Raw genomic sequence first — 57323 nt, 5'->3', positions numbered from 1 at the left:
CAACAGGCGTCCCTACTGTCCCGCACCGGGCGCCGCCGCGCCTCCGCCCGTGCAGGTGACTCGCGGGTACGGTCGCGCGCCCGGCGCCGCCGGGGCAGTAGGTTCCTGGACACCCCGAGGCGCAGGAGGCGGACCGCGTGGAACCTGAGCACCCCGACGGCCAGCACGCCGCCGACGACGGCGTCGTCCCGGTGTTCTTCCTCTCCGACTCCACCGGGATCAGCGCCGAGACGATGGGCAACGCGCTGCTCATCCAGTTCCCCGACCTGGTCTTCGAGCGGACCACGATCCCGTTCATCGGCAGCGTCGAGGAGGCGCGCGACGTGGTCCGGGTGCTCGACGAGGCGATGGACGGGCCGGTGACGCCGATCGCCTTCACGACCGCGGCCGAGGACCACATCCGCCACGAGCTGCTGCAGACCCGCGCCCCGATCATCGACCTCTTCGACTCCCACATGGACCGGGTGGAGAGCGTGCTGGGTCGGCCGGGGGTGCGGGAGGCGTCACGGCTGCACGGCGTCGGCGACATCAAGCGCTACAACACCCGGATGGCCGCGGTCGAGTTCACCATCGAGCACGACGACGGCCAGAGCCTGCGGGCGCTCGACCGCGCCGACGTGGTGCTGCTGGCGCCGTCGCGCTGCGGCAAGACCCCGACCAGCATGTACCTCGCGCTGCAGCACGGCCTGTTCGTGGCCAACTACCCGCTGGTCGACGAGGACCTCGAGACCCACGAGCTGCCGAGGCCGGTGCGGGACATGCCCGAGCGGTGCTTCGGGATCACCACCACCGTCGAGCGGCTCAGCCGGGTCCGCAACGAGCGACGCCCGGGCTCGCGGTACGCCGAGGCGGCGCAGTGCCGCTGGGAGCTGCGCCAGGCCGGCGCGATGTTCGCCGCCCACCAGATCCCGGTCATCGACTCCTCGGCCAAGTCGATCGAGGAGATGGCCACCCTCGTGCTGCAGACCCTCAAGCGCAGCGGTGGGGTCCCCAGCCGCGAGCGCGGCAAGGCCACCGTCCGCGACGCCCAGGAAGGCACCCCATGACCGACGAGCAGACCAACGTGCGGTGGTTCTCCGAGATCGGCCTGGCCGACCTCGAGCAGGTCGGCGGGAAGAACGCCTCGCTCGGCGAGATGGTCTCCCACCTGACCGACCTCGGCGTCCGCGTGCCCGACGGGTTCGCGACCACCGCTGCGGCCTACCACCGGTTTATCGGCACTGATCCGGACGGGGAGGGCGGTCTGGCCGAGCGGATCAGCGGCCTGCTCGACGGCCTCGACACCGACGACGTACGCCGGCTGGCCGAGGTCGGTCGCGAGATCCGCGAGGCGGTGGTCCGGCAGGAGCTCCCCGCCGACCTCGAGGCCGACATCCGCGCGGCGTACGCGCGGCTGGCCGAGGGGTCCGGCGACGAGGCGTCGTTCGCGGTGCGCTCGTCGGCCACCGCCGAGGACCTCCCCGACGCCAGCTTCGCCGGCCAGCAGGAGACCTTCCTCAACGTCCGCGGCATCGACGCCGTGCTGCTCGCGGTGCGGGAGGTCTTCGCCAGCCTCTACAACGACCGGGCGATCGCCTACCGCGTCCACCACGGGTTCGCGCACGCCGACGTGGGCCTCTCCGCCGGGGTGCAGAAGATGGTGCGCTCCGACGTCGGCGCCTCTGGCGTGATGTTCACGATGGACACCGAGTCGGGCTTCACCGACGCCGTGTTCATCACCTCGGCCTACGGGCTGGGGGAGGGCGTGGTGCAGGGCGCCGTCAACCCCGACGAGTTCTACGTCTACAAGCCCGCGCTGCGCGACGGACGCGCGGCGATCCTCAAGCGCGGCGTCGGCGCCAAGCTGACCAAGATGGTCTACACCGACGACCCCACGGTCGGGCGCACCACCGAGTTCGTCGACGTCGAGCCGGCCCAGGCGGCACGCCTGTCGCTGACCGACGACGAGGTGACCGAGCTCGCCCGGCACGCCCTCGTCATCGAGGAGCACTACGGCCGGCCGATGGACATCGAGTGGGGCAGGGACGGCGTCGACGGACAGCTCTACGTGCTCCAGGCCCGGCCCGAGACCGTGCAGTCGCGGCGGACGGGCGCCCTCGAGCGGTTCTCGATCGAGCCGTCCGCGACCCAGGACGCGACCGTGCTGGTCGAGGGCCGGGCCATCGGCCAGAAGATCGGCGCCGGTCCGGTGCGGGTGCTCCGGTCGGTCGAGCAGATGCACGAGTTCGGCGACGGCGAGGTGCTGGTCGCCGACATGACCGACCCCGACTGGGAGCCGATCATGAAGCGGGCCGCCGCGATCGTGACCAACCGCGGCGGGCGCACCTGCCACGCCGCGATCATCGCCCGCGAGCTCGGCATCCCGGCGATCGTCGGCACCACCGAGGCCACCCGGGTGCTCGCCGACGGCGCCTCGGTGACCGTCTCGTGCGCCGAGGGCGACACCGGGCTGGTCTACGACGGCAGCCTCGACTTCACCGTCGAGACCACCCAGCTGGACGCGATGCCCGACGTACCGGTCAAGATCATGATGAACGTCGGCACGCCCGAGCAGGCGTTCTCCTTCGCCCAGCTGCCGCACCGCGGGGTCGGGCTCGCGCGGCTCGAGTTCGTGATCAACCGGCAGATCGGCATCCATCCCAAGGCCCTGCTCGACCTGCAGGCCGACCCGGACTCCCTCGAGCCGGCGCTGCGCGCCGAGGTCGCGGCGGCGGTGGCGGCGTACGACACCCCGCGGGACTTCTTCGTGCAGCGGGTCGCCGAGGGGGTCTCGATGCTGGGGGCGGCGTTCGCGCCGTACCCGGTGATCGTGCGGATGAGCGACTTCAAGTCCAACGAGTACGCCAACCTCGTCGGCGGCGAGCACTACGAGCCGCACGAGGAGAACCCGATGATCGGCTACCGCGGCGCGTCGCGGTACCTCTCGCCCGAGTTCGCCGACTGCTTCGCGATGGAGTGCGAGGCGCTGCGCCACGTGCGCGACGACATGGGGCTGACCAACGTCTGGGTGATGATCCCGTTCGTCCGCACGATCAAGGAGGCCGAGGGCGTGATCGCACTGCTGGCCGACAACGGGCTGGTCCGCGGCGAGAACGGCCTCAAGGTCGTGATGATGTGCGAGGTGCCGTCCAACGCCGTGCTGGCCGACGCGTTCCTCGACCACTTCGACGGCTTCTCGATCGGGTCCAACGACATGACCCAGCTGACCCTCGGCCTCGACCGTGACTCCGCGCTGGTCGCCGACGGCTTCGACGAGCGCGACCCCGCCGTGCTGCACATGCTCGAGCTGGCGATCACCGCCTGCAAGGCGCGCGGCAAGTACGTCGGCATCTGCGGCCAGGGCCCGTCGGACCACCCCGACCTCGCCGACTGGCTGCTCGAGCAGGGCATCGAGTCGATGTCGCTCAACCCGGACACCGTCGTGGCCACCTGGCAGCGGCTGGCCGCGAAGGCCGGCGGGTAGCCGGGGCTAGGCCGGCGTCCGCTTCGCGCCCAGCACCATCGCGACCAGCACGAGGGCGTAGCCCACGATCCCGAGCCAGGCACCCAGCTCGGGGTCGACGTCGGCGTGGAGGAACAGGCTCACGGTGAAGGCGTGCAGGACGACGGCCAGGCTGGCGAGGCCGGCTCCGGCGACCCGGGACCAGGTGTTGCCGGCGGTCGTCGGGGGGAGGGGCACCGTGGCCATGGTGGCCGCCACCAGGACCAGCAGCAGCAGCAGGAACCCGGCCCACGCGGCGTAGTGGTGGGCCAGGACCGCGTCGATCGCGTCGGTCCCCGCGTCGCCCGCGTCTCGGGCGTTGCTGCTGAGGTCGGTGAACCGGCTGTCGTCGGCGTCGGCCCACGGCAGCACGAAGAGGCTGAGCAGCACCAGGAGCATCCCCGTGCCGGCGACGGCGAGCCCGGCGCCCGGCGAGTAGCGCACCGGGCCGCGCGCTCGGGGCGCGCTCGGCGCGTACGGCGCCGCCGGGGCGCCGTACGCCCCCGGCGGGGGCGGGGGTGCCTGGTGGGTCGGTGCCGGGGGCGTCGGCACGGCGCGCGCCACCTCGGCCGGCGGCGGGTAGGGCACGGCACGCTCGGGCAGCGGGTCGGTGACCGGCTGCCCGTGGGCGCCGACGACGTGCTCGGACCAGGTGGCGCCGTCGTACCAGCGCCGGCCGAAGCGGCCGCTGGGGTCGTCGTACCAACCGGCGTTCACGGCGTGGTCACCTCGATCACCACGACGCCCGTCGGGCTGGTGGACCCGGCGCCGTCCTCGTTGATCGCCAGCGTGCCGAGGGAGCCGTCGGGGTAGGTGGTGGCGCCGACCCTCCCGAACTCACGGCCATCGGGCCCGGTGAGCGGGGTGGCGTTCCAGGTGATCCTGGTCCGGTTCAGCTCGCGGACGAGCTGCTCGGTGACCTCGTCGATGGTGCCGCGCACCTTGTAGTACTGCCGGCCCGCGACGGCGTACGGCGGGTCGAACCGCCGCGCACCCGGCGGCATCGCGTACGTCGGGCGCGCGGAGGAGGCATCCGGGACCGCCCCGTCGGTTCCGGCCCCGGAGCCGCCGCGGGAGCCGTCGAACGTCGGCCGGCTGGTGGCGCTCCCCGACTGTGCGTCGAACAGGACCACGGCGGTGATGAGCAGCGAGAGCACGAGCGCGACCGCCGAGAGCGCACGGGCGCCGTTCTCGGCCGCGGTAGCGGGGGGCAGGGGGTGCATGGGGGCCTTCCGGGCGGGGAGTGTCCGCCATCTTCCCTCGCTGGTGCCCGTCGAACCATCCGCCCCGCCCGGCGGGGTGCGCACCCTCGGGTGGTTTCGAGACGGTTGCCAGCGCAACCTCCTCAACCACCGGTGGTCGAGCCCGGGTCGGGACCCGGCGAGGTGCGCATCCTCGGGTGGTTTCGAGACGGTTGCTAGCGCAACCTCCTCAACCACCGGCGGTGACCCACGCTGGTCGAGGAGGGCCGCCAGGCCCGTCTCGAGACCACCCCCGACGCAGGTCGAGCCGGGCGAGCGTCAGCGAGCCCGAGTCGGGACCCGGTGAGGTAGGCACCCTGCGGGGGTCTCGACTCGCGGAGACTTCGTCCCCGCGGCTCGACCACCGGCGGTGACCCACGCTGGTCGAGGAGGGCCGCCAGGCCCGTCTCGAGACCACCCCCGACGCAGGTCTCCACCGAGGGTGGTTTCGAGACGGTTGCCAGCGCAACCTCCTCAACCACCGGCGGTGACCCACGCTGGTCGAGGAGGGCCGCCAGGCCCGTCTCGAGACCACCCCCGACGCAGGTCTCCGCCGAGGGTGGTTTCGAGACGGTTGCTAGCGCAACCTCCTCAACCACCGGTGGTCGAGCCCGGGTCGGGACCCGGCGAGGTGCGCATCCTCGGGTGGTTTCGAGACGGTTGCCAGCGCAACCTCCTCAACCACCGGTGGTCGAGCCCGAGTCGAGACCCGGTGAGGTAGGCACCCTGCGGGGGTCTCGACTCGCGCAGACTTCGTCCCCGCTGCTCGACCACCGTCGGTGGCGGGCCGTCGTACGAACGTCACTCCCGCGCCGAGCGCACCAGGATCCCGCCCACGAAGGCGACCACGGCGCCGACGACCACCAGCGCGTAGCCGCCGACCCCGGTGACCTCCAGGGCCACGATCGCCGCGCCGGCGAAGAGCACGGCGACCACGGCGCCGACCCGCAGGCCGCGGCCGGTGGTGCCGACGAGGCCGAAGAACATCATCACGATGCCGAGGAGGATGAGCAGGAGGGACGCGATGACGACGGCGGCGCGGATCACCGCGGTCGCCGGCACCGACCCCGACTGCGCGTCGTCGACCAGGGTCCGCACGACGGCCTCCGCGGTGTCGAGGCCGAGGTCACCCACCTCGAGGAGCGCGCCGATGCCGACGAGCACGACCCCGAGGATCGCGGTCAGGTAGGCCCACCAGCGGCGGCGGTTCTCGGCCTCCTGGGTGAACGACGCCTCGGCCTGCAGCGCCTCGGCCCCGGTGGCGGCGATCACCCGCACCCGGCGCGTCTCGGACGAGCCGCCCTCGGGCATGGGGTGCTGCACGACCGCGGTCGCGACGCCGACCTGACCCGGCCCGATCGCGAGCTGCGGCGGGTCGATGCGGAACGACGCCCGGCCGAACTCGTCGGCACCGTGCAGCGCGACGTGCAGGGGTTCGGCCCCGCGGCGGTTGTCGACCTCGATGCGGAACGAGCCCTTGCGCGACGACACCACCAGGTGGTCGGGCACCAGCCGTACCGACGCGGTCGTGATGGCCGCGGGGCGCGACGTGAGCGCGAGGGTGCCGTCGATCTCGGACTCCAGCCCACCCGCGGTGGCCACCACCGTGAACGGGCGCGTCACGGTCTGGCCCGGCGGGGCGAGCGCGGTCTGCAGGCCCATGCCGAGTCGCACGGCCCGGCCGGCGCCGACGGTGAAGCCGTCGTGGTCGAAGGAGAACCGGATCGCGGACGCCGGGTCGCGGCCGCGCAGCGTCACGACCACGGCCTCGTGGCCCGCGCGGTTGTCGACGACCAGGTCGAGCCGGGCGTGGGCGCTGTCGACCGCCGAGACCTGGCTCGGCTCGAGGCGGAGCCGGACCGGACGACGTTCGAGCTCGGGCGAGGTGGTCTGGGCGATGCTCACCTGCGCCAGGGCCGGTCCGTCGTCGGCGGTGGCCGTGAGGGTGAGCTGACGCGTCGCGTCCTGGCCGGGCGGCGGCGGAGGCGCGCTGAACCGGGCGACCGCCTCGGCCGTGCCGCCGGCGGGGACGTCGACCACGGGCGGGCTGAACTCGACGCGGACGACGCCCTCGGCGTCGACGGCCGTGAGCGTGTAGCGGCGCGGGTGGTTGGCACCGCGGTTGTCGAGCCGGACGCCGAACGTGCCGCGGTCGGCGTCCTGGAGCCGGACCAGGGTCGGGTGGGCCGCCAGGGTCGCCGGCGGGCCGGACCGCGGGACCACCACGACGACCGGCACCTCGGCGGTGCGCGTGCGGTCGACGCCCGAGTGCACGCGCACCGTCGCCGGGAACCGCTGCGCGAGGGCGAGGGCGCCGGGGGCGACGGCAAGGGTGACCAGGACCGGACGGCCCTCGTCGGGGAGGAGGTGGGCGTCGCCCTGGGTGACCGTGAGCCACGGCGGGGCGTCGACCAGCACCACGTCGTAGGCCTCCACGATCGTCGAGCCGTTGCGCACCTGCAGCACCAGCGTGCCCGGCGCCTCGGGCCGCACCACGACCTCGGTGGCGTCGGTCGAGACCACCGGCGGACGGACCCGGTCGACCGGCCGCGGTGGGGCTGCGGGCGTGACGGGCGTGGCCGGCGTGGCCGGGGTCGGCGGTGGCGGTACGACGGGCTGCTCCACCGTCGCGGGTCCGGACGTCGGCCGGTCGCGGTCGTGCCAGGCGTGGAACGTGTCGCAGACCGGGCAGAACTCGTCGCCGGGGTTGCGCGCGGTGCCGCACCGGGTGCAGGTCCGCTCAGCCACCCGATCGCTCCACGTCCGGCGGGTTCACGCGCGCACCCAGAACTCGATCTCGCCGATGGCGACCCGGCTGCCCTTGACGTTGCCGGGGTGGGAGCTCTCGACCTGGAACCGGACGCGCACGACGTCGTCGGCGCCGATCGAGATCCTGACGTCACCGCGCTGGTCCTCGAGGTCGACGGTCTCGACCTCGGTGTCGCCCTCGTCGCTGGTCGAGGTGATCTTGACCCGGTCCGGTCGACCCTGCCGCTGGAAGGCCTCCTCGTCCGAGGAGCTCACGCCCGGGGTGATCTGGACGTAGACGAGGCGGACGGGCTCGTCGAACGACGCCTCGACGTACTGTCCCTTGCCGTCGCCGGGCTCGGCGGGCGCCCAGTACTTGTCGTGCGTCCCGTCGGCGACGAGTCCGGGGCCGTGACCGCGCTGGGCGGTCGACGCCTCCACCGAGGCGGGGACGACGCGCTCGACGTCCTGGACCCGGTCGCGCACGGAGTCGACGGCGCCGAGCAGGGTGCTGCGCAGCGCGTAGCCGCCGACCCCCAGCAGCGCCAGGACCCCCAGCACGGTGAGCAGCCGGGTCGGCACCCGGCGTCGGGTGCCGCTCGCGCGGGGAGCCCGGGGGCGGGTCCCCGCGGCCGTGGTGCGCGGCGTCCGCCTGGGCACCACCCGGCGCCACCACGGGACCCGCGCCACGACCGCCTCGGCGAGGGTCTCCCCGCACCGGCGGCAGAACCGGCGGCTCGGCTTGTTGCCGGTGCCGCAGCTGCCGCAGACGAGGTCGCCCGGCTGCAGCGGCTCGGGTGCGGCGGCGGTCTGGCGCCGGGGGCGCGGGGCGGTCGTCCCGGGTTGCTGCGCGCGGGGCTGCTGGGGCCGGTCGACCGGGGCGACGAGGGACTGCGCCGGAGGTGGCGGTGTCGGGGGCGGGGGCGGCGGTGGGGGAGGCCCGGACAGCGGAGCGGCAGGTGGTGCCGCCGACTCGGCGGACGGCGGCCGGTCGTCGCCGCTGCCGAGGGCCGACCTCACCCGCTCGACCAGGCCGGGCGCGGCCGGCGCCGCCTCCGAGGCCGGCACGGTCGCGTGCTCCGGCTCCGGCGCGGACCCGGGCCGGTCGGTCCACTCCAGGTAGCAGCCGCAGCTGCCGCAGAACTGCTCGTCGGAGTCGAGGGCACTCCCGCACTCGGGACAGGTCCGGCTCATGCGTCGCCCTCCTCCTGCTCGGCCCGGCCCCTCTGGTCGGGCTTGTCGGCGTCGTAGGCGACCAGCGGCACGAGGCTGACGGTGTGGGCGACGTGGGCCGGCTTGGTCGACTCGATGACCGACTGCACGCGCCGCGGGTCGACGGCGTCGAGGTCGGGCACCTCGATCCGGACGTCGACCCGGGTCGGCGACGTCCCCGGGAGCTCGCCGCCGGGCGTGAGCGACCACGTGCAGCCGCCGGTGTCGGTGACCGTCACCCGCGCGCCGAGGGCCAGGGTCAGCGCCTCCTGGATGCCGCGGGGCGTGCCGCGGCGGCGGTGGACGAGCGCGGCGCCGGCCACGATCTCCCGGCGCTGCTGACGGCTCCAGGAGTCGTCGAGCTCGACGCCGACCCAGCCGGCGAGGTAGTCGACGAAGTCGGCCGGGGCCAGGCGGGGGTCGAAGTAGCAGGCCAGCGAGTCGAGCGTGGTCAGGATCGGGGCATAGGCGTCGTCGAACGCCGCCACGAACCGCCGGGTGAAGTCGTCGTCCTGCAGCACCCCGGGCAGCCGGTGCACGAGCGGCGCGGGCGAGGGCAGGCCGGGCACCATCCCGCGCGACGAGGTCGGCGCCGTCGCCGTCTGCTCAGCCACCGCGGATCACCCGGATCCGGTGGTCGTAGGAGAACGTGAGCGCGAAGCGGTCGAGGTCGATGCGTTGCACCGGCTTGCCGCGCTTGCCGGTGACCGGGTCGGCGCCGAAGAGGACGACCTCCTCGACGAGCTCGGTGCCGGGCAGCCGCTGCAGGACGGCGTACACCTCGCCCGCCTGCACCGGGCGGCCGAACGGCCACCCAGCGCCGTCGGGTCCACCGGCTAGCGGGCTGTAGTAGCGGTTGAGCGCCGCCTGGGCCTCGCGCTGCAGCTCGTCGGACGCCGTGCGCGGCCGGGCGACGAGCGTGGCGACGACCGTGACGCCCTGGTAGTACGGCGGCTCCACGCTCACCCGGGCGCCGACGCACCGCCGCTGGTCGATGTGGGAGGCGACGGCCTCGAGGGTCTCGGGGGTCGGCACGAGGTCCTCGAAGCGCAGCCGGCCCTCGACGTCGGCGGAGGCGGCCGGTACGACGAGCACGCGGACGCCGCCGGCCTCGTCGTCGCTGCTGGCCGGCACGGTGCGCACCCGCGCTACCTGGGGCGCGGCGGAGCGAGCGAGCTGCTCGTAGTCCTCGGCGGTGACCGCCCGGTCGCGGGTGCGCAGCGCGAGCGGACCCCGCAGCCGGGCCTCGTCGACGGTCTCGGAGGAGACGCCGCCGATCGCGGCCCGCCGGTTGACCACCCGGTCGATGCCGGGGACGGTCGTGCGCAGCACCCGGATCGCGCCGGCCGACACGTTGCCGCCGGGACCGCCGCCGACCCGGTAGGCGGCCACCCGCAGCGGCGCCCCCTTGGGCGGGACGGCGCCGTAGTGGCGCAGGGTGCCGTCGGGCTCGCGCACCGCCGGCCCGAACGTGACGTCGCCGGTGGCGCGGTCGACCCGGCACACCTGGCTCCCGGCGTCGCACCCGGCGAACGAGTCGACCTCGTGCCAGTCCTCCCATCCCGCGCCGGTGGCCACCTCGACGGCGAACGACCCGCCGTCGGAGACGACGGGACCGCGGCCGAGCCGGAAGACCTGGCCGGGCACGCCCTCCGAGAGCCCGAGCACCTCGCCGCGCACGGTCTCGGCGTGCACCGCGGCCACCGTGCCGCCGATCGTGAACGCCGACGCCGCGGTGATGGTCGGGCTCGCGCTGTAGAACGGGTAGTCCTCGACGGCCGGCACGACCCGGCAGCGGAGCCAGCCGGCGCGCAGGCCGCCGACCACCGAGGTCGTGTGCGAGCGCGGCACGTGGACCACGACGTCGCCGGGTCGGTTGAGCCCGCCGGTGTCGTCGTGGTCGACCTCGCAGCCGACCCACCCGCTGCCGTCCCACGCCTCCCACACCAGCGGCGGCGCGGTCGGGTCGACTCCGACGCCCTGGACGTGGCACTCGAAGCGCAGGCTGATCGCGCACGACGGTGCCGCGCCGTCGAGGCCGAGCAGCATCACGTCGTCGTACGCCGGCTGGGCGGAGAAGCAGGTGAACTCCTCCGAGAGGCCGAGCGCGTCGTCACGCGGCTCGGGCTCGCCGCCCGCGGCCCGGGTCAGCACGTGCCGCAGGCTGCGCGGCGGCATCACGAGCGGCTCGGCGGTGGCGAAGACGACGGCGTCGTCCTGGGAGGTGCGCAGGGTCGCGACCTCGCTGTCGGCCTTCAGGACGACGTCCTGCTCCGGCGCGGCCGAGAGCCAGGCCGTGACGTCGACGCGGGCCGGGGTCGGCGGGTGCAGGGTGACCCCGAGCAGGTCGAGGAAGGTGATGTAGAGCCGGTCCGGCACCCGGTTGAGGCGGTAGAGCAGCTCGTCGGTCATGAACGCGAACGTCTCGATCAGGGTCACCCCGGGGTCGGAGACGTTGTGGTCGGTCCACTCGACGCAGCGTTGCTGCACCATCCGCTTGGCGTCGTCCACCAGGTCCTGGAAGCGGCGGTCGTCGAGGTTGGGGACGGGCAGGCTCATGCGGTGCACCTCATGCCAGGAGCTCCTCGTGCGGCGGGATCGTGTAGAAGGGGAAGACCAGGTTGCGGGGGTCGTTGGTGCCACGCACGACGTACTCGATCTCGACGTAGAGCACCCCGCGGTCGACGGCGTCGAAGCGGACGACGACGTCGCCGAGGTCGACCCGCGGCTCCCAGCGGTTGATCGCGATCCGCACGGCGTAGGCGATGTCGCCGGCCGTGGAGGCGTCGGCGGGCGCGAAGACGTAGTCGTGGACCGCGCACCCGAACTCGGGCCGCATCGGACGCTCGCCCGGGGCCGTCATCAGGATCAGCCGGATGCTCTCCTCGAGCTCGGTGACGCCCTCGACCAGGGCGACCTTGCCGGTGGGGTCGACCCGCAGCGGGAAGGCCCAGCCGGCACCGACGAACTCCGCGCCCACCTCAGCCCCCGATCATCACGGTCAGGCAGCCCAGCACGACCGGCGCGCCGCACCCCGACATGTCGCCGACGACGGCGGCCGGCATCCCGCCGATCAGGACCGTCGGCACCCCCGGGGCGATCGGGGACGGCGGGTGGGGACCGGCCGGGGGCGGCATCGAGCAGGTGTGCAGGTCGCCCGTCCGCGCGGCGGGCATCCCGCCGATGAGGACCGTCGGGCAGCCCGGACCGGTCACCAGGCCGGGGTGCGCGGTGGGGTCGGAGACCCGGACGGCGGGCGGCATCAGTTGATCCTCACGATCGAGCCCTTGACGGTGGTCGCCCCGGCCGCGCTCAGCTCGGCCGCCGCGGTGGCGGCGACCTTGACGTTGGTGCCCTTGAGGTCGAGCCCGGCGGTGGCCTCGATCGTGACGTTGGCGCCCTTGAGGCTGAGGTCGCCGCCCTTGCTCTCCACGGTGACGGCGCCGCCGGTCGCGGCGACGGCGACCGGGCCGTTGGCGGCCTGGACGCTGACGGACGTGGCGGCCTTGATCGTCACGGCGCCCTCGGACAGCACCTCGATGCCCTTGTCCTTGGTCTGGGTGAGCACGATCTTCTGCTTGTCGTCGACGGTGCTGAGCACCACCGACTGGTCGCCGGCGGTCTCGAGCAGCAGCACCTTCATGCCGGTGCGCGAGACGAAGCCGCGGTGCACGACCTGGCCCGAGCCGCTGTCGACCTGCGCCTCCCACCCGCCGTGGGGGACGTCCTTGCCGTTGAACAGGCCGCCGAGGACGTAGGGCCGGTTGAAGTCGCCCTCGGAGAAGGCGACCAGGACCTCGTCGTTGACCTCGGGGAGCACGGACGTGCCGCGGTTGCTGCCGGCGCCCACCTGGAGGGTGCGGGCCCAGCCGGACTCGAAGGTGTCGCTGAGCCAGGGGAACGAGACCTTGACCCGACCCTGCTTCTCGTCGTCGCGGACGTTGGTCACCACCGCCGGGACGACCCCGGCGATGGTGGGCTGCTCGCGGACCGCGGCGTTGGTGGCGCCGTACAGCGACCGCTCGGAGGTGTTGCTGGCGGTGAAGCTGGTCAGGTAGCCGCGCTCGGGGCTGAACTCGTGCCGGGTCGAGGTGAGCGTGTACCGGCCCGAGAAGCCGCCGACGCCGGACAGCAGCACCGGCGTGCCGGCGCGCAGCTTGGCGTTGCCCCGGGCCACGCCGTCGATCTCGGCGAAGCCGCCGGCGAGGTGGTCGGCGAGGGCGGCGGCGAGGTTGGTGGCGACCTCCTGGCGCTCGAGGTGGGAGACCCCGACGACGTGCGGCACGCCGTCGAACGTGCCCGCCAGCGAGGTGGGGGTCGCGCCGGCGTCCAGGAGCGCGCTGGTGGTCGCGGCACTCGCGGTGACCGTGACCGCCCGCTTGGTCTGGGGGTCCCAGCCGCGCACCTCCACGCTCGGCACCTGACCGGCGGCGGTGATCGTGCCGCGCAGCTGCACGAGGTTGACGCCCTGCTCGAGCACGAGCGGGTTCGTGGTGGCGCTGGGGGCCCCGCCCGGTGCGGTGCTGGCCGGCTTGCGCTCGGTGAGCTCGAGCTTGCCCTCGGACATGGTGAGCACCCGGTTGTTCTCCGCGGCCAGCCGGCGCAGGAAGTCCCAGTCGCTGACGCCGTTCTGGCTGGTGTGTGGCGGCACCGGTGTGGTGGCGTCGATCCTGCCCACCGCCAGGCCGGCCCGCCGGGCGACCTGGCGCACGATGTCGGAGGCGCTCATGTTGAGGTAGGCCTCGACGCGGGTGCCGCGGAAGAGCCGGTGCGAGGCGTCGAGCCCCCGCACCACGGTGTAGGTGCCCTTCTCGCCGACCTCGACCTCCAGCGCGGTGACCTCGCCGTCGAGCAGCACGGTGCTCGGGGTGGTGGTGCTGGTCGACACCAGGCTCAGCCTGACCTTGGCGCCGATCTTGAGCTTGGCCTTGGCGAGCACCACGCCGCCGACGTCGGTGTAGCGCAGCACGAACATGTCGGGGACGTGGGTGCTGTCGTCGACGTACCCGTGGACCAGCAGGGGCTTGAGGTCGTCGGGGACCGCGACGCCGTCGACGGTGACGTCGAGGGTGTTGCTGAACTCCTCACCGAGTGCCATCGAGCACCGCCGCGTGTTCGAGGGCGGCGGCCGGGCTCGGGACCGACGGCAGCGTGGTGACGGGCGCGCCCCGGCTGGACAGGGGACGAGTGGCCCGGGCGAGCGCCAGCAGCTCCTCCATCGGCGGGAGCAGCAGCCGGTCGCCCGGCCGCAGCCGCATCGGGTCGTCGACCCGGTTGAGGTCGGCCACCGCCCGCCACATCGCCGGCTGCCCGTACTCGCGGTAGGCGATCGCCGGCAGGCTGTCGCCCTCGACCACCTGGTGCACGCGGTGCGGCACCAGGCCGCCCGAGGTGGGGTTCTGCTTCGGCGCGTCGCCGGCCAGCTCGTCGAGGGTGACCTGGCAGGTCGCCCGGATCGGGAGGCCGTCGGCGGTGAACATCGTGTACTTCGCCTGCACCTGGCTCACGTAGGCGAGGAACCCGGTGAGGCTGCCCCACCGGAACACCACCCACGGCGGCGACGCCTTCTTCGACGTCAGCGACGAGGCGGTGGGCGTGGTCAGCGAGAACAGCTTCTCGACGGTCTTGACCACCGTCGTGTCCTGCTTGGCGCTGGCGTCGAAGAACATCTCGAGGGTCAGCTTCGACGGCTGCGCCCCGGTGAACTGCGGCGGCGGCGCGCTCTTGCTGCCCTTGGCGGCCTCGCGCTTCCAGGTCGCCGACTTGCTCAGCGCGATCTCCTTGGGGTTGAACTGGAAGTCGAGCTGGAACAGCAGCGCTCCCGGTGCCGACAGCGACCCGTCGGTGGCCGGCTCGTGGACCATCAGGTAGGCGTGCTGGAGGTTGGGCCGTCCGCCCGACGACGGCGTCCCCGACTGGGCCGCGTCGAAGCTGACCGGGCTGCCGCTCATGGGTGCACTCCTCGGGACTGGCGGGGTTCGGTGGGGCTGGGGGTGGGCGGGCTCACGTGAGCGTGAAGCCGTGGTGGGCGATCTCGAGGGTCTCGGTCAGCACCTTGGGCTGGTCGGCGCTCAGGCTCGGGCCGGTCCACCGGACGGGGAGCACGTCGGAGATCGACCAGGTCGCCACGACGGTCCCGTTGGCCCGCATGGCCTGGATGACGCCGGTCTTGCGCTCGTAGCCCTGGGCCACCGAGGACACCCAGGCCGCGACCTTGGCGGTGTCGGCGCCGAGCGGCCGGGTCAGCTTGATGTTGCTGTACTTGACGCGGCTCGGGAGCTGCCAGACGTAGGCGTTGTTGCCGCCCTCCTCGCGGGTCTCCATCACCACCTCGCAGCCGAGGCCCTCGCAGCCGGTGAACGTCCCGATGCTGGCGTCGTCGATCTTGACGACGAAGCACACGCTGACCGCGGTGTCGACGTCCTGCAGCTGGGTCATCGGGTCCCCCTCGGTGACGGTCGGGCCTGGTGGGTGGGTCGGTCGTACCGCTCGGCGCTCAGCAACCACTCACCACGCGTCCGTGCGCATCCCGCGGCGCTCGCGGTCGAGGAGGAGCTCGCCCTTGAGCCGGCGCAGCAGCGCGGGGAAGAGCTTCTGGGCCATCGCCTCCACGTCCTCGCCCCCGATCGCGGGGTCCCTGGCCCCGGCCGCACCCGCCGCACCCGCCGCACCGGCAGTGCCGCCGGTGGCGGCTGCGGCGGTCGGCGCGGCGGCCTCGTCGCCGTGGGCCGGAGCCCCCGCCGGCTCGCCGGGGCCGGCGCCCGCCGGCGCACCGGCCGGGCCCGGTGCAGCTCCGGTCACCGCGCCGAGTGCCGCGGCCGGGCCGACCCCGTCGACGGCGTTGCCGAGGGCCTGGGCCGCCTGGGCCGCCTGGGTGGCGGGCCTGGCCAGGGGCAGGGCTCCGGGGACGGCCGCGGCGAGGTCGGTCGGGCTCGGGACCGCCGACGGCAGTCCCGCGGGCAGCCCGGGCACCGCCGTCGGGACGTCGGGCAGCGCCGGCATCGCGGGCATCGTGGGCATCGCGGGCAGCGTGGGCAGGTCTGGTGCCTGGGGGAGGCCCGGCAGGTCGGGGACGGCAGTCGGCAGGTCCGGCAGGTCCGGCAGGTCCGGCAGGTCCGGCATGCTCGGGATGTCCGGGACGCCGGGGATCGAGGGCATCGAGGGCATCGAGGGCATCGAGGGCATCGAGGGCATCGAGGGCATCGACGGCATCGACGGCATCGAGGGCATCGAGTTGACGGCCGGCGTCGAGGGGACCGCGGGCATCGAGGGCATCGAGGGCACGGAGGGCATCGACGGTGCTGCGGGTAGTGACGGCATCGACGGTGCTGCGGGTAGTGACGGCATCGACGGCATCGACGGAGCCGCGGGTAGGGACGGCAACCCCCAGCGGGACACCGTGACCGGGGGGTCGGCGCCCGGGGTCGGGACTGCGGGGTCGGGGTCGGGGTCCGGGTCAGCGGCGGCGGTGGGTGCGGCCCGGGTCGGGCGGTCCGGCGGATCCGGCTGACCGGCGCCGCGGTGCACGGCCGGGGTGGGTGCGGTCGGTGCGCCGGCACTGGCGCTGGCGGGTGCGGGTGGGGCCGGCGGGTCGACCGGCACGCGCTGGACCGGCACCACGCGCTCCCGGGTGCGAGGGGTGGGCAGCAGCGACGCCGGACGGACGGTGAGGGTGGGGACCGGTTGTCCCGGGCCGGGGATCAGCGTCGCGCGCTGCATCGACGTACGCAGCCCGTCGTTCAGCGGCAGGGGTGCCGACGGCAGGGACACCGGTGGGGCGGGGCTCACCGCGGTCCCGGGCTCCGGTCCGACGGTGGGGGTCGGCTCGGCGGCGTCGGGCCCGTCGGTGTGGGTGCGCTGCAGCGACGGGACGGTGGCCTCGGCGGTCGCCGTCGCCTCTGCCGGCCGCGGGGACCCGGGTGGCTCGGCTGGGGGCGGCAGGGTGAGGGCGGGTGAGTCCGGAGGGTCGGCGGGCGCGGGCAGCACCACGTCGGCGGGTGGTGGCGGCGTGGGAGCCGCGGCCCGCTGCACCGGGACCTCCGTGAAGCCGCCCGCGCCCGGCCCGGGTGTGCGCAGCGGGAGGCCGGTCGGTGAGCCGCGCGGCGGCTCGGGCACCGCGGTCGGCGGGACCGACCGCAGCGGCTCGCCCAGGCCCAACCGGGGCCGCGGCGACGCCGGCGGCAGGGGCCCGGGCGATGGCGTGCTCGTGCTGCGCTGGACGGGCGCGACCGGGCCGGCCAGGGGCGTCGGCGGCGCGGGGCCGGGCTCGGTGCCGAGCGGGGGAGCGGTGCGCCCGATGGGCATGCCGCCGTCCTCCGCGACCGCGACCTCGGGTACGGGCGTGGGCGCCTGTTCCGGCTGGGTCTCCGACTGAGCTTCTGGCTCGGTATCCGGCTGGGCCTCCGGTTCGGGTGCGGCGGTCACCGGCGCCGGGTCGGTGACGACGGCGCGGTGCACCAGGGGCATGCCGGCGTCGGGAGCCCGGGTCAACGAGGGCGACGCCTGGGCTGCCGGGGCTGCCGGGGCTGCCTGGGCTGCCGGGGCCGCCGGCGCCCGGGGTCGGACCGACCGCTGGACCGCCGCGGTCGGCCGCGGTGGCGGTAGCAGGGTCAGCGCGGGCGACGGCGTCGTCGACGTCGTCGGCTGGCCGGGGCCGGTGCCGAGACCTGCGCCGTCCCCGTCGACCAGCCCGCCCGGGGCGGTGTCGACGACGGCGTGGCTCAACGACGAGGTGAAGGTGGGCGAGCGCCAGGCCGCCAGCTCGCCGGGGAACTGCGTCGGCCGGGTGACCGCGTCGACCGAGCCGGTCAGCGTGCGCTGGATCGGCGGGAGGAACGCCCAGCCCATCGGCGACGACCGGGGCGCTGGCGTCGCGGGTGGTGTCGTCGTGACGACGGGCTCGGACGCCGGAGCCGGCAGGACGACCGGTTCCGGGTCGCGGCGGGACCAGGGCCACCGCACCGCTCAGCGCTCCTCGGCGAGGCGGGTGTTGATGCTGGCGATCTCGTGGACGAAGCGCAGCCGCTGCGGATGCTCCATGTCGAGGATGTCGTCGAGCCGCCAGTGGAAGTGGTAGGCGACGTACGCGACCTCCTCGTAGAGCCGGGTCGGCGCGTACGTCACGATTCCCCCAGGCGCCCACCTGCGAGGTCGATGGTGAAGCGCTGCGAGCACTCCGGGCAGGTGACCGCGGCCCGGGTGTGTCCCTCGGCGTTGATCCGGCGGTAGAAGTCCTGCAGGAACGCGACGTCGCTGGCGAACATGTTCTCCACGACCTGGGCGTTCATCGCCGCGACCGTCCCGAGCCGGGTGATCACCCGGCCGAGCAGGACGACGGTCGTGAACGCCGCGTTCTCCTGCACCCGCTCGTCGTAGAGCGGCAGCAGCTCGTCGCGGGCGGTGGCGAGCCGCATCGTGCCGTGGCGGTGCACGACGCCGTCGCCGTCGACGTACCCGCGCGGCAGCTCGAAGTCGAACTCGGTGCGCATCACCGGTGCGGCGGCACGCTCCTCGACCCCGGGCCCGGCCGCGCCAGGCCGGGCGTCGTGCGGGTCGAGGAGCGCCGGCGCGGGTCCGCGCTGCATCAGGACACGGTCACTTCGTCGTAGCAGATGACGAACTTCTCCGTGGCCTGCTCGGCCGCGCCGGCCTTGAGGGCGTTGACCTCGACGCTCTTCACCCAGCAGTTGGTGAAGTTGTAGGTCTTGATCGGTGCGCCGGCGTAGTCGAGCAGCGCGACCGACGCCGTCTTGCGCGACCCGGCGACGTCGCCCTGCGCGACCTGCTTGAGCCAGTCGGTGATCGTCTTGCTGTCGGTCAGGCCGCGGGTGATGGTGAGCTCGCCGGGCTTGGGCCGGCCGATCAGCTGGCGCACGACGTACTTGCCGTCGCTGGTCTGCTGCTTGAGCTCGATCTTGTCGACCTCGGACTTGAGGCCGCTGACCTCGTTGACCTTCGGGATCTGGATCCCGTCGACGGTGACGGTGAAGCCGTTGGCTGACGCGGAGTCGAGCGGGTCTGCGAGTCCCATGGTGTGTCCCTATCTGGTCGGGGGTGCGGTCGGTCGTCGGTGGGCGGTGGCGGGGCTACTCGGACACCAGGCTGGTGCCGCCGGAGTACTGGGACAGCTGGAAGATCACGAACTCGGCCGGCTTCACCGGCGCGACCCCGATCTGGCAGACGACCTGCCCGGCGTCGATGCCCTCGGCGGGGTTGGTCTCGTCGTCGCACTTGACGAAGAACGCCTCGTCGGGGGTGGTGCCGAACAGGGCGCCCTTGCGCCACTCGTTGACGAGGAACGAGCTGATGGTGCGGCGGATGCGGGCCCACAGCGCGTGGTCGTTGGGCTCGAAGACCACCCACTGCGTGCCGAGCAGGATCGACTCCTCGAGGTAGTTGAACAGTCGCCGGACGTTGAGGTAGCGCCACTCGGCGTCGCTGGACAGGGTCCGGGCCCCCCACACCCGGACCCCGCGACCCGGGAAGGTGCGGATGCAGTTGATGCCGACCGGGTTGAGCAGGTCGTGCTCGGCCTTGGTGATCTGGGTCTGCAGCGAGATCGCCCCGCGCACGACCTCGTTGGCCGGTGCCTTGTGCACGCCGCGGGTGTCGTCGTTGCGGGCCCAGACCCCGGCCATGTGGCCCGACGGCGGCACGTGCTTGTTGGTGCCCGAGGCCGGGTCGAAGACCTTGACCCACGGCCAGTACATGGTGGCGAACCGCGAGTCGTAGCCGGCGGTGCGGGTCCGCCACTCGTGGACCCGCTGCGGGTTGAGCCCCGACGGCGTGTCGAGGATGGCGATGCGGTCACCCATCAGCTCGCAGTGGGCGATCATGCCCAGCTGCACGGCCTTGAACGTCTCCAGGTCGATCGCGCCCTGCTCGTACGCCGCCGCGAGGTCGGGCACCGACAGCATGGTGATCTCGTCGATGGCTTCGAGCCCGCTGAAGCCGGTGCGTGCGGCCGCGTCGCCGACGTAGTCGCCGGCGCCGATGTTGTCGACGTTCGGTGGCGCCGCCTCCGGCTCGACCTCGCTCAGCACGGCCTGGCCGGCGGCGAGGGTCGGCACCGCGCTGCCGGTGGCGGTCTCCTCCAGGTTGATCAGCTTCGAGGCGGCGTTGACCTTGGTGGCGACGTTGTTGTCGCCGGCCTTGGCGGTGACGTTGTCGTAGGTCTCGCTGTCCTTGCCGTCGACGGTGACGACGAGCTTGAACTGGTCCTCGGGCGGGTTCTCCCCACCGGCCGGTTCGACCACGACGCCGATGGTCTTGTTGGCGGTGGCCCCTCGGGCGATCGAGGTGGCGGTGTAGCCGCCGATGCTCGCCTGCTTGGGAGCGGCGATCTCCCGGGGCTGGCGACCGTTGCCGTTGCTGCCCCCGTCGGGCGAGATCCGGACGACGAAGCAGTTGCCGCCGCCGTTGAGGAACCAGCCGTAGACGGCGTGGGCGAGGTAGGAGCCCTCGGTGAAGTCGCCGAAGCTCTCGCTGAACTGGGTCCAGTTGGAGACCAGGGTCGGCTCGTTGACCGGGCCCTTGGTGGCCAGTCCCACGAACGCCGCGACCGAGGTGCCCACCCCCTCGATCGGGCGGGACCCCGCCTCGACCTCCTCGACGTAGACCCCGGGAGAGAGGTAAGTGGGCATCGGCGCGCTCCTCGACGTTGGTGGACCGAGGCCGTCGGGCAGGCGGCGCCGGTGGGGGCTTCCAGGTTCGTCGTCCGGCGACCTGCCCGGCACGTCCCGTGGGACGGCCGGTGAGGAAGGGGTTGGTGCCCGATCGTGCAAGGACCTCGGGCGGCAGTGCACCGGCTCGCCGCGGCCGGAGGCCGGCGCACGGGACTGTCGTGGGGGTCGGATCGCCTGGCGTCAGGACGCCTTGCCCTCGCCCTTGCCACGGAACTTGTGGCCGACCTTGAAGGTGTTGGGTTCGGGGTTGTCGCCTCCCTTGCGGGAGTTGCACCCGCGGCAGATCGCCGTGAGCTGCGATCCAGCAGAACCAGCGCCGTTGTACCAGTCGTTGCGCTCCTGGAAGCTGTTGTCGTGTCCCTGTCCGGGCGCCCAGTTGTTGACCACGGACGGGTTGTGGTCGATGGTCAGCTCGCCCGGCGTTCCGGGGTCGTTCAGTCGCTGCTTGTTGCAGCACGGGCAGTGGTAGGCGTTGGCGGGAGCGGTCGCGCCGCCACCAGGGAGCAGGGCCCGCAGCCGAGCGAACTCGCTGGTGCGGAAGGAGCCACCGGTTCCGTTGGCGGAGTTCCAACCGCCGTACACCCGCGGACGGAAGTTGACGCCGCGGTACTCGCTCTTCAGGTCCATGTTGCTCGTCACCCAGGCGGACGCGTGCCCGAGACCCTGGAGCGCCTTGAGCCCGTACTTGCGTGCGATGTCACCCAGGAGCCCAGCAGCATCGACTGCGTACTCGTTGATCGTCACCTCGACGGCCTTGGTCATCCTGATCCCACCGCGTCCCGTGATGGCGTCGAGATAGAGGTTCTCGGCCCGCGCGAGCGGCGCCCAGACCTTGCCCAGGTCCTTCTTCAGACCCTTCTTGGGAGTGTTGGCCTCCTCGAGCGCCTTGGCCTCCGCCTCAGCGTCCGTCAGCTGACGCTTGAGGGCCGTGCGGTCGGAGGCCATGTCGATCTTCAGCCTGCCGTCCACGGAATCGACGTAGATCGTGTGACTGGCCCCGTCCATGCTCACCGGCTTGGTGAAGTGGACCTGGGCGCTCGCCTGGCTGGGCGGTCCGCCTGCGGCACCCGGCTGCGGGCGCTGTGACGACAGCCTGCCCTTGACCCAAGACTTTCCGGCGTCGATCTTCCCCTTGATCCTTGCCTTCGCCTTGGCTCCCAACCCCTTCAGCCCACGGATGATCGGCCCCGCCAGCTTGAGGCCCGTCTTGATCACGAAGTCGATTGCGTTGTTGAACGGCTTCTGGAGCTTCTGGATGATCGAGCGGATCTTCTCGCCGATGCCGCCGACGCCGAGGACGCTGGCCAGGAAGCCGATGAGCAGCGGCACCATCTGGCTGAGGGTGTCCTCGATCTTGGCCGCGACGCCCGAGACGTTGCCCTTGGCGATGTCGACGATGCCGTCGATGACGGTGTTGACGAACTTCATGATCCGCGCGGCGTTGTTGACGAAGAACATCACCACGTCGTAGATCAGCTTGCAGGCCTTGATGAACGCCGCGGCCGGGTTGAGCAGGCCGATGAGCCAGGTGATGCCGGCGGTGATCACCTTGGTGACCACGAAGTCCTGGACCTGCTCCATGATCGTCGCCTTGATGTCACCGAGCTTCTCCAGGAGCATCTCCCACAACGCGCCCACGCCGCCGGACATGAGCTTCTGGAAGACGTCGACGCCCTTCTCCACGGCGCCCATCGCCTTCTCGCCGATCTGCTTGACGAGGCGGCTGCGGATGTTGGCCCACGTGAGGCCGAAGACCGAGGCGAGCAGCTTGACGATGCCCTTGAGGTCGAAGGTCTCGGGCAGCTCGATGCCGGCGTCGGCGAGCTGGCCGAAGAGCCAGCCCATCAGGCCCTTCTTGACGTGCGCACCGATGTTGCCGAAGAACCGCATGATGCCGCCCTTGATGCCGGCGACGAGGTTGCCCAGGAACCCGACCGGGTCCTTGATGATGTCCTCCACCGCGCTGGCGGCACGCGCCAGCACGTTCTTGAGCATCCCGACCAGTTCCTTGATCGTGTTGATGACGCCCTTGATCGCACCGATCGCGGCGTCCACGAAACCCTTGTTCTCGGCCTGCATCGCCTCGATCCGCTCGTCGAGGCCCTTGCGCGCCTCGACGTACTTCGTGGCGAGGTTCTCCACCACCTCGTTCTGCTTGTCGTTGACGTCGGACTCGAGCTGCTCGAACTTGTCGCCGATCTCCTGGGCCGCCTCCTGCCCCACCTTCTGCAGGTCGGGGGAGAGGGTCTTGACGTACGCCGTGATCTCGCCGCGGCCCCGCGCGATCCGCTGCTTGGCGGCGTTCAGGTCGCCGCCGACGATGTCGGCCACCCGCGAGATGACGCCGTCCATCTTCTGCAGGTAGAGCTCGCGGCCGGCGGTGTAGAACTCGTTGACCGCCTCGGGCATGCCGAGCAGCTTGTCCTTGGCCCACTTGTAGGGCCCGAGCCAGCCGCCGTAGCGGTCGCGCTTGAAGGCCGCCATCTTCTGGGCGACGAAGGCCTCGAACGCCGCTCGCGCGGACGCCTCGCCCGACTGGAAGGCCTGGTCGACCTTGGGGTCGATGCCCTCGAGGATCTTCTTCACCTCGGCCTCGGTGGCGGTGAAGATCGACTGGATCCTGGTCGTCACCTCGGCCCGCTTGGCCTCGTCCTTGGACTTCGTCTTGCCCTTCGCCGCGACGAGCTGGGCGATCGCGGCACCCTTGGCGCCCTGCATCCCCGCCATCCCGGCCGCCGTCTCGTTGCCGGCCTGGTCCTTGGCCTGGGTGAGCTCCTCCTTCTCCTTCGCGCGGTACTCGGCCGGTGCCGCGTCGGCGTGGGCGGCGGCCTTCTGCTTGTCCTTGAGCGCGCCCTCGAACTCCGGCTCGTTGGACTTGGCCAGCTGCTGCTCGGTGACGCCCGCGCCGGCCATCTCCTGGTCGGCCTCGTGCTTGCCGGCCTCGAGGTTGGTCTGCTCGGCCGGCGCGGGCTTGGGCGCCGCGCCGGCCGCGGGGACCACTGGCGCGCCGCCGGGGCTCTCCGGGGCCATCGGGGTGACCTCCTTGGGCACCGCCTTGGACTGGTCGGGCGGCGCGTCCGTCGCGGCTTCGATGTCCTTGGCCGATCCCTCCTTGCCGGCGGTCACCATGCCCTGGACCTCGCCCTTGACCTCGGCGGTCCCGCCCGGTCGCTCGGACTCCTCCAGGGACTTCGGCGCCTTCGCCTCGATCGCGGTCTTCACCGCCGCGATGAACGCCTGCTTGTCGAAGCTGCCGGCCTGCTGGGCGTCCATCGTGTCGGCCTTGGCCGCCTGCGCCTGGCCGGCGACGTCGTCGGCCGGGGCGAGCGCCGCGCCCTGGGCCTCCTTGGCCTTAGCGGCGGCCGGCGGGTGCGCCTTCTTCTCCTGCGCCGCGCCCTTGACCTTGCCGGTGACCGCCTGGAACGCCGGCTCGTCGCTCGGCCGTGCGCCGGAGGGCGCCACCGGCGGCTGGAGCGCCTTGTCGGCACTCAGCGGCTCCGGTCCGGCGGCGACCGGGGCGCCGCCGCCACCGCCGCCCCCGGCGGTCGTGGCCTTGGCGGCCGGGCCCGCCGGGCCCGGGGAGGGCGCCTTCGCGCCGGCCTTGCCCAGCGGCGAGACCGGCTTGGTCGGCTTCGGCGGAGGTACCGGCTTCTTGGGTGCCACCGAGGCCGGGCCGAACCCGGTCTTCGTCACGGCCAGGGCCGAGGCCGGCGGCTTGTGGGCCGCGCCGTCGATGTCGACGGGGACCCCGGCCTCCTGTGTCGCCTTGAGGCCCTTCTCGACCAGGGCGATGTCGGGCTCGGTCCCGCGGACCTCGACCAGGGCCTTGTCGATGTCGGAGACGGCGTCGCCGGTCGCCTTGGACTTCGCCGCCAGCAGCGCGCTCACGGCACCGTTGCCGGCCGAGCGCTGAAGTCCGAGCAACCCGGCCGCGCCACCGGGTCGGGCGCCGGTCTGCCGGCGCGCCCGCACGAGCGCGGCCTCGACCGCAGGAGCCTGGTCGTGCTCGCGGGCGACGGACATCGGACGAGGAGGGCTCCGGGTCAGCCCTCGGCCTCTTCCTCCTCCTCGCCCTCGCGCTGGACCGGCCCGAGGGAGGAGTCGTGGGCGGCCTGCGCAGGCGCCTCTTCCTCCTCCTCGGTCTCGGCCGCCCGTTGCACGGGCGGCAGGGACGGGTCGTGGGAGGCCTGGACGTCGTCGCCGTGGTCGTGGACGGCGTCCCGCTGCACGGGAGCGGTCGGGGCCGGCTGGGCCATCACCCGCTCGGCGTTGCTGGCCGCCTCGACCTCGAACCGGTCCGACGGGCTGCTCACCGACACGCCGCCGGCCGCCGGCGTCCCCTCGACGGGTCCGTTGCGCTGCTGGACGACGTGGGTCAGCTCGTGGGCGAGCAGGGTCTGCCCCGAGCTCGACCCCGGGTCGTAGGCCCCACGCTGGAAGACGATGTTGGGGCCGACGGTGTAGGCGTGCGCGCTGACCGAGCGCGCCGAGTGGTCCGCGGCGTCCCCGGTGTGCACGCGGACGTCGCCGAAGTCCTGCCCCATCCGGCCCTCCATGTCGGCGCGGACGCTGTCCTCGAGCGGCGACCCGCCACCCGAGACCACCTCGTGCACGGGCGACCGCTGCTCCTCGACCATCCCGGCGGTGGCGCTGTTGCCCGCGGCGCGCTGGATGCCGAGCACCGCCGCGGGACGCAGGACGTCGGTGCGTCCCGCCGCCGCGGCCCTCATCGTCAAAGGGTCGAGCGCCTCGGGCCGCTGGCTCGGCGTGGCGTCGTGCTCGGACTCGCTGTGGTCGTGGTCGTGGTGGCGCATGGCGGCCTCCGGGTCTGTCGCGGACGTACGCCCACGGTGGCACCGGCGACGGGTCACGGCACTGCCCTCCCGGGCTGCGGGTGGGCAGGTGGGGCTGCCCCTTCGGGCAGCGTGCGCGTCCTGCGGCGGAGTGGTCTCGAGACGGCCGTGGCCGGCCTCCTCGACCAGCGTCGGTGGCGGTGGGTGGGTTGCTGCAGGGGTCTCGACTCGCGGAGACTCCGTCCCCGCGGCTCGACCACCGTCGGTCAGGCGGGTTCCTGGAGGAGGGACCAGTACTCGCCGAACTCCGACTCCAGGCAGAGGCGGCCGAGCTTGCGGTACTCGCGCTGGACGGCGGTGACGAGGTGGCGCATGCCGATGACGCCGGCGTCGGCGGCGGCGAGGTAGGCGGCGGTGACGGCGGCGGAGCGGATGGCGCCGCCGGCGAGGGAGAAGGAGTCGGCCAGGAAGCGGAGGTCGACGTCGGGGGAGCGGCGCACGGTGGTGCCGAGGCAGCGGTCCCACAGGGCGTGGCGGTGGTCGGCGTCGGGGAGCGGGAAGTCGACCATCACGTCGAGACGGCGGGTGAAGGCGTCGTCGATGTTGGCGCGCAGGTTGGTGGCCAGGATGGCGAGACCGTCGAAGGACTCCATCCGCTGCAGGAGGTAGGCGCTCTCGACGTTGGCGTAGCGGTCGTGGGCGTCGCGGACCTCCGAGCGCTTGCCGAACACCGCGTCGGCCTCGTCGAAGAGGAGCACCGCGTTGACACCGGCGGCGGCGGTGAAGATGCGCTCGAGGTTCTTCTCGGTCTCGCCGACGTACTTGTCGACCACCGTGGCCAGGTCGACGACGTACAGCTCGAGGTCGAGGTCGGCGGCGATCACCTCGGCCGACATGGTCTTGCCGGTGCCGGAGTCGCCGCCGAACAGGGCACAGACGCCGACGCCGCGCCCGCCGCCGGGGCGCATCGCCCAGTCGCCGAGCACCTGCTCGCGGTGCCGGGCCCGCAGGGCGACCTCCTGGAGGGCGGTGAGGACGGCGGGCGGCAGCACCAGGTCGGACCAGCCGACGGCCGGCTCGATCCGGCGGGCGAGCCGCTCCAGCGCCGACCCGTTCTCGGACCGGGCGCCGAGGCGCAGGTGGCGCGCGCTGACGACGTGGTCGACGTCGAGCTTGGCCTGCACGCGAGCCGACTCGGCGGCGCGGGCGACGTCCTCCGGGCGCAGGCGGAACTGCGCGGTCGACTCGAGGGCGCCGGGCTCGGCGACCGTGCCCGACAGCGCGAACCGCCAGACGGTGCTGCGCTCCTGGTGGGTGCTCGACGGTACGGCGACGAACAGCGGCGGGTCCGTCGTCCAGACGGGATCCCAGGAGACGTCGCCGACAACGAGCAGCGGCCGCGGGTCGGCCACCAGCTCCTGGAGCAGCTCGGGCCGCTCCTTGATCGCCGCGACCGGCGACGCCACGATGCCGGCGCCGACCAGCCGGGCCTCGCGGGCGGCGCGGCGGGCCAGCGCGGCCGCGTCGGGCTGGCGGACCAGGCGCTCGAGGTCGACCACGAGCGGTCGGTGCCCGGTCAGGCGCAGCGCCTCGGCCGCGAGCACCCGGCCCGACCCGGTGGCCGGCTCGCGCAGGTAGGCGAGAGTGACGCCGGCGCCGAGGGCGGCGACCAGCGGCGACGGGTCGCCCCACGGGATGTCGGGCACCGACCCGGTCACCGCGGCGAGCGCGAGATCAGGCACGTCGTCGCCGAGCAGGAACGACACGACCCGGTCGGGCACCCGGACCGCGCGGCCGGGGAACGGCCGGTCGTGGTCCTCCAGCTCGAGGAGACCGCCGGAGACCAGCGGGCCGCGCAGGAGGTGGGCGTGCCCGGACGACGACGTGAGCGCCACGCCGGCCAGCTCGAGCGCCACCGCGGCCGAGGGACGGCGCCGGCTGACGTCGTCGTTGAGGTAGCCGAAGAACAGCTCGAACCGCGGGTCGACGTCGGCGGCCATCCCGACGAGCAGCAGGTCGACGTCGACCGGGTCGAGCGCGAACGTCGCCGCGAGGTCGCGCAGCCGGAGCACGGCGCCCGACTCCTCGGCCGCGTCGGCGGCGGCCTCGCACGCCTCGAGCCGAGCGGCGGTCTGCGGCCAGTCCAGCGGGAGCCGCGGGGTGTCCAGCAGCCGGTCGACGGCCTCGTCGCTGAGGTACAGGCCGCGGAACGGGTCGTCCGGCGCCGGGTCGGCGGCGCGCCGCGTGGCGACCAGCGACCGGATCCGGTCCTCGACCACGCCCAGCCGGCCGAGCAGGTGGGCCAGGCTGCTCGTCGTCCCGGGGATCACCGCGCGCTCCGGCGGCGGGCACGCGGGGTGCCGGAGGGAGCCTCGGACGGCGTCGTGGTGGCCGGGGGTGGCCGGTGGAGCTTGCGCCCCGTGTCGGTGCCGCCGTGGACGGTGTCGGTGGCGTCGATGGCCAGGCCCTCCTCGGCGGGCGGGCCGGCGGCGGTCTCGCGACCGGTGTAGACGGGGGCGACGACCACCAGGTCCAGCGACGGCTTGAGCTCGCCGCCGAGGGCCGACCAGACGTCGGCGAACGCCCGGTCCTCCGGCGGCGGCAGGCCGATCGTCACGCCGACCTTCTCCCGGGTCTCGGCGAGCGGCCCCACCACGAGCCGGTCGGGCAGCGCGTCGTAGCGCAGGAAGGCGCGCAGCAGGTTGTCGAGCAGCCGGTGCTCGTCCTCGGGCCGTTGGGTCCACGCCGTGACGAGGTAGGACAGCTTGAAGTAGCGCGGCACCGGCCGGCGTACGACGGCACCGGTGTCGGGGTCGCGCACCTGGAGGTGGCCGGCGGGACGGCGCCGCAGGTCCTCACGGATGTCGTAGAGGTAGAGGTTGACCGTGGGGGCGTTGCGGCGCGCCGCCCAGTCCTTGGTCGGCGCGTCGAAGACGACCTCGAGGTCGGCGCCCCGCAGCGCCTCGGTCGTCACGATGTCGTGCAGCGCGTCGTCGACCTGGGCGATCATCGATCAGCCCCTCCCGTTGAAGTTGGGTGGCGAAAGGGTCCGCGGTACGACGAGCAGGTCGCCGTCGACCGGGGTGAACAGGTCGGTCTCGCTGGTCGCCGCGACCGACCGGGTGCCCAGCAGGTCGTGCCGGATCACCAGCATCGGCACCCGGATGGTGCCGGTCGCGGATACCGGGAACGGCCCGCCGTGGATGGTGATGCCCGAGGACCAGGCGAGCGAGACCTCGCTGCCCGGCGGCATCGACTCGCCGTAGACGAGGACGACCTTGCCGGGCGGGGCGACGCCGGGCAGCACCTGGACGGTGGGCTGGAGGACCTCCAGCCCGACCTCGTCGACGTTGTCGTCGGTCGTCAGCTCGGCGGTCGAGGTGGTGACCTCGGCGCCGATCACCGCGGTGCCCTCGAGCAGGGTGTCGAGCGCGACCCGGAGTCGCCGCACACCGCCCGGGCCGATGGTGCCGAGCGGGCACGCCAGGCCGTCGGGCAGGCAGACGGGTGCGGCGGGCGGCACCGGCGGGGGGAGGACCGGTGGGACGGACGGGAGGACCTCGGGCGGCCAGGTCGCCGTGACCGCGACGTCCTCGACCGGGTCGGCGCCGGTGTTGCGCACGACCACGACCGCCGTGCGGAGCCCACCGACGTAGCCGATCGGCTCGTCGAGCAGCACCCGCACCCGCACGTTCGCGCCCTGCACGCGGTAGAGCGCGCTGTCGACGTTGTCGTCCAGGAACGGGTCGTCGGCGGTGGTCGTCACGGTGCCGCTCGCCACGCCGAGGACCCGGGCGGCGTGCCGGACGCTGACGACGTAGACCCGGCTGGCGCCGGGCGCGAGCACGCCGAGCGCGCACCCGGTCCCGTCGGCGCGGCAGCCCGGCGGCGGACCGGGCGCCACGGTGGCCGCGCCCGGCGCGAAGCCGGTGGCCAGCGAGACGTCGGTGGCGGGCGCCGGGCCGGCGTTGCGGACGACGTACGTCGCGGTGACGGGTGAGCCGACCAGGGCGGGGCTGCCGGCCACGGACACCCTGACCGAGACGTCGGCGGTGCGCTGGTCCTGGTAGGCCGGTTCCGACTCGGGGCCGGGCTCGTCGGTGATCGACCGCAGGGCGGAGCCGTCGGGGGCGATGCCCCAGATGCCGGTGGCGTCGGAGCGCCCCACCGGCTGGCCGGTGAACGCGATCTCGTCGCCGTCGGGCGACCAGGCGGGGTCCTGGGCGGTGGCCACCACCGCGCGGCTCGGTGTCGGGACCTCGACGAACTCACCCGCGACGTACTCGCGGTCGACGCCGACCAGCGTGACCGGCGGGTCGATGACGACGGGGGCGGTGGTGCCGACCGGGCCGCCGCAGCACGCGGCCGCGAGCCCCACGGTGCGCAGCTCGCCGTCGTCCTCGTAGGCGATGGTCCGGCCGTCGGGCGACCAGGCCGGCGACCGGCCCGGGACCGAGCAGCCGTCGGCGCAGTGGTCGAGGTCGCGGCCGGGGCCGTCGGGGTCAGCGGTGTCGAGGATGCGCAGGTAGGGCTTCACGCCCGACGGGAACGTCGCCCACCGTCGTGCCGCGTCGGCGGTGGCGTAGGAGCCGCCCTGGTCGCTGCGCGCGACGACGAGGTGCCGGCTGTCCGGGGCCCAGCTCGGCGACAGGTCGGCGCCGCCGACGTCGGCGTCGACGCGCCCGACCAGGCGGGTCAGCACGCCGGAGCCGAGGTGGAAGACCCACACCTCCGGCGGCTCCGACCCGCCCTCGCCGCCGTAGCGGCGGACGCGGACGAAGGCGATCTTGCGCCCGTCGGGCGACCAGACGGGGTCGACGTCGAGGTCCAGCGGCAGCCGCAGGCCGGCCGGCAGCAGCCGGGCCGGGTCGGAGCCGTCGGCGTCGGCGGTCCAGAGCACGCGGGTGTCGCGGCCCTCGGCGCCCGGACCGGTGTTGGCGCTGTAGACGATCCGCGTCCCGTCGGGGGAGTACGACGGCCCCGCCTCGTCGTGGCGGAGCACGACCTCGCCGCCGACGACCACGCGGGCCCGGCGGACCTTGCGCCGCTGCGTGCCGTCGACGGCCAGGACGTCGCTCACGTCGGCGTCCAGGACGCGGGAGCCGTCGGTGACGGCGGCGGCCTCGGTGGCCTTGCTGGTGTAGACGAGGTTGGCGTCGGCATCGGTGCCGCTGCCGAACGGCCGCAGCCAGTGCACGTGGCTCTCGCCCACGCCGGCGCGCGTGCCCTGCACGAACCGGAAGCGGGAGACGACAGGCTGCTCGAGCGCGTCGCCGTCGTCGAGCGAGGGGGCCTCGACGGTGGCGATCGCGATGTCGCCGTACGGGTCACGGTTGGTGGAGGTGCCGGCCAGGTGGGTGGGGTTGAGGACGCTCGACCAGGCCGGTTCGCCGGCCTGGGTGCCGTCGTCGACCTCGATCACCGGGCCGGGGGCGTCGAGCGGCCGCAGTGCGATCGTGCCGCTGGACCGTTGCTCGGAGGTGGTGAAGGCGACCCACGACCGGGTGAGGTAGGTCGGGAAGCAGGGGTCGCTCGGGCACGAGTCGGGGTCCTCGACGGCGAGCACCATCGCGGCGGGCTGGGTCTCGCTGCGCGCGGGCGTGCTGGTGAGCGGCACGGCCGGGGCGAAGACGCCTCCGGGTCCGAGGACGGAGCGGTGCAGGTCCGGGAGGGCGTCGGGCTGCGCGCTGCTGAACACCAGGCCGCTCTCCGACGGGGTGCCGAGCTGGGTGTCGTAGGTCCAGGTCGGCCACAGCTCGTCGGACGGCGGATCGCCGGGCACCTCGTCGGTGACGTTGACCGTCGTCCAGTCGGCTGCGCACGCGGTGGCCCTGGCGGCGACGGCGGCCGGCGGACGGGCGTGCCGGCCGAACGGCGCCACCCGCCCGGGACCCGGGTCGGGCGGCGGGCTGCTCACGTAGACGTCCCAGTCGCCGTCGCTGTCGGAGGCGTAGGCGACCGCGCCCGACTGCGACAGCACCGGGTGCGTCTCGGTCCCGGGATCGCAGGTGACGCGGAAGGGCGTGGTGGCCCGCTCGAGGTAGACCTCGCCGGCGGGGTGGTGGCGGGTGCTCACGAACGCGGGGGCCCGGCCCGGCGCCGCCCCGGCCTCGCCCTCGTGGGCGGGCCCCGCCTCGAACCCGGTCAGCGTCGTCGCGTACGACGCGGGCCGCCCCTCCGCGACGTACTGCAGCCCAGGGCCCTCTCCCTCCCGCCGCACCGACTGCACGTGGAGGGTGTCGGCGTCGTCGGTGAAGGCGAGCCGGGGCTCGTCGTACGGCGACGGCGGCGACCACAGCACGCTCGCGGTGGCGGCCGGCTCGCTCGGCTGGCAGCTGCCGCTGCCGTCGAGGTCGGCGCACGCGAGGAGGGTGTCGGTGCCGCCCTTCGTCCCCTGCCAGGTGTACGTCGCCCGGCCCTGGGCGTCGGTGGTCCGGGTGACCGTGCGCGGGTGGGCGCCGGAGACCCGCAGCACGACGTCCTCGCCCGCGACCGGGTCGTCGAGGGCGTCGGTCCCGCGCACCTGGACGGTCAGGTCGTCGCCGACCTCCCGGGCCGCGGTGGCCGGGGTGAGGGTGACGGTGTCGACCGGTCGGGGGGAGGCCAGGGCCGCGGCCGGTCCGGCGTCGGCGGAGCCGGAGGTGAGCACGACCGGCAGTGCCGGGGCGAGGACGCACCCCACCGCGGCGGCGACCCACGACCGTCGTCCCACGCGTCTCCTCCTCGGTCCGCGATCATCGCGAGCGTCGCGGCCCGCGGCGACCGGTCGGCGTACCGCCGAACGGGCACCGCCCGGCTGCCGATCGGGCAGGCGTCAGATCAGGCCCTGGCGCAGGGCGTAGGCGACGGCGTGCGACCGGTTGCGCAGCTGCAGGCGGGTGGTGACGTCGTGCAGGACGTTCTTGACGGTGCGCTCGGAGTAGGCGAGCTTGTCGGCGATCTCCTGGGTGTCGCAGCCGTCGGCGACCAGGCGCAGCACCTCGACCTCCCGGGCGGCGAGCCCGTTGAACATCAGCCCGCGCGGGCCCAGGAAGCCGCGCTGCAGGGCGCCGACCTGCCCGAGCAGCCGGCCCAGCAGGTCCGACGGCACGGTGCCCTCGTCGACCGCAGCCCCGAGGATCGCCGTGACGAGCCGCTCCGCCGAGGCCTCGTGCCGCCGCAGCAGGCCGACGACGCCGGCCTCGGCGGCGATCACGACGTCGGAGTCGTCGAGGCCACTGGCCACGAGCACGAGGCGGGTCTCGGAGGTGCGCTGCCGCTGCTTGAGCATCTGGGTCGTCTGCTCGTCCAGGGCGTCGGTGACCACCACGGTCACCACGGCCTCCTCGGCCTCGGCGTCGGTGAGCAGCCGGATCTCGGGACGGTGCCGGAGGTGGCTGACCACCCCGGCCTTGAGGATCGGGTCCCAGGCGTCCACGTAGACACCGACCCGCTGCACGGAACTGGTCATCTCGCCTCCAGGCACTCCGGCCGCGTCGTTCGCGCGCCGCGGGCCACGCAACCGGACGGCCCTCTCAGTCCACTCACCGCTGACTCAACGGGCAGGACGTCGTGCCCGGACGGTCACCCGTGCGCCCCGTCACGCCGGCGTCCGGCGCCCCTACGGTCGCCACCATGACGACCAGTGCGAGCCTGGACTCGACGTCCCTGCGCCTCGACGCCGGGGGCGAGGCCGTCGTTCCCCTGCAGATCCGCAACAACGGCCAGGTCGTCGAGGGCTACGCAATCTCGGTCATCGGCGCGCCCGCGGCGTGGGCCACGGTGGAGCCGGCCACGGTCTCGCTCTACCCCGGGACGGCGACGACGGCGACGGTGGTCTTCAAGCCCCCGCGGTCGGCGCGCACGCCCGCCGGCGAGCTGCCGTTCGGCGTCCGCGTGGTGCCGACCGAGCACCCCGAGCACGCCGTCGTGCCCGAGGGGCTGGTGGAGGTGCTGCCGTTCCTCGAGACCACCGCCGAGCTGGTGCCGCGGACCTCGCAGGGCCGGCGCGGCCGGCACCAGGTCGCCGTGGACAACCGGGGCAACGTCCCCGTCAACGTGCTCGTCGACGCCGCGGCCGACGGCGACCGGGTGCGCTTCAAGGTCGACCCGGTCGGGCTGGCGATCCTGCCGGGCGAGGCCCGCTTCGTCTCGGTCAAGGTGGCGCCGCTGCGGCGGATCTGGCGGGGCCAGCCGGTCACGCACCCGTTCGTCGTCGGCGTCGCACCGCAGGACTCCACCCCGGTCGAGCTCCAGGGCAGCTGGGTGCAGACCCCCGTCGTGCCGAAGTGGCTGCTGTGGGCGTTGCTCGCGCTGCTCGCGCTCGTGGCGTTGCTGCTCCTGCTGTGGTTCACGGTCCTGCAGCCGACGATCGAGTCCCAGGCCCAGGACGCTGCGGAGGAGGCCGCCGCCGAGGCCGAGGAGGCGGCCGTGCAGGCCGCCGTGGCGGCCGAGGAGGCCGGCGGTGCGGCCACCGACGCCAAGCAGGCGGCCGACGAGGCGGAGCAGGGGGGTGGCGGCGGGTCCGGCGGTGGTGCGGGCGGCGGTGCGGGCGGCGAGGCCCGCGAGCCGCGGGTGCTGGTCTCCGACATCAGTCCTCGGCTGAACGTCGTCACGGGCGCGACCGGCACCGACACGTTCGCGCTGGAGGGTGCCGACGACACCTTCGACCTGACCGACCTGGTCCTGAGCAACCCCCAGGGCGACTTCGGGCGGGTGCAGGTGATCGTCGACGACGACGTGCGGCTCGAGCACGCGCTGGAGAACTTCCGCGACCTCGACTTCCACTTCGTCTCCCCGATCCGGGTCACCGAGTCGGTGGTGCTCCGGGTGGTCTGCCGCAGCCCCGGCGAGCCGCCGGACGCACCCGTCCCGACGAGCTGCGACGTGTCGGTGCTGCTCAACGGCGAGCAGGTGCAGCCCATCCGGCGGTGATCGTCCGGCGCGCGGTGCGCTGCGGCTGGTGGGCGGTTGGGGGATCGGGGGCGCGCCGTGCGCCGCGGTCGGTGGGTGGCCGTGCGGCAGCGCCGGCTAGGCCCGGCCCGCGGAGCCGATGGCGCTGGCGGTGCTGGACACGACGCCGAGCGAGGCGAGCACCTCGGCGTAGGAGCGGCGCGCCTCCTCCGAGGCTGCGAGGTCGCCCGCGGACTGGTGCGCCGCGACCAGCAGCCGCCAGGACGCGTCGCGGCACGGGTCGACGTCGATGCTGCGCCGGGCCGCGGCCGCCGCCTCGGCGGGGCGCCCGTGGTCGAGGTGGAGCCGGCCGAGCATCGCGGCCGCCTCGGCGGCGCGCACCTTGTACTGCTCGCGGTGCGGGAGCACCCACTCGGTCGGACCGTCCTCCGGCAGCACGTCGCCGGTGTAGAGCCGCAGGGCGGCCTCGAGGTCGGCGATCGCCCGGTCGGGCGCCGCGGCGTTGCGGGCGCGCTCGGCCGCGGCGACGAGCTGGTCGAAGGTGCGCAGGTCGGAGACCGCGCCCTCGGGGAGGGCGAGCAGGTAGCGCTCGCCGTCGCGCACGACCAGCCGGCTGCCACCGCGCGGCACCCCGGGCTCGAGCGCGGAGCGCAGCCCGGAGACGCACACGTGCAGGTTGTGGGTGGCCGCGGCGCCGTCGAGCTGCGGCCACATCGCGTCGACGATCACCTCGCGGTGCACGGGCTGCCCGGCGTACAGCGAGAGCAGGCGCAGCAGCGCTCGCGCCCGGGGACGGACCCGCGTCAGGTCGGGAGCCGTGCCGTCGAGGAGCACCTCGTAGCCGCCGAAGCAACGGACGTCGAGCGGGGGGGTGCGGGGGAGCGCGGTCGCCGGGGCGTCGTCGGCGCCCGACGGGTCGAGCAGTTCCCAGGGCCGGACCCCGAGCCCGATCCGGCCGGCCTCGTCCTCGGCGAGCTGCCGCATCTCGGGGTCGGCGCGGGCGATGCCGGCGGCGGCGTAGGCGAGGGCGAGGGCGCCCGGCACCTGGGCGCTGTGGGCGAAGCCGATCGCCGACTCGGCGTCGCGCGAGGAGTCGGGCAGGTGCGCCGCGGCCGCGGCGAGGGCGGCACCGCTGCGCGCCCAGGCCTCCAGGGCCGGGGCCTCGAGGCTGCGACAGCGCCGGACCAGGTCGTCGAAGGCAGCGACGGACGGCGTGTCGCTGCGCAGCCGGCCGGTCGCGAGGGCGGCGGCGAGCAGCAGGGCGCCCCACCGGTCGCCCCGGTCGTCGGCGGCGCGGACGGCGTCGGCGGGGGAGGTCGTGTCGCCGCGCTGCACGCAGGCCAGGCCGTGGGCGACCCGCGCGACCCAGGGCAGCCCCAGGTCCTCGGCGCGGGCGCTGATCGTCTCCGTGCGCTCGGGTTCGGCGGGGTCGACGGGGGCCAGCGCCGCGGCGAGGAGGTCGACCGCACAGCTGGTGGCGGGGTCGTCGTCCAGGCGGCCGGTGCACCCCCGCAGCAACCTGCGGGACTCCGCCCAGGAGCCGGCGACCGCGTGCTCGAAGGCCCGCAGCACGTCGACGTGCGCGGCGTCGAGAGCCGTGCGCCGGTCGGGCTGCGGGCGGCGCAGGGCGGCCCGGAGGTAGTCGCACCAGCGGTCGCCGGGCTGCAGGTCGCCGGTCGTCCAGGTGCGGCAGAACCGGACGACGTCGCGCGCGGTCGCGGTCAGCGCGTCGGGCGCGTCGGCGGGGTCGACGTCGTCGTCGTGGATCCAGGCCGCCGCGGCGTCCAGCGCCCCGTCGCGGCGGTCGCGGACCGCTCGGGCGATGCGCACCTCCCGCCCGACCTCCTCGGCGGGGACTGCGTCGGCCCAGTCGAGGCCGGGGTCGTCGACGACCCGGTGCCAGTGCGTCGAGGCGATGGTGCGCGCCGCGGCCCAGTCGCGACCCGCGACGGCGGCCCGGACGGCCGCGGCGGCGAGGGCGCCAGGGGCGTCGGGGTCGTGGCCGACGAGCAGGTCGGCGGTGGCGGCGTACCACCGGTCGGTGACGTCGTCGCCGACGTCGGCCCGCATCGCGGCCAGCAGGTGCGCACGGAGCACCTCCGGCACGCACAGGCCGGCGCCGCCGTCGGCCGGCACGACGATGCCGCGGCGACGCAGGTCGCCGAGGCGGTCCTGGCTGCCGGTCGTCCCCAGCAGCCGGTCGCAGAGCTCACCGGTCAGGACCTCGAGCGTGGCGGTCTCCTGCAGGAACCCGAGCTCGTCGGTGGTGAGCTGGGCCAGCACGGTCTGCGCGAGGTATTCGCGGGCGTAGTCGTCGCGTCGTCCGAGGGCCCGCACCGAGCGGTGCCGCACCTCCGCGGGCCGCCCCGCGACGGTGTGGTGGAACAGGTGCAGGGCCGCGGCGCACCCACCGGTACGACGGGTGAGCAGGCGGGCGTCGGGGTCGCTGAGCGGCAGGGTGTAGACGTCGGCGAACAGCGCGGCCGTCTCGGCCGGTCGGAACCGCAGGTCGGCGGCACCGACCACCGCGCTCGCCACCTCGGTCCGGGCCAGGTTGAGCGGCGGCGGGGTCCGGCTCGCGACGACCAGGTGCACGCGCTCGGTCTCGAGCAGCAGGTGCTCGACCGCTGCGCCGATCTCCGCCGCGGCGCGGGCCGCCAGGTCGGGGGCGGTCAGGTGGTGGAGGTCGTCGACGACGAGGACCAGCGGCCGCTGGTGCTGCGTGCAGACCTCGACCAACGAGTCCCACCCCGTCGCCCGGGGGTGCTGCGGCGCGACCGCGTGCACGGCGGCCGCGAGCCCGTCGAGCAGCGCGGCGCCGTGGTCGCGCGTGTCGGGGCCGGCACGGAACCAGGCGACGTCGGCCGGGGTCTGGCGGGCCCAGTGCGCCAGCGCCGTGGTCTTCCCGGCGCCGGCCGGCGCCACCACGGCGCAGATCCGGGCTGTCAGGACCCGGTCGAGCGCCGCCGTCAGGCGCGGCCGGGCCAGCCCGCCGGCCCCCGGCACCCCGACGACCGGCTCGGTGCGCGACGACCGGCGTGGGGCCGGGGGCAGCGAGATCCGGTCGTCAGCGGGTAGCCGCAGCGGGCGTCGTACGACGGGCGGTCTCGTCGGGAGCGTGGCGCCGCCACGGACGTCGGTCACGGGCGCCCCCTCTCGTCGGGTGGTAGTCGCGCGTCACGAAGTGTCAAAACCCCACCTTCGTCGCCCGAAAGGGTGACGGCCATAGCCCGTTCGGGCCATGCGCCGCGGAGGTACTAGGACCATCGGACATCTGGGAACCCCTCCTCGTCCCGCGATGGACTCGAGGCAGCAGCAAGAACCCACGAGCGAGAGGTACGACCATGAGGACCAGCACCCCGAGGTACGCCGCAGCAGCCGCCCTGGTGATCGGGCTCGGCACCATCAGCACCGTCAGCACCGTCGGCGCCGGCGCCGCCCGGGCGAGCGGCGGCGACGACGACCGGGTCATCCGGACGGGGCCGTGCTCCGACGGCGCCCGCTGGAAGATCAAGGCCAAGGAGGACGACGGCCGGATCGAGGTCGAGGCCGAGATCGACACCAACCGCGCCGGCCAGACCTGGGGCTGGGTGCTGCGCCACAACGGCGACGTGTCGGCCCGGGGCCGGTCGGTCACCACGGCCCGCAGCGGCTCCTTCGAGGTCGAGCGCAAGCTCGTCGACAACCCCGGCACCGACTCCTTCACGTTCCGCGCCACCCGCGCCGGACAGACCTGCGTCGCGCGCGTCCGCTACTGAGGCGGCATGATCGCGACGCGATGACCCTTCTCGGCAGCACGCTGCGGAGCCCGGTGGCCACCTTCCTGGCCGCCGGGCTCCTCGTGCTCGTCGTCCTCGTGCTCGTCACCTCGGCCCTCGGGGGGCGCTCGGCGCGCGAGGAGGCGATCTCCGACGCGCGGTCGACGACCGAGCTGCTGGCCACCTCGGTCGCCGAGCCCGCGGTGCCCCCGGGCCTGGTCGCCGGCGACCCCGGGGCGGTCGACCGCTTCGACCGGCAGATGCGCGAGCGGCTGCGGGTCGGCGACGTACGCCGGGTCAAGATCTGGAACCGGGAGGGCACCATCGTCTGGTCCGACGAGGCCCGCCTGGTCTTCGACGACTTCACCCTCGACGAGGACGAGCTGGAGGTCCTCGACGAGGGCGGCACCGACGCCGAGGTCTCCGACCTCGCCGAGCCGGAGAACCAGTACGAGGCCGCCGGCGGCGAGCTGGTCGAGGTCTACACCCGGATCGAGTCGCCGGAGGGGGAGCCGCTGCTGTTCGAGGCCTACTTCGACGCCGGCCGGATCGACGACCGGCAGGAGGAGCTCGTCGCGCCGTTCCGGACGATCACCGTGGGTGCGCTGGTCGCGCTGCTCGCGGTGGCCACCCCGATGCTGTGGGTGCTCACCCGCCGGCTCACCCGCGCCGCGGTCGAGCGCGAGCGGCTGCTGGTCGACGCCGCCGACGCCTCGGACGCCGAGCGCCGGCGGATCGCCCGCGACCTGCACGACGGCGTCGTGCAGGACCTCGCCGGCACGTCGTTCGCGCTGTCGGCACTGGCCCGGACCGCGGGTGACGAGGTCGAGCGCCGCCAGCTGCGCGAGGCCGCCGACGGCCTGCGCTCGGCCATGCGGAGCCTCCGCTCGCTGCTGGTCGAGATCCACCCGCCGGGGCTGCGCGCGACCGACCTCGAGGCGGCGCTGGTCGACCTCACGGCCGGTGCCGCCGACCAGCAGGTCGACGCGACGGTGACCGTGGCCGACCTGGCCGGAGTCCCGGACGACACGGTCGCCCTGACCTGGCGGGTCGCGCAGGAGGCGATCCGCAACACGCTGCGCCACGCCGCGGCGCGTCGGGTGACGGTCGACGTCACCCGCGGTGGCGACCAGGTGGTGCTGGTGGTCGCCGACGACGGCGAGGGCTTCGACCAGGGCGCGGTGCGACCGACGTCGTACGGGTTGCGGGGCCTGACCAGCCTGGCGCGCGACCACGGCGGCCGGTTGCAGGTCACCTCGGTCCCGGGCTCGGGGACGACCGTCCGGCTGGAGGTGCCGGCATGAGCGGGACGCGCCCGGTGCGCGTCGTCCTCGTCGACGACCACGCGATCGTGCGCGGGGGACTGGCGCAGCTGCTCGACGCCGCCGACGGGATCGAGGTCGTGGGGCAGGCGGCCGACGGCGCGGAGGCCCTCGACGTCGTGGGGCGGACGGCGCCCGACGTGGTGCTGATGGACCTGCAGATGCCCGGGGTGGACGGCGTCACCGCGACGCGGCGGGTCGTCGCCGCGCACCCCGACACCCAGGTGCTGGTGCTCACCAGCTTCTCCGACGCCGAGCGGATCGTCGCCGCGCTGGACGCCGGTGCCGTCGGCTACCTGCTCAAGGACGCCGACCCCGACGACGTCATCGAGGGCATCCGGGCGGTCAGCCGCGGCGAGTCGCCGCTGCACCCCCGCGCCGCCCGGTCGCTGCTGACCGCGCGCCGCGGACCCACGCCGGCCGCCGACCTGACCCCTCGTGAGACCGAGGTGCTCGCCCTCGTGCGCGCCGGCCTCGCCAACAAGCAGATCGCCCGCCGGCTCGGCATCTCCGAGCGCACGGTCAAGGCGCACCTCACCTCGGCGTTCGCCCGGATCGGCGTGCACGACCGGACCCAGGCCGCGCTGTGGGCCCAACGGCACGGCGTCGGCGACTGACCACCGGTCCGCGGGCGACGAGGTCGGTGAACAGGCGGCGCTTGGCGGGGTCGTCGAGGTCCCACGACGCGGTGCTGTTGTAGGGGGTGTCGAAGTAGGTGAACGCGACGCCGCCGGACGCCGCGACCTCGTCGTAGGTCTGCTGCAGCCACTCGGGTCGCTCCCGGGCGGCGTCGTCGGTGAAGCCGAGCTCGGCGATACCCCAGGCCACGCCCTGCTCCTCGGCCCAGCGCTGCAGGGGCTGGTAGAAGTCGCACTCCATGCACGGCCAGCGGTCGTCGTAGCGGCCGTCCTTGGTGGCGCCGTACTCGTTGTAGAGGTCGAACCCGGCGAGGTCGACGGTGACACCGCGGGGCCACACCCGGTCGAAGCCGTAGGCGGGGTCGCCGTACAGCTGGTTCCAGCCGGTGAGGATGACGGTGAAGGCGACGTTGGGCGCGGCGTCGCGCACGAGGGGGGCGAGGCGTTCCTGCATCGCTCGCCAGTCGTCGAGGTCGCCGTCGCCCTCGGGCTCGTGGTGGAAGGCCAGCCACACCGGTCCGTCCTCGCGCGCCAGCCTGCGGGCGAGGTCGAGCGCCCACGCGTCGCCGTCGCCGCGGGCCATCGCGGCCCAGTCGAGCGGCAGCTTGAAGCTGATCCACGGCACCCGCCCCTCTCGCAGGTCCGCACCGACCGTCTCGAGCGCGGCGTCGACCTGGTCGCCGGTCCAGTAGGTGCGGCGTACGCCGAGCTGCCGCCCGGCGGGGCGCTCCAGGCGGACCGGCACGTCGTTGGCGCCGTGCGCGGCCCCCACCAGCGGGGCGCACCCGGTGGGCACGCGCCCGGTCAGGACGCACTCCTCCGGCGAGGCCGACTGTTCCGAGGCGTCCGGCGCGTCCGGCGGGGTGCAGGCCGTGGCCACCAGGGCGAGGAGCACGACGAGGAGGAGCCGCCACCTGGTGGGGTCGGCGGTGGACCTCGCCGACGTCATGGGTCCAGCCAACCGGGCCGGTGGTCGCGAGCCGTCGTCGAAATGCGGTAAGTCCGCAGGCGCCGTGACTTCCTGGGTACCGTCCGGTGAAGCCACCAGGTGCCACGGCCCGAGACCCCGGCCGTGCCTCTCATGGGGTGGGACGCTCCGCACACCAGGGGTCCGATGGACATGACCGCGCAGCGACACGAGACGTTGACCGAGCAGCTCGCCGAGGTCAAGCCCCGGATGCGGGGCTGGCTGCACGCGGGCGCCAGCCCACTGGTCCTGGCGGCGGGCGTCGTGCTGATCTGCCTCGCCCCCACGGACGCGGCCAGGTGGGCGGCGGTGGTCTACGCCGTCGCCGGCACCGTCCAGTTCGCGACCAGCGCCGTCTACAACGTCGGGACGTGGCGCGCGCGCGGGCACGCCATCCTGCAGCGACTCGACCACGGCTGCATCTACCTGATCATCGCCGGCACCTACACGCCCATCGCCACCCTGGCCCTGGAGGGCTGGAAGCAGGAGGCGTTCCTCGTCGGCGCCTGGACCGGCGCGGCGCTGGGGGTGGCCTTCCGGGTCCTGTGGATGGGTGCTCCGCGGGTGCTCTACACCGGGCTGTACGTCGTCCTCGGCTGGGCCATCGCGCCGCTGATGGGCGACATCTTCGCCGCCAGCGTCACCGTCGGGGTGCTGACCCTCACCGGCGGCGTCCTCTACACGGTCGGCGGCGTGATCTACGGGTTCAGGTGGCCCGACCCCCACCCGCAGTGGTTCGGCTTCCACGAGGTCTTCCACGTGTTCACCGTCGGGGCCTGGGCCTGCCAGTACATCGCGATCTCATTCCTCACCTACCAGGCCTGACGGTCGGAGCGCCCCCGCCCCGGGTCGGGGCGGGGGCGCTCGGTGGGTCGCTCGGGGGCGCGGGATCAGGCCTGCGGCACCGGGACGCGCTCGACCGGGGCGACCGGCGTACGTCGTCCGCGACCGGCCCTGAGGCTGAGCAGGGCCGCGAGGAGGCCGGCGGCCGTGAGTGCCACGATCACCTGCAGCGCCGTCAGCATGCCGGGCAGCAGCTGCCCGACCTGGGCCGGGCCCTCGCTGGCCGAGGCGTCGACCAGCACGGCGGAGACGATGGCCAGCACCACGGCGCCGCCGATCTGGACGCTGGTGTTCACCAGCCCGGAGGCCAGCCCCTGCTCGTCGTCGACCACGCCCGAGGTGGCCTGGGCGTTGATCGAGGGGAAGGTAAGTGCGAACCCGACGCCGAGCAGCAGCATCGTCGGCAGCAGCAGCGCGACGTACCCGGTGGCCGGGTCGACCCGCAGGAACAGCAGGTACGCCGTGAGGAACGACGCCATCCCGGCCGCGATCAGCACCTGGGTCCGCACCCGGGCCAGGACCCGGTCGATGCGGGTCGAGCTCGCCACCACCAGCAGGCCGGCCGGGAGGAACCCGAGCGCCATGGTCAGCGGTGACCAGCCCAGCGAGTCCTGCAGGTAGAGGGTCAGCAGGAACTGGAAGGCGAAGTAGCCGCCGGCCATGACCGCGCCGGCCACGTTGGCGTGCACCAGGTGGCTCGACCGCAGGATCCCGAGCCGGACCAGCGGGGTCGGGTGCCGCAGCTCGGTGAGCACGAAGGTGACCGCCAGGACGGCACTGAGGGCGAACGTCGACAGCACGACCGTGCTGGTCCACCCGCGGGTGGGCGCCTCGACGACGGCCACGACGAACGCCAGCAGTGCGCCGGTGCTCGAGACGGCACCGACGAGGTCGAAGTCGCCCAGCCGGGTCAGGGTGCGCACGGAGGTGGGGACGACGCGCCACCCGACGGCGACGAGCAGCAGCGAGACCGGGCCGGGGAGCATCAGGGTGGCCCGCCAGCCCAGCTCGGTCAGCACGCCGCCGAAGACGAGGCCGAGCGAGAAGCCGCTGGCGCCGACGACGGTGTAGATGCTGAGCGCCTTGTTGCGGGCCGGGCCCTCGGCGAACGTCGTGGTGATGATCGAGAGGCCGGCCGGGACGGTGAACGCGGCCGCCACGCCCTTGACGAACCGCAGCGCGATGATCGCCTCGGGGCTGGTGAGGGTGGCGCTGACGACCGAGGCGACCCCGAAGACGGCGACCGCGGTGAGGAAGACGCCGCGTCGGCCGAGCAGGTCGGAGGCGCGCCCGCCGAGCAGCAGCAGGCCGCCGTAGCCGAGGACGTAGCCGCTGACGATCCACTGCAGGGCGCCGGCCGACATGTCGAGGTCGTTGCCGATGGAGGGCAGGGCCACGCCGACCATCGAGATGTCGAGGCCGTCGAGGAACAGCGCGCCGCACAGGACGACGAGCAGCAGCCAGGTGCGTGCGGTCCAGCCGTCGGCGGCGTGGATGGTGGCGCGGGAGGGCGGCACGGAGGGTGCCGGGGAGGAGGTGGACATGACGTCGATACTGATGCATGTGCATCCAATGCACAAGCATCTATTGCACGGGAATGTTAGATTGGGGCCATGGCACCCCGGAGCGACGACGAGCTGGCGGCGGAGTGGCACCAGCTCATGGGCCGCTACCAGCGGCTCATCTGCTCCCTCGACCGCGAGCTCGGCAGCGCGCACTCCCTGAGCGCGAGCGAGTTCGAGGTGCTCCAGCAGCTCTCCCAGGCCGACAACTGCAGCCTGCGGATGTCGCAGCTCGGCGAGAGCGCCCACCTCACGCAGAGCGCGCTGTCGCGACTGGTGAGCCGGCTCGAGCGGGACGGCCTGATCACCCGCACCTCGTGCGACCAGGACCGCCGTTCCCTCGTGGTGGCCGTCACCGACGCCGGCCGCACCCGCTACGCCGAGGCGCGCTCGACCCAGCGGCGCGTCCTGCGCGAGGCCGGCACCGGCTGCCTCGAGCGCCACCCCGTCGACTCCTGAGCCGCGTCATCGACGACTGACGTCGACGGCGCGGGCCAGGAGGTCCTGGCCGTCGCCGACCTCGGCGAACGCCGCCCGCATGCTGTCGAGTGCGGGCAGGTGCTGCCCGGGCAGGGCGGCGGTGCAGTCGGCGGCGACGGCGACCGTGAAGTCCCGTTGCAGGGCCGAGCGGACGGTCGACTCGACGCAGAGGTTGGTGACGACACCGGCGACGACGAGGTGCTCGACGCCCAGGGCCCGCAGCACGACCTCGAGCTCGGTGTGCAGGAAGGCGTCGTAGCGCACCTTGTCGATGACGATGCCGTCCCGGCTGGGGGCGAGCGCGTCCACGACGTCGGCGTCCCAGCTGCCACGGGCCAGCATCTCCGGCGCGACGGCGAGGACGGGCTGGGCGGCCCGTCGGTACCACGGCGACATCTCGAGCCCGCCCCGCCGGTAGCAGTGCCGGGTGTGGACGACGGGGACGCCGTGGGCGTGCGCCGACGCCACCAGGGCGGCGGTCCGGGCGACGAGGCCGGCGGCGTCGGGCACGACCATGCCGGCGCGTGGGACCGAGCCCTCGGGGTGCAGGAAGCCGTTCTGCATGTCGATGACGATCAGGGCGCTGTGGGGCATGTCTGACTCCTGGTGCGGGTGCGGGTGCGGGTGAGGGTGTGGGTCGGGGTGGTCGGTCGCGAGGGTCAGCGGGTCACCGCGGCGCCCCGAGGAGTGGGCGGGACGTCGTCCGCCTCGGCCGGGGCGGGCCCACCGGCGCGACGCCCGACGTCGAACATGACGGCCGCACCGAGCAGCACGACCGCGGAGACCCACGGGGTCCACCGGACCCCGGCGGCGCTGGTCACGACCGCTGCGGCGACCGGGGCCAGCGCGATGCCGAGGTACTGCGCGCTCGCGAACCACGACAGCGCCTGCGGTGCGCTCTGCTGGTCGATGGTCGCGAGGCGGTGCTGGACGGCGACGGGCGCGGCGAGTGCCCCTGCGCCCCAGGCGACGAAGACGGCGGCCACCAGGCCGGTCCGGTCGGTGGCGAACGGCAGGGTGACGAGCGCGACGACCTGGACGAGCACCGTGACGCCCACGACCGGGCCGCTACCGAAGCGGTCGACGGCGGGGCCGGCGAGCAGGTTGCCGACGATGCCGCCGAGCCCGAGCACCAGCAGCAGCACGGCGAGCCTGGTGGCGTCGCCGCCGGTGGCCGGCGCGGTGATGCTGGCGGCGAACACGTAGACGACGTTGAACCCGAGGGTGAGGGACACCGTGGTGGCCAGGGCGAGCACGATCCGGCGGTCGCGGAGCGCCCCCATCCGCTGCGCGAAGGAAGCCGGAGCCGGTCGCGGGGCCCGACGCACGGTGACCGCGACGGCGCCGGCGAGGACGACGGCGGAGACGAGGACGACCAGGAACGGGGTCCGCCAGCTGCCGACGCCGCCGAGCCAGGTCCCGGTGGGCGCGCCGACGGCGGTGGCGAGGGTGAACCCGAGCGCGACGGTCGCCAGGGCGACGCCGCGACGGTGGGCCGGCACCAGGAGCGTCGCCACGGACATCGCCGTGGGGACCAGCGCGGCCCCACCGACGGCAGCGATGCACCGCCCGAGCGTGAAGACCGCGACGGAGTCCGCGACGAGCGTGACGGCCGTCCCGGCGGCCATCAGCAGCAGCCCGCCACTCAGCAGGACCGTCCGCGAGACCCGGGTGAGGGTCGCCGAGACGATCGGCGCGGCGATCGCGATGACGATGGCGTACCAGGTCACCGAGTAGCCGACGGCCGACTGACTGGTGCCGAGCGCGTCGGCGATGTCGGGGAGCAGCCCGGCGATGACGAAGGCATTGGTGCCGGACAGGAAGAGTCCGAGCGCCAGCAGGACGAGTCCGAGGGTGGCTCGCATGTGAGCTCCGTTCACGAGTGGTGAGGGCCGCACGACGAGGCGGCTGGTCCAGCACCACCGACGTTAGAGAGAACTGACGAGAGCCTGAATGCCGCAGGATCCCGAAAACTTGCCTGATACGCTCCGTCCGTGGACGCGCTGTCACCGATCCTGCGCCTGCTGACCGTCCGCTCGACCGTGTCGTCCCGACTCGAGGCGGCGGGTCGCTGGGCGTTGTCGTTCCCGACCGTCCACCACGTCAAGCTCGGCGTCGTCGAGCGCGGGACGGCGTGGGTCACCGTCGACGGGTCGACCGCGCAGCCCCTCTCGGCGGGGGACTGCTTCGTCCTGACCGCACCCTCGGGGTACGTCGTGAGCAGCGCCGCGGACGTCGACCCCGTCGACGGGGCCGCCCTGTACGCCGCCGCCGAGCGTCACCGGGTCCGCATCGGAGCCGGTGACGAGACCGTGCTCGGCGGCGGCCGGTTCGTCCTGGACGACGCCAGCGGTCACCTCCTGACCGACGCCCTCCCGCCCCTGCTCGTGGTGCGGTCGAGCGGTCGGAGCGCCGGACGGCTCCGGGCGGCCATGGACCTGTTCAACCAGGAGGCGGCCGACCCGCGGCCCGGAGGGACGCTCGTCGCCGAGCACCTGGGGAACGTCGTCCTCGTCGAGGCCTTGCGGGTGGCCATGGACGCCGACGACGCCGTGCTGGGTGGCTGGCTCGGCGCCCTCGCCGACGACCGCATCGGCGCCGCGCTCGGGCTGCTCCACGAGGACCCCGCGCGCCGGTGGAGCGTCCCCGAGCTGGCGTCGGCGGTCCGGATGTCCAGGTCGGCCTTCGCGGCACGGTTCCGCGACCTGGTGGGCCGACCGCCCCTGGAGCACCTGCTCCTGGTGCGGATGCACGTCGCCAGCCGCGCCCTGCGCACCTCGACCGAGCCGGTCACGGCCGTCGGCGCCAGCCTCGGCTACACCTCCGACGCCGCCTTCTCCCACGCGTTCAAGCGCGTCATGGGCGCCTCACCGCGCGAGTGGCGGCGTCGCGACCTCCCCGCCGGCTACGACGACCCCACCGACGTGGCCCCCGCCGTCCGCTGACGAGGACGGCGCCGGACAGGGCAGTGTCGCCCGCGGAGAGCCGAACCACGTGGTGCAGCAGCGAGCATCCTGCGTGCCGCGGTGGCGGGCGGCGCCTACGTGCGCAGCATCCGGATGCCCAACGCGACCGCTACCAGGAGGGCCCCGACGAACAGTGTCGTCATCCCCACCCAACGCGGGATCGAGTCGATGGGGCCCCAGGCCGCGAGTGCGCCGACGACCATGAGGACCAGTCCACCGCGCAGCGCGCCGATAGGGGCGAACTTCGCCTCGGGGGATGCCATGGGGTCGACCCTATGGGAACGTCGGCAAGTGTCGTCGCAACACGGCAGGAGTCCGGCACTCCCGAGCGCTCGACGAGCGGCCACCGGCGGCTCGACCTGCAGTCGGGGTTCGGCCAGACGCTCGTCAGTGAGCTGCGGTGAGGTCCTCGGCGGGGGATCGCGAGCGTAGGCCTTGGTCGATCAGCGTGACCATCCAGGAGAAGCTGTCGTCGATGTCGGTGTCGAAGCGGAAGCCGCCCTCGGCTTCGAGGGTGGCGAACCCGTGGAGCATGCTGCGGAGCATCCGGAGGGCGTGGACCTCGTTGGCGGGGTCGAGGTCGTAGCCCCGGAGCACGGCGGAGAAGGAGTCAAGAACCCGCTGTCTCGCCCGGGTGAGGTCGTCGTGAGGTGACTCAGGACGGACGTCGTTGCCTGCCGCGTAGCGGCCGGGGTGGGCGTTGACGTAGGCGCGCATCGCCTGGGCCGCGGCGACGAGCGCATCGGTGCCGGCTCGTCCCTGGGTGGCGTCGCGCAAGGCGTCGCCGAGCTCGTTGGCGGCGAGGACCGCGATGCGGTGGACGAGGTCGGCGTGCCCGCCGATGTGCTTGTAGAGCGACGGGGGCTTGACCGAGAGCCGCTCAGCGAGCAGTCCCATGCTCAGCTGTGCCAACCCGACCTCGTCGGCCAGCTCGGCCGCTCCTTCGGTGACCGCTGCTGGGGTGAGTCCGGCTCTAGGCATCAGCCAGCACCCTAGCCAAGAACGGCAGGGTCAGGGCGACGAGCTCGTCGGGGGCCTGGGCGTGTGGGTAGTGCCCGACTCCGTCGAGCACGACCAGCTCGCCGAGACCGTCGGGAAGGTCGTCGATGACGGCCTGCCCCTCGGCGCGCGGATCGGCCCAGTCGGGGTCGAGGCTGCCTTCGACGACCAGGACGGGGCAGCGGACGTTGGCCAGCTGCTCGCCGGCGTCGGTGGGCTTGGTCCTGCACATGGCCTGCAGTGCCTTCATCCGGCCGGGCTCACGCAGCGTGGTGTCGATGCGGGCGACCTCGACGTCCCAGTCGGCGGGCTTGGCGGGGTAGGCGAGGTCGAGGTACTTCTTCCAGCTGTCGAGGTTGCCGGTGATCAGGGTCCGCATGAGCGAGATGGCGCCGGTGCGGTAGCGCTTGTTCGTCAGGATGGCGCCGAGCGGATAGGACTGGGCGCGGGTGAAGGGGCTCAGCTCGACGATGCCGGCGATCAGGTCGGGTGCGGTGGCCGCGGCGATCGTCGCGGCGCCGCCGCTGATGGACTGGCCGATGATGACGGCCGGTCCGCCTCCGAGGTGTCGTACGGCGGCGATCAGGTCGCCGGCGATGTCGGTGCGGCTGTAGCCGTCCCACCCGAGGCTGGACTCGCCGCAGCCACGGAGGTCGAGGTTGGCCACCCGGTAGCCGGCTTCGACCAGCGCGGGTGCCACGAACCGGTAGGAGTGGCGGCTGTCGCCGATGCCGTGGGCGAGGACGACCAGGGGGCCGTCTCCGTCCAGGTCGTAGGCGAGGCGGTGGTCGCCGATGTGGAGGTACTGCGTCATGGCGGTGCTCCTTGAAGAGGTGGGGTCGTCGGGGTGACGTGGAGGGTGCGGGATCCGCGGGGATCGGCTGCTACGCCGAGACAGCGGTCGCGAGCTCCACGTAGCGCTTGAGGCCGCGGTTGAACGCCGCGTAGCCGTTGTCCCCGGTCTGCTTGAGCAGCGGCTTGGTCACGGTGGTGAGCAGGCCCGAGAACTCTTCGCGGTTCGTCAGGCGGGTGCTGCCGTCGGGGTTGTTCGCGAGGGTGAACGAGTGCTCGCCTCGGAAGAGACGGCCGCCGGCGATGGTGCCGACCCAGGCGAGCCCGCGGTCGCGCTCGGCGACGGTGACGGTCGGGTGGAACGTCATGCCCGGCATCGTCATCGTCAGCCGCGTGCCGACGCGCGCCTCTCCTTCGGCGCGGGAGAAGTTGCTCCAGGCGCCGTAGTGGGCGAAGTCGGTCAGTGCCGACCACACCGCGGCTGCGTGGGCGTCGATGTCGATCGTGGACTCGAGTGTGGCGCTCATGGGATGACCGATCTGAGGAGGGAGGTGGGCGGCCACGCCGTCCGGCTGGCTACGAGTATTAGCGCAAGGCTAATGACGTTAGCCAGTCAACTGGTGAGCCCATCGCCGACCGGGCGACGGCTCAGCCGGCTCGGCCGGCCTCGTCGAAGAAGCCGGTCGCGACCAACAGGTCCCACGCCGGCTCGCGGTGGGTCTGCAGGACCCGCGGCGCGTAGTGCGCCTCGTCGCGCCACACCGGCAGCCCGCCCTGCACCGGTTGGCACACGGGGGCGTCAGGGCACATGAGCGGGTTGAGGCTGAAGGTTGCCACCCGGGGCGAGCGGGTCGCGATGGTGCGCACGAACGCATCGGACGCCGGATACGTCGCCGGCGCGGCGACGAGGCACTCATCGGTCGTGCGGGCCGCCGAGAGGCACTCGAGCGGGTCGGTGCCGTCGGGACCCGGCGAGATGATGCTCTCCAGCACCAGCACGTCGGCGCCGGTCGCCGTGATGGTGCCCAGGGTCGAGGTGATCGTGGGGAGGTTGAGGGCGGCGAGCTCGGTCTCGGTGCGGGTGCGCTGCTCGCCGTCCACGGGCTGCAGGTTCTCGAGCCACCCGCCGGCGTCGCGGTCCTGCTGGGCGAGCAGCACCACGTCGACGTCCGCCTCCTCCAGCAGCCCGTCGTACAGGTCCTCGCGGGAGGCGTCACAGGCGCGCTGCTCCTGGTCGTCGAGGAGGGTGTTGACCACGCCGCGCTGCCACGGGCAGGCCGAGACGATCGAGTAGGAGAGCGTGAAGTCGTGCGCCACGGCGAGGTCGTGCATCAGTGGCGCGATCATCCGGGCCTGGCTGTCGCCGACGAGCGCCACGGACAGCCCGCTCCCACCGGTGTGCGCCACGCAGCGGTCCTGATCCTCCAGGGTGCACCAGATGTTGTGCGGCCCGCGGTCGGCGCGGTACTCGGCGTAGTCGATGCCGGTCGGCACCGGGCGCCCGCCGCCGCCCGGGGCGAGGGGCGAGTCGGTCCGAGGCACCGCCGGCCGCGCGTCGTCCTCGAGCAGGGGCGGGACCACCAGGACCGCGACCACCACCGAGGCGGCCAGGCCGGTCACGACGGTGGCAACCGTGCGGTGGTCGATCCCGGCGGCGGTGCGCACCGGGAGCTCGACCAGCTCGAAGGACAGCGCGGCCAGCCCGGTTGCGAGCACCGTGGTGAGGACCAGCACGACCGCCGTCGGCGCGTCGAGGAGCACGAGCAGCACGAGGACCACCGGCCAGTGCCAGAGGTAGGTGCCGTAGCTGATCCGGCCCAGGTAGGTCAGCGCCGGGCGGGCCAGCAGGGCTCCCACCGGGTGGGCGCGGGCGTCGGTCGGGCCCTCGTCCACCTCCGCGGCCCCGAGCACGAGCGCGAGCGCGGCCGCGGTCACCATCAACCCGCGCACGGAGGCGCTGACGTCGAGGACGCCGAGCGCGCACACCACGACCCCCACCAGGCCCACCGCCGCGAGCGGGCCCGCCACGCGTCGTACGACGTCCCGGCCGTTGCGCTGCCACCACCAGGCAGCCAGCACCCCGGCCATCAGCTGGTAGGCCCGCGCGTCGGTGCCGTAGTAGGCCCGGTCGACGTCGTCCGCGGCCAGCACCACCTGGGCCGTCAGCGACCCCGCGAGGAGCAGCGTCAGCCCCACCGGCACCGCCGGCGGCCAGCGCCGCCCGACCGCGACGAGGGCGAGCAGCACGAGCGGGAAGGCGACGTAGAACTGCTCCTCGATCGACAGCGACCAGAAGTGCAGGTACGGCGAACGGTCGACGTCGGTGCGGAAGTAGTCGCTGGACTGGTCGACGAAGCGCCAGTTGGCGACGTAGAGCAGGGCCGCCTGGGCGTCGCCGACCAGTGGGAGGCGCCGCACCAGCGGCGCAACCACGACGAACATGGCTGCCGTCGCGACCACGGTCAGCACCGCCGCGGGCAGGAGCCGGCGTACCCGGCGGGCGTAGAACCGACGCAGGTCCAGGCGGCCGGTGCGGGTGACCTCGTCGAGCAGGATGCCGCCGACCAGGAAGCCGGACAGCACGAAGAAGACGTCGACCCCGACGAATCCGCCGCCGAGCGCGCCCACCCCTGCGTGGTAGGCGACGACCAGGTAGACCGCGACCGTGCGGACGCCGTCGAGCGCAGGTCGGTGGGTCCAGCCGCCCCGGTGGCGTGCGAGGGCTGGGCACGCTGAAGGCGTCAGCCCGTGGGGCTCGCCTTGGCTGTGCCCTGGCTCGGGTGGTCGACCAGCCCCGTCGGGCGGTGTCACCGTGGTGAGAGCGCGGCTTGAAGCTTCTCGATGGCACGTGACGAGTAGGACTTCACCGTGCCTGTCGAGATACCGAGCTCGGTCGCCGTCTCCTCGACCGAGAGGCCGAGCCAGTGCCGGAGGACGATCGTCTTGCGCTGCATCGGGGGCAGGTCCTGCAGCGCCGCCCACAGAGCGGATCGGTCCTCGACAGGAAGTGGCTCGGGTGCAGGAAGGTCGAGGTCGTCGTCGAGCCCCAGGACCTCCCGTCGCCGCGGGCGCCGGTGCTCGTCGATGTTCGTCCGCACGATGATCTGGCGGACGTAGGCCTCCTCACGCCCGTCGCGGTGCAACCGTGGCCACGCGGCGTACAGCTTGATGAGCGAGGTCTGCAGCACGTCCTCGGCGCGGTGCCAGTCGCCGCAGACCAGGAAGGCGAGCCGCCGCAGGTGGCGTTGTCGCGCCTGGACGAACTGGCTGAACTCCCTGTCCCGGTCGGCGAGACTCACCAGGCGGCCTGGGAGCGCTGTGCCGCCAGCCAGGCGTCGAACGACGGGTATCCGTCGCCGGCGGCGCGGGTGACCTGGGCGCCGAAGTAGCCGCTGGGTCCGATCTCCCAGAGGTGCCACCATCTCGAGCCGTCACCGAGCCTGACCACGTAGGCCACGGACCGCGCCGGCGCGACGCGGTCGAGGGGGTTGTCGACTTCTCGCACGACCGTGACGCCGGGAAGCACCTCGGGCATCCCGTCGACGAGCTTCGCGATCGGAGGCATGGGCCCGGACGCCGAGAACGTGACGCCTTGGTCCTTGCGGGCCTGCACCCACTCGGCGAAGCTCTCCGCACCGCGAGAGACGTAGGGGAAGCCCCCCTCGGGTGTGGTCAACCACCAGGACTCGACGCCCTGGTACGTGACGCGGAGAGCGGTGGACCGGTACGGCGCCGCCAGACCCAGCGGGTTTTCGACCTGCTCCACGACCTGGGCGCCCGGGTTGAGGCTGACCCTCCCGCGGGAGTCGACGTCGAGGGCACCGAACGCCACGCCGGTCTGGCGCGTGTAGAGCTCGGCGTCCGGGTCCGCGACGGGTGGACGCGCCGCTGCGACGACGTCCTTCAGCCACGCGCGGAAGGTGGTGCCCGCGATGGGCGCCACCACGTGGTCGGGGACGGAGTAGGTGAAGCCGTCGACCGCAGCATTCCAGGGCGCGTAGACCCAGGACTCCTCGCCCTCGCGGACGAGGTGCAGGCCGTAGGACCGGTCCGCGTGGCCGGCGCCGGCGGGCAGGTCGACCCGCTCGATCACCTCGACCCCGTCACCGAGGATCAGCTCGCCCCGACCGTCGACCGCGTAGCCCTTGATCCGCGCCAGGTCCCTGTCGTTCTCCGGGTCGTCGTACTCGGTCTGGATGGTGGGAGCCGGGATCGGCGGGGTCGAGACCTGCGAGGTGGTCGGGACGCTGACGTCGGCGGGCCCGTTGCCGACCAGTACGAAGCCGGTGCTGACCGCGGCGGCGATCCCGACCGCCGCCACGGCCCCGCTGGCGCGGCGGCGCTGGACGTGCCGTCGTCCGCGGGCGACGTACAGGGCGGGCGGGGGCCCATCCGGCTCACCCTTGAAGCAGTCGTCCAAGGCGCGTCCTAGGTCAAGGTCGTGTGCTTCCATGCCTGGTCTACGAGACGTGTCCTGGATGCGTTGCCACCAGGACGGAAACACTGGCGCCAATGACGTGGGGCCCGCGACATCGACGACGGCCCACGGGAGACGTCCCTGGTCTCCTGAGGACTGGATCAGGGCACGACCCAGTCCGCAAGCGTTCGAGCAGCCGCTCGGGAGCCACGACCGGGCCTCGTCGAGGCGCGCCCCGTCTGTTCGGGGAAGGAGACCCACCCTGGTCACTGCCTACTGGCCGGTCGAGGAGCGTGCTCGGCGTACCGTGGTCGCGAGCTCGATGAGCTCGGTGTCGGTGAGGCCGGCGGCGGTCAGCGTGAGGAACCCGCCGTCGCGGACCGGTCCGACGACGGTGGGGATGTCTTCGTCGCGGACGATCCAGGCCGGGTCGCCGTCGAGCACGGCGGTGCGGGATCCATCGGACAGGTCGTAGTCGGAGAATGTGTCGGCGGGTCGCAGATTCAGCGTCACCCGCTGGCTGCTCGAGCAGACACAGGAGTAAAAGTGCACCTCGTCGCCGGGGTACCGGGCCGCAGGGGCCACCGGGACGGCTTCGAAAAGGACGGGCAGACCGTAATCCGCCGGGTCAGCACCGTCCGGAATTACTGGGCCTCTCGGCGAATACACGGTTGGGCTCTCGATCGGTGTCTCGGTCGCCAACGGCGTGGCGGTGGCGAACGGCACCGACGACGACTGGGCGCCGGGCGACATCGCGGCCACGCCGAACGACGCCGCCCCGACCAGGGCGACCGAGGCGATCACGGTTGCGCCCTGACGGCGACGGCGGATCCGGGTGCCGCTGCGCACGGTGTGGGTTGCGAGGTGGTCGAGGTCGGGCGTGCCGGCGGGGTACTCGCGCAGGGCGCCCACGAGGCGTGCCACGGTCTCGGCGCGGTGGTGGTCGGTCATGAGTGCTCCAGGGTCGAGGGGGCGGTCAGGTGGGGGCGGAGCCGTACGAGCGCGCGACTGGCGCGGCTGCGGACGGCGTCCTGGGTGAGGTCGAGGGCGGCCGCGGTGTCGGCGACGGTGCGGTCCTCCCAGTAGCGCAGGACGACGACGGCCCGGTCGATCGGCGGCAACGACCGCAGGGCGGCCAGCAGGTCGAGGCGGTGGTCGGGTGACGCTTGCGGCGGGGAGCGTCGGATGTCGTCGCCGCTGATGTCGTCGCTCGGCACCTCGCTGCTGCGCCGCAGGCGGCGGTGGGACAAGAAGGCGTTGATGAGTGTCGTGTGGGCATAGCCGACGGGGTTGCCGGTGCGACTCACCCGTCGCCAGGACACGAACAGCTTGGTGTACGTCGTCTGGGCCAGGTCCTCGGCCAGGTGCGGGTCACCGCTGAGCAGGAGTGCGGATCGGTGCAGGCGCGCGCCGGTCTCGTGCACGAAGCGGGTGAAGTCCTCGTGCCGTCGGTGTGTCTGGTGGTCGTCCACACCTGTATGACGCCACGGGACCACAACAAATGTCAGCGGGTCTCGAGGTGGCGCACGTGGCGGAACCCGTCGGGCGCGCTGAGCGCGGCATGAGCGTGCATTCCCTGCGACAAGATGCGGCCATGGCTCTCACCGCCGCAGAGTTCGTCTCCCGACTCACGTCGAGGGTGCCCGAGTCCTCGACCACCGTGCGGAAGCACCTTGCCGAGCAAGGGGGTGAACTGCTGCTGCATCTGCTGGTCGCAGACCTGCGTCGGCAGGCGCTCGCCTGGTTCGAGGAAGGCAGCACCGACGCACTTGGGCGTCTCTTCGACGTGCTCGATACGGCCCTCGGCCAAGGCGACGAGTACGTCGACAACGCAATTGCCGTGTCGTTCGTCGAAGACCTCGGCTGGTGGGAACCAGACTTGCAGCCGTTCATTGCGGCCCTGCCTAGCAGCTTGGCGAACGAGATTGAGAGGCTGCGGAACCTCGGTAGGTGACCCATCCGCTCCTCGGCACGCCCGCGCACGGTCAGCGGCAGAGTCAGGTGTGTCAGCGTGTTCAGCCGCCCAGTCGTACTAGCCATGTTTCTACTGCCGTGAGGTCGGCCTGGGTTAGGCCGACACGGTGATCGACACGGAGTAGGTAGGACGGCTCGGTCCGGCTTGCCTCTACCCACGATCGGTCCGCATCTGAGATCTCGTCGTCAATCCACACGAGGGCTCGACCCTTGCCCCACGACAACAAGGCCTCGGTCTTCCAATGCACACCCGGTGGGACCCCCGCTTCAACTTCATCGGGCCACGCCACGACTGGCATGGGCGCTAGCCCGAGGAGGGGGCCAAGTACCTCGTTGGCTTCGTCTTCCCATGTCGTCGCCCACACCAGCTGCCCAGGCAGCTCGCTCAGTCGACGACCCAGTGAGGGGTCGACCCGCTCGAGGAGTGGGTTGTCGAAACCACGGCCGAAGGTCGGGTAGCCGGAGGCCCCGAACGGGATCAGAGGGCCATCGACGTCGAGGAAGATGATCGGCTGATCTGCTGATCTCGGCATCAACCGAGGGTAGGCGCCGACTCGCCCGACTCTTGGCAAGCGGCGGCGCTTGTTCTCGCGACGCCGGCCGGGCCGGTGGTCCCTTTTCAGCGACCGGTCAGGGTCGTTTTCGTGACGCTCACTTCGAGTCGTGGCGGCTCGTAGATCGCTCGAGTGCAGGACTGCCGAGCAATCCGAAGATACCGACGATCAGGATGAACAGGTTTCGTATGCCCCCTTCGCTTACAGCGACTCCGAGGATGCCAAGGCACATCCCCATCAGAGCCACCCAGACGTGCCACGAGCCGAAGAGATTTGGCGTCCGCCGACCATGAGTTGAGCTGTCTGCAGCATCCACCCGCTCAAGGTAGGCGATCGGCGACCATCCTGACTGACACGAACGTCCTGGCGGCTCGCGTTCGCGCTCGTGGCGGGGGTCTGATGGCCAGCGGGTCGGTCGGCCCGAGCCCGCTGTGCGGCTACTAGAGACTCGACTGCAGGATCGGGGTCTGGCCAGACTGCGGTCTAGGTGACTGGCTGGGTGGCTCTCTGTGCGGCTGCCCACCGGGTGTTGGTGTGGCTCTTCCATGGTCTGCGACCGGCTGGTCACCGTGGTCTGGTGTGGCTCGAGAAGGGACTGCTCTGCTCGTAGTAGCGCTGCCCACCCGACCGTCCTCAGGCCCCGTTTCGGGGCGCGGTCCGTTTCGGGAGGTGGGTGTTGAGCAGCAAGCAGCAGGTGGTTATCGGGGTCGATCCGCACAAGTTGTCGGCCACGATCGAGGTCGTCAATACGGTCGGGGTCAAGCTCGGCGAGGGTCGGTTCGCCACCGACAAGGCGGGGTTCGCCGCGATGTGGGGTTACGTCAATCGTCTCGAGTCCGACCGGGCGCGGCGGGTGTGGGCGGTCGAGGGCGCGAATGGGGCGGGCCGGTCGGTGGCGCAGCGGCTGCTTGCTGCTGGCGAGCGGGTGGTCGATGTGCCGGCCAAGCTGGCGGCTCGGGTCCGGTTGTTCGACACCGGTCACAACCGCAAGACCGACGCCCTGGACGCTCATTCGATCGCGATGGTCGCGGTCAGCTCTGAGCACCGCGACGGGCTGCGGGAACTATGCGAGGACGGTGAGCTCGAGGCGATCCGAATGTTATGCGACCGCCGCGACGAGCTGTCGCGTCAACGGGTCCAGACGGTCAACCGGATCCACCGGCTGCTGGCCGAGCTGGTGCCGGGAACGAAGAAGAAGGACCTCTCCGCCCAGCAGGCCAAGGCGATCCTGGCGACCGTGCGTCCGCGCGACATCGCCAGCAAGACCCGCCGGCGGATGGTCGTCGAGCTGATCGATGACCTGGTTCGCCTCGACCGGCGGCTCAAGGCCATGAAAGCCGACCAAGCCGCCGCAGTGCGCGAACGCGGCTCGAGCCTGCTCGACCTGTACGGCATCGGCCCGGCAGGTGCAGCCCGGATCCTGGCCGACGTCGGCGACGTGAGGCGGTTCGCTGACAGGAACCGGTTCGCGTCGTGGACTGGCACCGCACCACTCGACGCCTCCTCCGGTGAGCAGATCCGCCACCGACTCTCACGGGCCGGGAACCGGCGGATGAACCACGTCATCTACCTCGCTGCGGTCGTGCAGATCCGCAACGACACCCCCGGCCGGGACTACTACCGACGCAAGCTCGCCGCCGGCAAGACCCCACTCGAAGCACTGCGATGCCTCAAGCGCCGCATCAGCGACGCCATCTACCGCCAACTGCTCGCCGACGCCCGACGCGACGCCGAGCCGGCTGCTGCCACGGACCATGTCGATGACCAAGCTGGGTCCAAAGAGGCCGACGGGCCAGCGGATGGCGCGGGCCCGGGAGGGCACTGCGGGGCGACTCAAGAATCCAGCGCGACCGACCTGACCCCGCACATCGGCACTTCGGATAAGCCACTCCACGGACCCGCAGAACCGACGCTACAACCGCCTGCTGCGCAACCGGAAGAGCTCAGGAACCAGGCCCTACAACGCGTCCCTTGACACAGAAGGGAGCCATGGTCGGGCG

General features: G+C 73.4%; 48 protein-coding genes. 11 read left to right on the top strand and 37 right to left on the bottom strand.

What is annotated here, in order from left to right; genetic code table 11:
• Window positions 1-137: 137 nt before the first annotated feature.
• Entirely contained in the window at window positions 138-1046 is a 909-nt protein-coding gene (locus tag AC4MBH_RS23570) for a pyruvate, water dikinase regulatory protein (protein WP_491797856.1), read from the top strand.
• Window positions 1043-3463 carry a phosphoenolpyruvate synthase gene (gene ppsA, locus AC4MBH_RS23565; RefSeq protein WP_491797855.1) on the top strand — a complete coding sequence of 807 codons (2421 nt, stop codon included), beginning with the start codon at window positions 1043-1045 and terminating at the stop codon, window positions 3461-3463. The genes AC4MBH_RS23570 and ppsA overlap by 4 nt, the downstream gene beginning before the upstream one ends.
• A 6-nt stretch (window positions 3464-3469) precedes the next feature.
• Here the strand turns inward: ppsA and AC4MBH_RS23560 are convergent, their stop codons facing one another.
• The 22 genes from AC4MBH_RS23560 to AC4MBH_RS23455 form a co-directional block, all read right to left on the bottom strand.
• The gene (locus AC4MBH_RS23560) at window positions 3470-4198 is read right to left on the bottom strand and encodes a DUF2510 domain-containing protein (protein WP_491797854.1); all 729 of its coding nucleotides are present in this window, start codon (window positions 4196-4198) and stop codon (window positions 3470-3472) included.
• Window positions 4195-4704 carry a hypothetical protein gene (locus AC4MBH_RS23555; protein WP_491797853.1) on the bottom strand — a complete coding sequence of 170 codons (510 nt, stop codon included), beginning with the start codon at window positions 4702-4704 and terminating at the stop codon, window positions 4195-4197. Before AC4MBH_RS23555 ends, AC4MBH_RS23560 begins: the two co-directional genes overlap by 4 nt.
• 819 nt (window positions 4705-5523) lie before the next feature.
• Complete coding sequence (locus AC4MBH_RS23550) at window positions 5524-7470, bottom strand: COG1470 family protein (protein ID WP_491797852.1); 1947 nt, start codon at window positions 7468-7470, stop codon at window positions 5524-5526.
• A 24-nt stretch (window positions 7471-7494) separates the two neighbouring features.
• Window positions 7495-8664, bottom strand: a complete 1170-nt coding sequence (locus tag AC4MBH_RS23545) for an NADase-type glycan-binding domain-containing protein (protein ID WP_491797851.1) — start codon at window positions 8662-8664, stop codon at window positions 7495-7497.
• On the bottom strand, window positions 8661-9296 hold the full coding sequence (locus tag AC4MBH_RS23540; RefSeq protein ID WP_491797850.1) for a phage tail protein: 636 nt from the start codon (window positions 9294-9296) through the stop codon (window positions 8661-8663). The genes AC4MBH_RS23545 and AC4MBH_RS23540 overlap by 4 nt, the downstream gene beginning before the upstream one ends.
• Window positions 9289-11241, bottom strand: coding sequence for a putative baseplate assembly protein (locus AC4MBH_RS23535; protein WP_491797849.1), 1953 nt, complete (start codon window positions 11239-11241; stop codon window positions 9289-9291). The genes AC4MBH_RS23540 and AC4MBH_RS23535 overlap by 8 nt, the downstream gene beginning before the upstream one ends.
• Before the next feature lie 10 nt (window positions 11242-11251).
• Window positions 11252-11662: a GPW/gp25 family protein gene (locus tag AC4MBH_RS23530; RefSeq protein WP_491797848.1), complete on the bottom strand. Its 411-nt coding sequence runs from the start codon at window positions 11660-11662 to the stop codon at window positions 11252-11254.
• A gap of 1 nt (window position 11663) precedes the next feature.
• Complete coding sequence (locus AC4MBH_RS23525) at window positions 11664-11945, bottom strand: PAAR domain-containing protein (RefSeq protein WP_491797847.1); 282 nt, start codon at window positions 11943-11945, stop codon at window positions 11664-11666.
• Window positions 11945-13780, bottom strand: coding sequence for a VgrG-related protein (locus AC4MBH_RS23520; RefSeq protein WP_491797846.1), 1836 nt, complete (start codon window positions 13778-13780; stop codon window positions 11945-11947). The genes AC4MBH_RS23525 and AC4MBH_RS23520 overlap by 1 nt, the downstream gene beginning before the upstream one ends.
• Window positions 13767-14633 (bottom strand): CIS tube protein, encoded by an 867-nt coding sequence (locus AC4MBH_RS23515; protein ID WP_491797845.1) that lies wholly within the window; start codon window positions 14631-14633, stop codon window positions 13767-13769. Before AC4MBH_RS23515 ends, AC4MBH_RS23520 begins: the two co-directional genes overlap by 14 nt.
• A 52-nt stretch (window positions 14634-14685) precedes the next feature.
• On the bottom strand, window positions 14686-15120 hold the full coding sequence (locus tag AC4MBH_RS23510; RefSeq protein WP_491797844.1) for a phage tail protein: 435 nt from the start codon (window positions 15118-15120) through the stop codon (window positions 14686-14688).
• Window positions 15121-15189: 69 nt separating this feature from the next.
• On the bottom strand, window positions 15190-17529 hold the full coding sequence (locus tag AC4MBH_RS23505; RefSeq protein WP_491797843.1) for a hypothetical protein: 2340 nt from the start codon (window positions 17527-17529) through the stop codon (window positions 15190-15192).
• A gap of 117 nt (window positions 17530-17646) precedes the next feature.
• Window positions 17647-17805, bottom strand: a complete 159-nt coding sequence (locus AC4MBH_RS23500) for a DUF6760 family protein (RefSeq protein WP_491797842.1) — start codon at window positions 17803-17805, stop codon at window positions 17647-17649.
• On the bottom strand, window positions 17802-18266 hold the full coding sequence (locus AC4MBH_RS23495; protein ID WP_491797841.1) for a hypothetical protein: 465 nt from the start codon (window positions 18264-18266) through the stop codon (window positions 17802-17804). Before AC4MBH_RS23495 ends, AC4MBH_RS23500 begins: the two co-directional genes overlap by 4 nt.
• Complete coding sequence (locus AC4MBH_RS23490) at window positions 18266-18712, bottom strand: phage tail protein (protein ID WP_491797840.1); 447 nt, start codon at window positions 18710-18712, stop codon at window positions 18266-18268. The genes AC4MBH_RS23495 and AC4MBH_RS23490 overlap by 1 nt, the downstream gene beginning before the upstream one ends.
• A 55-nt stretch (window positions 18713-18767) precedes the next feature.
• On the bottom strand, window positions 18768-20324 hold the full coding sequence (locus tag AC4MBH_RS23485) for a phage tail sheath family protein (protein WP_491797839.1): 1557 nt from the start codon (window positions 20322-20324) through the stop codon (window positions 18768-18770).
• 222 nt (window positions 20325-20546) lie between these two features.
• Entirely contained in the window at window positions 20547-24389 is a 3843-nt protein-coding gene (locus AC4MBH_RS23480; protein ID WP_491797838.1) for a phage tail protein, read from the bottom strand.
• Window positions 24390-24409: 20 nt separating this feature from the next.
• Entirely contained in the window at window positions 24410-25180 is a 771-nt protein-coding gene (locus AC4MBH_RS23475; protein ID WP_491797837.1) for an eCIS core domain-containing protein, read from the bottom strand.
• Window positions 25181-25425: 245 nt separating this feature from the next.
• Window positions 25426-27489, bottom strand: a complete 2064-nt coding sequence (locus AC4MBH_RS23470; protein WP_491797836.1) for an ATP-binding protein — start codon at window positions 27487-27489, stop codon at window positions 25426-25428.
• Window positions 27486-28169 (bottom strand): Pvc16 family protein, encoded by a 684-nt coding sequence (locus AC4MBH_RS23465; RefSeq protein WP_491797835.1) that lies wholly within the window; start codon window positions 28167-28169, stop codon window positions 27486-27488. Before AC4MBH_RS23465 ends, AC4MBH_RS23470 begins: the two co-directional genes overlap by 4 nt.
• 3 nt (window positions 28170-28172) lie before the next feature.
• Window positions 28173-31871, bottom strand: coding sequence for a hypothetical protein (locus tag AC4MBH_RS23460; protein WP_491797834.1), 3699 nt, complete (start codon window positions 31869-31871; stop codon window positions 28173-28175).
• Between the two features lie 102 nt (window positions 31872-31973).
• Window positions 31974-32609, bottom strand: a complete 636-nt coding sequence (locus tag AC4MBH_RS23455) for a helix-turn-helix transcriptional regulator (protein ID WP_491797833.1) — start codon at window positions 32607-32609, stop codon at window positions 31974-31976.
• 164 nt (window positions 32610-32773) lie between these two features.
• Here AC4MBH_RS23455 and AC4MBH_RS23450 point away from each other — a divergent pair, with 164 nt between their 5' ends.
• Window positions 32774-34072: a COG1470 family protein gene (locus AC4MBH_RS23450; protein ID WP_491797832.1), complete on the top strand. Its 1299-nt coding sequence runs from the start codon at window positions 32774-32776 to the stop codon at window positions 34070-34072.
• 96 nt (window positions 34073-34168) lie between these two features.
• On the opposite strand, the gene AC4MBH_RS23445 is transcribed toward AC4MBH_RS23450, so the two are convergent.
• Window positions 34169-37195 (bottom strand): AfsR/SARP family transcriptional regulator, encoded by a 3027-nt coding sequence (locus AC4MBH_RS23445; RefSeq protein WP_491797831.1) that lies wholly within the window; start codon window positions 37193-37195, stop codon window positions 34169-34171.
• 200 nt (window positions 37196-37395) lie between these two features.
• Here AC4MBH_RS23445 and AC4MBH_RS23440 point away from each other — a divergent pair, with 200 nt between their 5' ends.
• The 3 genes from AC4MBH_RS23440 to AC4MBH_RS23430 are packed head-to-tail and all read left to right on the top strand — an operon-like array spanning window position 37396 to window position 39748.
• On the top strand, window positions 37396-37809 hold the full coding sequence (locus AC4MBH_RS23440) for a hypothetical protein (protein WP_491797830.1): 414 nt from the start codon (window positions 37396-37398) through the stop codon (window positions 37807-37809).
• 20 nt (window positions 37810-37829) lie between these two features.
• Window positions 37830-39113 carry a sensor histidine kinase gene (locus tag AC4MBH_RS23435; RefSeq protein ID WP_491797829.1) on the top strand — a complete coding sequence of 428 codons (1284 nt, stop codon included), beginning with the start codon at window positions 37830-37832 and terminating at the stop codon, window positions 39111-39113.
• Window positions 39110-39748, top strand: a complete 639-nt coding sequence (locus tag AC4MBH_RS23430) for a response regulator (RefSeq protein WP_491797828.1) — start codon at window positions 39110-39112, stop codon at window positions 39746-39748. Before AC4MBH_RS23435 ends, AC4MBH_RS23430 begins: the two co-directional genes overlap by 4 nt.
• Here AC4MBH_RS23430 and AC4MBH_RS23425 read toward each other — a convergent pair.
• Entirely contained in the window at window positions 39666-40718 is a 1053-nt protein-coding gene (locus AC4MBH_RS23425; RefSeq protein ID WP_491797827.1) for a hypothetical protein, read from the bottom strand. The two genes, AC4MBH_RS23430 and AC4MBH_RS23425, sit on opposite strands and share 83 nt — an antisense overlap.
• 171 nt (window positions 40719-40889) lie before the next feature.
• On the opposite strand from AC4MBH_RS23425, the gene trhA reads away from it, so the two are divergent.
• Window positions 40890-41561 (top strand): PAQR family membrane homeostasis protein TrhA, encoded by a 672-nt coding sequence (trhA, locus tag AC4MBH_RS23420; protein WP_491797826.1) that lies wholly within the window; start codon window positions 40890-40892, stop codon window positions 41559-41561.
• 65 nt (window positions 41562-41626) lie between these two features.
• On the opposite strand, the gene AC4MBH_RS23415 is transcribed toward trhA, so the two are convergent.
• Window positions 41627-43123 (bottom strand): MFS transporter, encoded by a 1497-nt coding sequence (locus AC4MBH_RS23415; protein ID WP_491797825.1) that lies wholly within the window; start codon window positions 43121-43123, stop codon window positions 41627-41629.
• 69 nt (window positions 43124-43192) lie between these two features.
• On the opposite strand from AC4MBH_RS23415, the gene AC4MBH_RS23410 reads away from it, so the two are divergent.
• Complete coding sequence (locus AC4MBH_RS23410; protein ID WP_491797824.1) at window positions 43193-43600, top strand: MarR family winged helix-turn-helix transcriptional regulator; 408 nt, start codon at window positions 43193-43195, stop codon at window positions 43598-43600.
• Between the two features lie 6 nt (window positions 43601-43606).
• On the opposite strand, the gene AC4MBH_RS23405 is transcribed toward AC4MBH_RS23410, so the two are convergent.
• Window positions 43607-44215: a cysteine hydrolase family protein gene (locus tag AC4MBH_RS23405; protein WP_491797823.1), complete on the bottom strand. Its 609-nt coding sequence runs from the start codon at window positions 44213-44215 to the stop codon at window positions 43607-43609.
• A gap of 65 nt (window positions 44216-44280) precedes the next feature.
• On the bottom strand, window positions 44281-45486 hold the full coding sequence (locus AC4MBH_RS23400; protein WP_491797822.1) for an MFS transporter: 1206 nt from the start codon (window positions 45484-45486) through the stop codon (window positions 44281-44283).
• Window positions 45487-45615: 129 nt separating this feature from the next.
• On the opposite strand from AC4MBH_RS23400, the gene AC4MBH_RS23395 reads away from it, so the two are divergent.
• The gene (locus AC4MBH_RS23395; RefSeq protein WP_491797821.1) at window positions 45616-46566 is read left to right on the top strand and encodes an AraC family transcriptional regulator; all 951 of its coding nucleotides are present in this window, start codon (window positions 45616-45618) and stop codon (window positions 46564-46566) included.
• 95 nt (window positions 46567-46661) lie between these two features.
• Here the strand turns inward: AC4MBH_RS23395 and AC4MBH_RS23390 are convergent, their stop codons facing one another.
• From AC4MBH_RS23390 to AC4MBH_RS23350, 9 genes are all read right to left on the bottom strand, one after another.
• Window positions 46662-46850 (bottom strand): hypothetical protein, encoded by a 189-nt coding sequence (locus tag AC4MBH_RS23390; protein ID WP_491797820.1) that lies wholly within the window; start codon window positions 46848-46850, stop codon window positions 46662-46664.
• Window positions 46851-46974: 124 nt separating this feature from the next.
• Window positions 46975-47568 carry a TetR/AcrR family transcriptional regulator gene (locus AC4MBH_RS23385; RefSeq protein WP_491797819.1) on the bottom strand — a complete coding sequence of 198 codons (594 nt, stop codon included), beginning with the start codon at window positions 47566-47568 and terminating at the stop codon, window positions 46975-46977.
• Window positions 47561-48400, bottom strand: a complete 840-nt coding sequence (locus AC4MBH_RS23380) for an alpha/beta fold hydrolase (protein WP_491797818.1) — start codon at window positions 48398-48400, stop codon at window positions 47561-47563. The genes AC4MBH_RS23385 and AC4MBH_RS23380 overlap by 8 nt, the downstream gene beginning before the upstream one ends.
• Before the next feature lie 70 nt (window positions 48401-48470).
• Window positions 48471-48905, bottom strand: a complete 435-nt coding sequence (locus AC4MBH_RS23375) for an SRPBCC family protein (protein WP_491797817.1) — start codon at window positions 48903-48905, stop codon at window positions 48471-48473.
• Window positions 48906-49026: 121 nt separating this feature from the next.
• Entirely contained in the window at window positions 49027-51189 is a 2163-nt protein-coding gene (locus tag AC4MBH_RS23370) for an acyltransferase family protein (RefSeq protein ID WP_491797816.1), read from the bottom strand.
• Window positions 51186-51677, bottom strand: coding sequence for a SigE family RNA polymerase sigma factor (locus AC4MBH_RS23365; protein WP_491797815.1), 492 nt, complete (start codon window positions 51675-51677; stop codon window positions 51186-51188). Before AC4MBH_RS23365 ends, AC4MBH_RS23370 begins: the two co-directional genes overlap by 4 nt.
• Window positions 51674-52798: a hypothetical protein gene (locus tag AC4MBH_RS23360; protein ID WP_491797814.1), complete on the bottom strand. Its 1125-nt coding sequence runs from the start codon at window positions 52796-52798 to the stop codon at window positions 51674-51676. The genes AC4MBH_RS23365 and AC4MBH_RS23360 overlap by 4 nt, the downstream gene beginning before the upstream one ends.
• Before the next feature lie 270 nt (window positions 52799-53068).
• A complete protein-coding gene (locus AC4MBH_RS23355; protein ID WP_491797813.1) occupies window positions 53069-53707 on the bottom strand; it encodes a hypothetical protein in 639 nt (212 codons plus the stop codon).
• A 35-nt stretch (window positions 53708-53742) separates the two neighbouring features.
• A complete protein-coding gene (locus tag AC4MBH_RS23350) occupies window positions 53743-54267 on the bottom strand; it encodes a SigE family RNA polymerase sigma factor (protein ID WP_491797812.1) in 525 nt (174 codons plus the stop codon).
• Window positions 54268-54323: 56 nt separating this feature from the next.
• Between AC4MBH_RS23350 and AC4MBH_RS23345 the strand changes: the two genes are divergently transcribed.
• Window positions 54324-54749 carry a DUF7674 family protein gene (locus tag AC4MBH_RS23345; protein WP_491797811.1) on the top strand — a complete coding sequence of 142 codons (426 nt, stop codon included), beginning with the start codon at window positions 54324-54326 and terminating at the stop codon, window positions 54747-54749.
• 61 nt (window positions 54750-54810) lie between these two features.
• Here the strand turns inward: AC4MBH_RS23345 and AC4MBH_RS23340 are convergent, their stop codons facing one another.
• On the bottom strand, window positions 54811-55302 hold the full coding sequence (locus AC4MBH_RS23340) for an HAD domain-containing protein (protein ID WP_491797810.1): 492 nt from the start codon (window positions 55300-55302) through the stop codon (window positions 54811-54813).
• A gap of 697 nt (window positions 55303-55999) precedes the next feature.
• Here AC4MBH_RS23340 and AC4MBH_RS23335 point away from each other — a divergent pair.
• On the top strand, window positions 56000-57298 hold the full coding sequence (locus tag AC4MBH_RS23335) for an IS110 family RNA-guided transposase (RefSeq protein ID WP_491794885.1): 1299 nt from the start codon (window positions 56000-56002) through the stop codon (window positions 57296-57298).
• Window positions 57299-57323 lie beyond the last annotated feature (25 nt).

This window comes from Nocardioides sp. WJ219 (assembly GCF_058559815.1).
This window is presented reverse-complemented; position numbering and strand designations above follow the sequence as displayed.

Excerpts from the sequence above, each read along its gene's own strand:
- AC4MBH_RS23495 (WP_491797841.1), bottom strand. The coding sequence starts at position 18,266 with ATGCAGCGCGGACCCGCGCCGGCGCTCCTCGACCCGCACGACGCCCGG.
- AC4MBH_RS23390 (WP_491797820.1), bottom strand. The coding sequence starts at position 46,850 with ATGGCATCCCCCGAGGCGAAGTTCGCCCCTATCGGCGCGCTGCGCGGT.
- AC4MBH_RS23525 (WP_491797847.1), bottom strand. The coding sequence starts at position 11,945 with ATGCCGCCCGCCGTCCGGGTCTCCGACCCCACCGCGCACCCCGGCCTG.
- AC4MBH_RS23400 (WP_491797822.1), bottom strand. The coding sequence starts at position 45,486 with ATGCGAGCCACCCTCGGACTCGTCCTGCTGGCGCTCGGACTCTTCCTG.
- AC4MBH_RS23340 (WP_491797810.1), bottom strand. The coding sequence starts at position 55,302 with ATGCCGAGATCAGCAGATCAGCCGATCATCTTCCTCGACGTCGATGGC.
- AC4MBH_RS23465 (WP_491797835.1), bottom strand. The coding sequence starts at position 28,169 with ATGATCGCCCAGGTCGACGACGCGCTGCACGACATCGTGACGACCGAG.
- AC4MBH_RS23535 (WP_491797849.1), bottom strand. The coding sequence starts at position 11,241 with ATGAGCCTGCCCGTCCCCAACCTCGACGACCGCCGCTTCCAGGACCTG.
- AC4MBH_RS23385 (WP_491797819.1), bottom strand. The coding sequence starts at position 47,568 with ATGCCTAGAGCCGGACTCACCCCAGCAGCGGTCACCGAAGGAGCGGCC.
- AC4MBH_RS23425 (WP_491797827.1), bottom strand. The coding sequence starts at position 40,718 with ATGACGTCGGCGAGGTCCACCGCCGACCCCACCAGGTGGCGGCTCCTC.
- AC4MBH_RS23480 (WP_491797838.1), bottom strand. The coding sequence starts at position 24,389 with ATGTCCGTCGCCCGCGAGCACGACCAGGCTCCTGCGGTCGAGGCCGCG.
- AC4MBH_RS23515 (WP_491797845.1), bottom strand. The coding sequence starts at position 14,633 with ATGAGCGGCAGCCCGGTCAGCTTCGACGCGGCCCAGTCGGGGACGCCG.
- AC4MBH_RS23410 (WP_491797824.1), top strand. The coding sequence starts at position 43,193 with ATGGCACCCCGGAGCGACGACGAGCTGGCGGCGGAGTGGCACCAGCTC.
- AC4MBH_RS23545 (WP_491797851.1), bottom strand. The coding sequence starts at position 8,664 with ATGAGCCGGACCTGTCCCGAGTGCGGGAGTGCCCTCGACTCCGACGAG.
- AC4MBH_RS23450 (WP_491797832.1), top strand. The coding sequence starts at position 32,774 with ATGACGACCAGTGCGAGCCTGGACTCGACGTCCCTGCGCCTCGACGCC.
- AC4MBH_RS23475 (WP_491797837.1), bottom strand. The coding sequence starts at position 25,180 with ATGCGCCACCACGACCACGACCACAGCGAGTCCGAGCACGACGCCACG.
- AC4MBH_RS23520 (WP_491797846.1), bottom strand. The coding sequence starts at position 13,780 with ATGGCACTCGGTGAGGAGTTCAGCAACACCCTCGACGTCACCGTCGAC.
- AC4MBH_RS23440 (WP_491797830.1), top strand. The coding sequence starts at position 37,396 with ATGAGGACCAGCACCCCGAGGTACGCCGCAGCAGCCGCCCTGGTGATC.
- AC4MBH_RS23415 (WP_491797825.1), bottom strand. The coding sequence starts at position 43,123 with ATGTCCACCTCCTCCCCGGCACCCTCCGTGCCGCCCTCCCGCGCCACC.
- AC4MBH_RS23435 (WP_491797829.1), top strand. The coding sequence starts at position 37,830 with ATGACCCTTCTCGGCAGCACGCTGCGGAGCCCGGTGGCCACCTTCCTG.
- ppsA (WP_491797855.1), top strand. The coding sequence starts at position 1,043 with ATGACCGACGAGCAGACCAACGTGCGGTGGTTCTCCGAGATCGGCCTG.
- trhA (WP_491797826.1), top strand. The coding sequence starts at position 40,890 with ATGACCGCGCAGCGACACGAGACGTTGACCGAGCAGCTCGCCGAGGTC.
- AC4MBH_RS23375 (WP_491797817.1), bottom strand. The coding sequence starts at position 48,905 with ATGAGCGCCACACTCGAGTCCACGATCGACATCGACGCCCACGCAGCC.
- AC4MBH_RS23555 (WP_491797853.1), bottom strand. The coding sequence starts at position 4,704 with ATGCACCCCCTGCCCCCCGCTACCGCGGCCGAGAACGGCGCCCGTGCG.
- AC4MBH_RS23505 (WP_491797843.1), bottom strand. The coding sequence starts at position 17,529 with ATGGGCTGGGCGTTCCTCCCGCCGATCCAGCGCACGCTGACCGGCTCG.
- AC4MBH_RS23455 (WP_491797833.1), bottom strand. The coding sequence starts at position 32,609 with ATGACCAGTTCCGTGCAGCGGGTCGGTGTCTACGTGGACGCCTGGGAC.
- AC4MBH_RS23485 (WP_491797839.1), bottom strand. The coding sequence starts at position 20,324 with ATGCCCACTTACCTCTCTCCCGGGGTCTACGTCGAGGAGGTCGAGGCG.
- AC4MBH_RS23430 (WP_491797828.1), top strand. The coding sequence starts at position 39,110 with ATGAGCGGGACGCGCCCGGTGCGCGTCGTCCTCGTCGACGACCACGCG.
- AC4MBH_RS23510 (WP_491797844.1), bottom strand. The coding sequence starts at position 15,120 with ATGACCCAGCTGCAGGACGTCGACACCGCGGTCAGCGTGTGCTTCGTC.
- AC4MBH_RS23405 (WP_491797823.1), bottom strand. The coding sequence starts at position 44,215 with ATGCCCCACAGCGCCCTGATCGTCATCGACATGCAGAACGGCTTCCTG.
- AC4MBH_RS23380 (WP_491797818.1), bottom strand. The coding sequence starts at position 48,400 with ATGACGCAGTACCTCCACATCGGCGACCACCGCCTCGCCTACGACCTG.
- AC4MBH_RS23490 (WP_491797840.1), bottom strand. The coding sequence starts at position 18,712 with ATGGGACTCGCAGACCCGCTCGACTCCGCGTCAGCCAACGGCTTCACC.